General features: G+C 62.8%; 51 protein-coding genes and 4 pseudogenes (1 of these 55 only partly in view). 37 read left to right on the top strand and 18 right to left on the bottom strand.

Annotated elements, in window-relative coordinates; genetic code table 11:
* Nucleotides 1-96: 96 nt before the first annotated feature.
* Nucleotides 97-993, bottom strand: coding sequence for an MBL fold metallo-hydrolase (locus AC0L2K_RS29505; protein ID WP_287256839.1), 897 nt, complete (start codon nt 991-993; stop codon nt 97-99).
* Between the two features lie 154 nt (nt 994-1,147).
* Here AC0L2K_RS29505 and AC0L2K_RS29510 point away from each other — a divergent pair, with 154 nt between their 5' ends.
* The 9 genes and pseudogenes from AC0L2K_RS29510 to AC0L2K_RS29550 form a co-directional block, all read left to right on the top strand.
* On the top strand, nt 1,148-2,056 hold the full coding sequence (locus AC0L2K_RS29510; protein WP_473533059.1) for a LysR family transcriptional regulator: 909 nt from the start codon (nt 1,148-1,150) through the stop codon (nt 2,054-2,056).
* Nucleotides 2,057-2,489: 433 nt separating this feature from the next.
* Complete coding sequence (locus AC0L2K_RS29515; protein WP_473533060.1) at nt 2,490-3,848, top strand: phosphatase PAP2 family protein; 1,359 nt, start codon at nt 2,490-2,492, stop codon at nt 3,846-3,848.
* Nucleotides 3,849-3,927: 79 nt separating this feature from the next.
* Nucleotides 3,928-4,095: a hypothetical protein gene (locus tag AC0L2K_RS29520; RefSeq protein ID WP_473533087.1), complete on the top strand. Its 168-nt coding sequence runs from the start codon at nt 3,928-3,930 to the stop codon at nt 4,093-4,095.
* A 207-nt stretch (nt 4,096-4,302) separates the two neighbouring features.
* A complete protein-coding gene (locus AC0L2K_RS29525; protein ID WP_128188196.1) occupies nt 4,303-5,574 on the top strand; it encodes an amino acid ABC transporter substrate-binding protein in 1,272 nt (423 codons plus the stop codon).
* 181 nt (nt 5,575-5,755) lie between these two features.
* Nucleotides 5,756-6,628, top strand: coding sequence for a branched-chain amino acid ABC transporter permease (locus tag AC0L2K_RS29530; protein ID WP_473533061.1), 873 nt, complete (start codon nt 5,756-5,758; stop codon nt 6,626-6,628).
* A gap of 13 nt (nt 6,629-6,641) precedes the next feature.
* Nucleotides 6,642-7,628, top strand: a complete 987-nt coding sequence (locus AC0L2K_RS29535) for a branched-chain amino acid ABC transporter permease (RefSeq protein WP_473533062.1) — start codon at nt 6,642-6,644, stop codon at nt 7,626-7,628.
* A gap of 2 nt (nt 7,629-7,630) precedes the next feature.
* Nucleotides 7,631-8,371: an ABC transporter ATP-binding protein gene (locus tag AC0L2K_RS29540; protein ID WP_473533063.1), complete on the top strand. Its 741-nt coding sequence runs from the start codon at nt 7,631-7,633 to the stop codon at nt 8,369-8,371.
* Entirely contained in the window at nt 8,368-9,081 is a 714-nt protein-coding gene (locus tag AC0L2K_RS29545; protein ID WP_027156099.1) for an ABC transporter ATP-binding protein, read from the top strand. The genes AC0L2K_RS29540 and AC0L2K_RS29545 overlap by 4 nt, the downstream gene beginning before the upstream one ends.
* 1 nt (nt 9,082) lies before the next feature.
* Nucleotides 9,083-9,315, top strand: a pseudogene (locus AC0L2K_RS29550) (LysR substrate-binding domain-containing protein); the annotation flags it as partial.
* A gap of 202 nt (nt 9,316-9,517) precedes the next feature.
* On the opposite strand, the gene AC0L2K_RS29555 reads toward AC0L2K_RS29550, so the two are convergent.
* Nucleotides 9,518-10,060, bottom strand: a complete 543-nt coding sequence (locus tag AC0L2K_RS29555) for a dihydrofolate reductase family protein (protein WP_473533064.1) — start codon at nt 10,058-10,060, stop codon at nt 9,518-9,520.
* 212 nt (nt 10,061-10,272) lie between these two features.
* On the opposite strand from AC0L2K_RS29555, the gene AC0L2K_RS29560 reads away from it, so the two are divergent.
* The 5 genes and pseudogenes from AC0L2K_RS29560 to AC0L2K_RS29580 all read left to right on the top strand — a co-directional run bounded on the left by AC0L2K_RS29560 (nt 10,273) and on the right by AC0L2K_RS29580 (nt 13,790).
* Complete coding sequence (locus AC0L2K_RS29560) at nt 10,273-11,172, top strand: HNH endonuclease (RefSeq protein ID WP_473533065.1); 900 nt, start codon at nt 10,273-10,275, stop codon at nt 11,170-11,172.
* A gap of 14 nt (nt 11,173-11,186) precedes the next feature.
* A pseudogene (locus tag AC0L2K_RS29565) lies at nt 11,187-11,445 on the top strand (hypothetical protein); the annotation flags it as partial.
* Nucleotides 11,446-11,875: 430 nt separating this feature from the next.
* Entirely contained in the window at nt 11,876-12,118 is a 243-nt protein-coding gene (locus tag AC0L2K_RS29570; protein WP_473533066.1) for an NUDIX hydrolase, read from the top strand.
* A gap of 18 nt (nt 12,119-12,136) precedes the next feature.
* Nucleotides 12,137-12,781, top strand: coding sequence for a DUF47 domain-containing protein (locus AC0L2K_RS29575; protein ID WP_287326093.1), 645 nt, complete (start codon nt 12,137-12,139; stop codon nt 12,779-12,781).
* Between the two features lie 4 nt (nt 12,782-12,785).
* Nucleotides 12,786-13,790: an inorganic phosphate transporter gene (locus tag AC0L2K_RS29580; protein ID WP_287241873.1), complete on the top strand. Its 1,005-nt coding sequence runs from the start codon at nt 12,786-12,788 to the stop codon at nt 13,788-13,790.
* A 6-nt stretch (nt 13,791-13,796) separates the two neighbouring features.
* Here the strand turns inward: AC0L2K_RS29580 and AC0L2K_RS29585 are convergent.
* Nucleotides 13,797-14,126: pseudogene (locus AC0L2K_RS29585) on the bottom strand (redoxin domain-containing protein); the annotation flags it as partial.
* Between the two features lie 554 nt (nt 14,127-14,680).
* On the opposite strand from AC0L2K_RS29585, the gene AC0L2K_RS29590 reads away from it, so the two are divergent.
* From AC0L2K_RS29590 to AC0L2K_RS29620, 7 genes and pseudogenes are all read left to right on the top strand, one after another.
* The gene (locus AC0L2K_RS29590; protein WP_128169789.1) at nt 14,681-15,736 is read left to right on the top strand and encodes a LacI family DNA-binding transcriptional regulator; all 1,056 of its coding nucleotides are present in this window, start codon (nt 14,681-14,683) and stop codon (nt 15,734-15,736) included.
* A gap of 55 nt (nt 15,737-15,791) precedes the next feature.
* A pseudogene (locus AC0L2K_RS29595) lies at nt 15,792-17,030 on the top strand (ABC transporter substrate-binding protein); the annotation flags it as partial.
* A gap of 180 nt (nt 17,031-17,210) precedes the next feature.
* Nucleotides 17,211-18,137: a carbohydrate ABC transporter permease gene (locus tag AC0L2K_RS29600; protein ID WP_473533088.1), complete on the top strand. Its 927-nt coding sequence runs from the start codon at nt 17,211-17,213 to the stop codon at nt 18,135-18,137.
* Nucleotides 18,137-18,994: a carbohydrate ABC transporter permease gene (locus AC0L2K_RS29605; RefSeq protein WP_023802294.1), complete on the top strand. Its 858-nt coding sequence runs from the start codon at nt 18,137-18,139 to the stop codon at nt 18,992-18,994. The genes AC0L2K_RS29600 and AC0L2K_RS29605 overlap by 1 nt, the downstream gene beginning before the upstream one ends.
* Before the next feature lie 27 nt (nt 18,995-19,021).
* Complete coding sequence (locus AC0L2K_RS29610) at nt 19,022-21,031, top strand: glycoside hydrolase family 127 protein (protein WP_473533067.1); 2,010 nt, start codon at nt 19,022-19,024, stop codon at nt 21,029-21,031.
* A gap of 110 nt (nt 21,032-21,141) precedes the next feature.
* Nucleotides 21,142-22,305 carry a hypothetical protein gene (locus tag AC0L2K_RS29615; RefSeq protein WP_287347316.1) on the top strand — a complete coding sequence of 388 codons (1,164 nt, stop codon included), beginning with the start codon at nt 21,142-21,144 and terminating at the stop codon, nt 22,303-22,305.
* Nucleotides 22,292-22,915 (top strand): hypothetical protein, encoded by a 624-nt coding sequence (locus AC0L2K_RS29620; protein ID WP_128247858.1) that lies wholly within the window; start codon nt 22,292-22,294, stop codon nt 22,913-22,915. Before AC0L2K_RS29615 ends, AC0L2K_RS29620 begins: the two co-directional genes overlap by 14 nt.
* Before the next feature lie 148 nt (nt 22,916-23,063).
* Here the strand turns inward: AC0L2K_RS29620 and AC0L2K_RS29625 are convergent, their stop codons facing one another.
* The gene (locus AC0L2K_RS29625) at nt 23,064-24,161 is read right to left on the bottom strand and encodes a pyridoxal-phosphate dependent enzyme (protein ID WP_473533068.1); all 1,098 of its coding nucleotides are present in this window, start codon (nt 24,159-24,161) and stop codon (nt 23,064-23,066) included.
* 227 nt (nt 24,162-24,388) lie between these two features.
* On the opposite strand from AC0L2K_RS29625, the gene AC0L2K_RS29630 reads away from it, so the two are divergent.
* Nucleotides 24,389-25,366 carry an ornithine cyclodeaminase family protein gene (locus tag AC0L2K_RS29630; protein WP_473533069.1) on the top strand — a complete coding sequence of 326 codons (978 nt, stop codon included), beginning with the start codon at nt 24,389-24,391 and terminating at the stop codon, nt 25,364-25,366.
* Nucleotides 25,367-25,728: 362 nt separating this feature from the next.
* Here the strand turns inward: AC0L2K_RS29630 and AC0L2K_RS29635 are convergent, their stop codons facing one another.
* Entirely contained in the window at nt 25,729-27,054 is a 1,326-nt protein-coding gene (locus AC0L2K_RS29635) for an NAD(P)/FAD-dependent oxidoreductase (RefSeq protein ID WP_473533070.1), read from the bottom strand.
* A 176-nt stretch (nt 27,055-27,230) separates the two neighbouring features.
* On the opposite strand from AC0L2K_RS29635, the gene AC0L2K_RS29640 reads away from it, so the two are divergent.
* Nucleotides 27,231-28,067, top strand: a complete 837-nt coding sequence (locus AC0L2K_RS29640; RefSeq protein ID WP_473533071.1) for a GNAT family N-acetyltransferase — start codon at nt 27,231-27,233, stop codon at nt 28,065-28,067.
* A gap of 22 nt (nt 28,068-28,089) precedes the next feature.
* Here the strand turns inward: AC0L2K_RS29640 and AC0L2K_RS29645 are convergent, their stop codons facing one another.
* The 3 genes from AC0L2K_RS29645 to AC0L2K_RS29655 are packed head-to-tail and all read right to left on the bottom strand — an operon-like array spanning nt 28,090 to nt 30,209.
* Nucleotides 28,090-28,530, bottom strand: a complete 441-nt coding sequence (locus AC0L2K_RS29645; RefSeq protein WP_287229824.1) for a GtrA family protein — start codon at nt 28,528-28,530, stop codon at nt 28,090-28,092.
* Nucleotides 28,523-29,209, bottom strand: coding sequence for a class I SAM-dependent methyltransferase (locus tag AC0L2K_RS29650; RefSeq protein WP_473533072.1), 687 nt, complete (start codon nt 29,207-29,209; stop codon nt 28,523-28,525). The genes AC0L2K_RS29645 and AC0L2K_RS29650 overlap by 8 nt, the downstream gene beginning before the upstream one ends.
* Nucleotides 29,184-30,209, bottom strand: a complete 1,026-nt coding sequence (locus tag AC0L2K_RS29655; protein WP_051407932.1) for a glycosyltransferase family 2 protein — start codon at nt 30,207-30,209, stop codon at nt 29,184-29,186. The genes AC0L2K_RS29650 and AC0L2K_RS29655 overlap by 26 nt, the downstream gene beginning before the upstream one ends.
* Before the next feature lie 40 nt (nt 30,210-30,249).
* Between AC0L2K_RS29655 and AC0L2K_RS29660 the strand changes: the two genes are divergently transcribed.
* From AC0L2K_RS29660 to lpxK, 7 genes are all read left to right on the top strand, one after another.
* Entirely contained in the window at nt 30,250-30,543 is a 294-nt protein-coding gene (locus tag AC0L2K_RS29660) for a hypothetical protein (RefSeq protein WP_473533073.1), read from the top strand.
* A 51-nt stretch (nt 30,544-30,594) separates the two neighbouring features.
* Nucleotides 30,595-31,938 carry a TldD/PmbA family protein gene (locus AC0L2K_RS29665; RefSeq protein WP_027153862.1) on the top strand — a complete coding sequence of 448 codons (1,344 nt, stop codon included), beginning with the start codon at nt 30,595-30,597 and terminating at the stop codon, nt 31,936-31,938.
* Nucleotides 31,925-32,734: a 3'(2'),5'-bisphosphate nucleotidase CysQ gene (locus tag AC0L2K_RS29670; protein ID WP_473533074.1), complete on the top strand. Its 810-nt coding sequence runs from the start codon at nt 31,925-31,927 to the stop codon at nt 32,732-32,734. Before AC0L2K_RS29665 ends, AC0L2K_RS29670 begins: the two co-directional genes overlap by 14 nt.
* Before the next feature lie 76 nt (nt 32,735-32,810).
* Nucleotides 32,811-33,053 carry a DUF4170 domain-containing protein gene (locus tag AC0L2K_RS29675; protein WP_473533075.1) on the top strand — a complete coding sequence of 81 codons (243 nt, stop codon included), beginning with the start codon at nt 32,811-32,813 and terminating at the stop codon, nt 33,051-33,053.
* 5 nt (nt 33,054-33,058) lie between these two features.
* Complete coding sequence (locus tag AC0L2K_RS29680) at nt 33,059-33,847, top strand: lysophospholipid acyltransferase family protein (RefSeq protein ID WP_473533076.1); 789 nt, start codon at nt 33,059-33,061, stop codon at nt 33,845-33,847.
* Nucleotides 33,844-35,160 (top strand): lipid IV(A) 3-deoxy-D-manno-octulosonic acid transferase, encoded by a 1,317-nt coding sequence (gene waaA, locus AC0L2K_RS29685; RefSeq protein ID WP_023802309.1) that lies wholly within the window; start codon nt 33,844-33,846, stop codon nt 35,158-35,160. The genes AC0L2K_RS29680 and waaA overlap by 4 nt, the downstream gene beginning before the upstream one ends.
* 1 nt (nt 35,161) lies before the next feature.
* The gene (lpxK, locus tag AC0L2K_RS29690) at nt 35,162-36,190 is read left to right on the top strand and encodes a tetraacyldisaccharide 4'-kinase (RefSeq protein ID WP_473533077.1); all 1,029 of its coding nucleotides are present in this window, start codon (nt 35,162-35,164) and stop codon (nt 36,188-36,190) included.
* A gap of 108 nt (nt 36,191-36,298) precedes the next feature.
* Here lpxK and AC0L2K_RS29695 read toward each other — a convergent pair whose 3' ends face one another.
* Both AC0L2K_RS29695 and AC0L2K_RS29700 read right to left on the bottom strand, forming a co-directional pair.
* Entirely contained in the window at nt 36,299-36,532 is a 234-nt protein-coding gene (locus AC0L2K_RS29695; RefSeq protein ID WP_095496171.1) for a DUF2093 domain-containing protein, read from the bottom strand.
* Nucleotides 36,533-36,675: 143 nt separating this feature from the next.
* Nucleotides 36,676-37,602: a LysR substrate-binding domain-containing protein gene (locus AC0L2K_RS29700; protein WP_128170769.1), complete on the bottom strand. Its 927-nt coding sequence runs from the start codon at nt 37,600-37,602 to the stop codon at nt 36,676-36,678.
* Between the two features lie 89 nt (nt 37,603-37,691).
* Between AC0L2K_RS29700 and AC0L2K_RS29705 the strand changes: the two genes are divergently transcribed.
* Nucleotides 37,692-38,585: a DMT family transporter gene (locus AC0L2K_RS29705; RefSeq protein WP_473533078.1), complete on the top strand. Its 894-nt coding sequence runs from the start codon at nt 37,692-37,694 to the stop codon at nt 38,583-38,585.
* A gap of 110 nt (nt 38,586-38,695) precedes the next feature.
* On the opposite strand, the gene AC0L2K_RS29710 is transcribed toward AC0L2K_RS29705, so the two are convergent.
* The 3 genes from AC0L2K_RS29710 to AC0L2K_RS29720 all read right to left on the bottom strand — a co-directional run bounded on the left by AC0L2K_RS29710 (nt 38,696) and on the right by AC0L2K_RS29720 (nt 42,966).
* Entirely contained in the window at nt 38,696-39,955 is a 1,260-nt protein-coding gene (locus tag AC0L2K_RS29710; protein ID WP_473533079.1) for a transposase, read from the bottom strand.
* A gap of 169 nt (nt 39,956-40,124) precedes the next feature.
* Nucleotides 40,125-41,984 carry a DNA mismatch repair endonuclease MutL gene (gene mutL, locus AC0L2K_RS29715; protein ID WP_473533080.1) on the bottom strand — a complete coding sequence of 620 codons (1,860 nt, stop codon included), beginning with the start codon at nt 41,982-41,984 and terminating at the stop codon, nt 40,125-40,127.
* Nucleotides 41,985-42,063: 79 nt separating this feature from the next.
* Complete coding sequence (locus AC0L2K_RS29720; RefSeq protein ID WP_473533081.1) at nt 42,064-42,966, bottom strand: LysR family transcriptional regulator; 903 nt, start codon at nt 42,964-42,966, stop codon at nt 42,064-42,066.
* 104 nt (nt 42,967-43,070) lie between these two features.
* Here AC0L2K_RS29720 and AC0L2K_RS29725 point away from each other — a divergent pair, with 104 nt between their 5' ends.
* Entirely contained in the window at nt 43,071-44,063 is a 993-nt protein-coding gene (locus AC0L2K_RS29725; protein WP_473533082.1) for a zinc-dependent alcohol dehydrogenase family protein, read from the top strand.
* Nucleotides 44,064-44,078: 15 nt separating this feature from the next.
* Here the strand turns inward: AC0L2K_RS29725 and AC0L2K_RS29730 are convergent, their stop codons facing one another.
* The gene (locus tag AC0L2K_RS29730) at nt 44,079-44,981 is read right to left on the bottom strand and encodes a LysR substrate-binding domain-containing protein (RefSeq protein WP_128170765.1); all 903 of its coding nucleotides are present in this window, start codon (nt 44,979-44,981) and stop codon (nt 44,079-44,081) included.
* 92 nt (nt 44,982-45,073) lie between these two features.
* Here AC0L2K_RS29730 and AC0L2K_RS29735 point away from each other — a divergent pair, with 92 nt between their 5' ends.
* From AC0L2K_RS29735 to AC0L2K_RS29745, 3 genes are all read left to right on the top strand, one after another.
* Nucleotides 45,074-46,624 (top strand): trimethylamine methyltransferase family protein, encoded by a 1,551-nt coding sequence (locus AC0L2K_RS29735; protein ID WP_473533083.1) that lies wholly within the window; start codon nt 45,074-45,076, stop codon nt 46,622-46,624.
* A gap of 42 nt (nt 46,625-46,666) precedes the next feature.
* Complete coding sequence (locus tag AC0L2K_RS29740) at nt 46,667-48,316, top strand: ABC transporter substrate-binding protein (RefSeq protein WP_128176866.1); 1,650 nt, start codon at nt 46,667-46,669, stop codon at nt 48,314-48,316.
* Nucleotides 48,317-48,412: 96 nt separating this feature from the next.
* Nucleotides 48,413-49,108: a corrinoid protein gene (locus tag AC0L2K_RS29745; RefSeq protein WP_128170762.1), complete on the top strand. Its 696-nt coding sequence runs from the start codon at nt 48,413-48,415 to the stop codon at nt 49,106-49,108.
* On the opposite strand, the gene AC0L2K_RS29750 is transcribed toward AC0L2K_RS29745, so the two are convergent.
* Genes AC0L2K_RS29750 through AC0L2K_RS29760 form a run of 3 tightly spaced genes read right to left on the bottom strand, consistent with a single transcriptional unit; the run spans nt 49,103 to nt 52,568 of the window.
* Complete coding sequence (locus tag AC0L2K_RS29750; RefSeq protein WP_473533084.1) at nt 49,103-51,088, bottom strand: oxidoreductase; 1,986 nt, start codon at nt 51,086-51,088, stop codon at nt 49,103-49,105. The genes AC0L2K_RS29745 and AC0L2K_RS29750 overlap by 6 nt on opposite strands.
* 40 nt (nt 51,089-51,128) lie before the next feature.
* Complete coding sequence (locus AC0L2K_RS29755; RefSeq protein ID WP_128176870.1) at nt 51,129-51,923, bottom strand: pyrroline-5-carboxylate reductase family protein; 795 nt, start codon at nt 51,921-51,923, stop codon at nt 51,129-51,131.
* Between the two features lie 15 nt (nt 51,924-51,938).
* The gene (locus AC0L2K_RS29760; protein WP_128176872.1) at nt 51,939-52,568 is read right to left on the bottom strand and encodes a TetR/AcrR family transcriptional regulator; all 630 of its coding nucleotides are present in this window, start codon (nt 52,566-52,568) and stop codon (nt 51,939-51,941) included.
* A gap of 147 nt (nt 52,569-52,715) precedes the next feature.
* On the opposite strand from AC0L2K_RS29760, the gene AC0L2K_RS29765 reads away from it, so the two are divergent.
* The gene (locus tag AC0L2K_RS29765; protein ID WP_287257805.1) at nt 52,716-54,752 is read left to right on the top strand and encodes an NADH:flavin oxidoreductase; all 2,037 of its coding nucleotides are present in this window, start codon (nt 52,716-52,718) and stop codon (nt 54,750-54,752) included.
* Nucleotides 54,753-54,798: 46 nt separating this feature from the next.
* Nucleotides 54,799-55,401, top strand: coding sequence for a dimethylsulfoniopropionate lyase (locus AC0L2K_RS29770; RefSeq protein ID WP_473533085.1), 603 nt, complete (start codon nt 54,799-54,801; stop codon nt 55,399-55,401).
* A 164-nt stretch (nt 55,402-55,565) separates the two neighbouring features.
* Here the strand turns inward: AC0L2K_RS29770 and AC0L2K_RS29775 are convergent, their stop codons facing one another.
* Nucleotides 55,566-55,959 carry the final stretch of an FAD-binding oxidoreductase gene (locus AC0L2K_RS29775; RefSeq protein ID WP_287229797.1) on the bottom strand. 674 nt of this gene lie beyond the right edge of the window, so 394 of the gene's 1,068 nt are visible here — the last part of the coding sequence; its start codon lies beyond the right edge, outside the window; it ends in the stop codon at nt 55,566-55,568.

A 55,959-nucleotide genomic window follows, 5' to 3' on the forward strand; every position in this document is an offset into this window, starting at 1 on the left:
CGGCAGCGTTCCTCCTCCTTGTGGGGAGGGTTAGGGTGGGGGTCCAACTTCGCAAGAACCCCTATTGGAGCGCGGCTTCATTCCAGCTTGGCGCTCTCAGCCCCACTTCATCTCGCCGGTGGCGACCTTGGAGCCGATGTCGAGCGCAACGCCCATGCCGAGGCCGGGGAAGCGGGCTTCCATGGCGCCCTTGAGCGCGGCCGCGTCCTTGGCCTTGGCCAGTTCTTCCTCGAAGGCGATGAGATAGGTTTTGGTGTGCTCGACGCCCGAAAGATCGGTGGCGCCCTGCGGCGTCATGTGGCCGGGCACGACGATTTCAGGCTTGGCGGCAACAATCTTTTCGAGATTGGCGAGCCATGCGGCGCGCTCTTCCCTGGTCGGCGCGTCGGCGATCCAGACATGCACGCCCGAAAAAATCATCACCCCGCCGAACACCGCATTCAGCGACGGCACCGAGAGATAGCGCCGGTTGGCAAGGCCTTCGGCATCGACGATCTCGATGGTCTCGCCATCGACGGTGAGCGTCTTGCCGTCGAAGACTTCGGGGATGGCAACATCGGCGAGCGCCTGTGGGCCATTCTCCTTGAGCTGCGGCCCCCAGACGGCGATTTTCTTGTCGACGCTGCCATTGATGGCGGCCACCGTCTCGGCAGCGGCGATCACCCGTGCCTGCGAAAAAACCTGCTTGATCGGCTTGAGGCCGAAATAATAGTCCGGGTCGGACTGGCTGACATAGATGGTGGTGAGTGTCTTGCCGGTCGCCTTGATCGCCTCGGCCACGGCGCGGCCGTCGGAATAGGTGAAACCGCCGTCGATCAGCAGCGCCTCGGAGGCGCCGGTGATCAGCACCGGGGCGCGAAAGAAGCCGTTTTCGCCGGCCGGAAAATGTTTCCAGGACAGTCCTGCGGCCGCATGGCCAAGCCCGGCGGGAGCGAAGACGGCGGCGGCGCCGGCGGCGAGGGTGGTTTTCATGATGGCTCTCCGTGTGAACATGGATGTCTCCTGGGAGATGCGGAATTCGGGCGAGGCGGGCGTATCTCCCGGCGCAGCCTCGATGTCCGGAAGATGGCAAAAGCCGAATGCGTATTGAAGACCAACAAAATAGACGTAATGTATGCCATTGCCTGACATTAGGATCGCCCCTGCCATGAACCTGAACCGGCTGGCCTATTTCGCCGCGGTCGTCGATGCCGGCTCGTTCACGCGGGCCGCCGAGCGGCTGGGCATCACCAAGGCGGTCGTCAGCCAGCAGGTGGCGCGGCTGGAGCGCGATGTCGGAACGACGCTGTTGATCCGCACGACGCGGCGCGTCCATCCGACCGAGGCCGGCCGGACATTCCATGCCCGCTGCCTGCAAGTTCTGCAGCGGGCCGAGGATGCCTTCGACGAGCTCGCGCAGGCCGCTGCCGAACCGACCGGTACGCTGCGCATCGCCGCGCCCAACGACTACGGCACCTCGGCGGTGGTGCCGGTGGTCGCCGCCTTCAGCACGCGCTTTCCCGCCTGCCGGGTGGAGCTGACGCTGGGCGACGACACTATCGACCTGGCGTCCGGTGGAATGGACGTGGCGATCCGCGTCGGCTGGCTGGCCGATTCCAGCCTGCAGGCACGACGCATCGGCACATTTAGGCAATTCATGGTGTGCGGCGCCGGGTTCGCCGGGCGCTTCCAGGCCGGCGAACCGCAAGACCTAGCCGGGCTGCCCTTCGTCGCCAACCTGGCGCTGCGCGAGCCGCTGCTTTGGCAATTTTCGCGCGGCGACGCCGAGCAAACCGTGCGCATGCAGGCAACGATCGCCATCGACGCGACGCCGGCAGTGCTGGCCGCCGTCCGCGCCGGCGCCGGCCTGTCGGTGCTGCCGGACTTTTTGGTGCGGGATGAACTGGCCGCGGGGCGGCTCGTCCAGGTCCTGCCCGAATGGCGGCTGCCCTCCGGAGGCATCTACACGGTCTACCCCGCCGCACGTTTTCGGCCGCCCAAGGTGACGAGGTTTGTCGAGATGCTGGTTGCGGCTGAGCAGGAGATGGGGGCAAGCGGGGAGGGGCGGGCGCCGTAAGGTCGGAGCGAGGCGCTGATGACCGAAACGCTTGAAGCGCCGAGGCTGAAGCTTCCGATCTCCCCCCTTGAGGGGGAGATGGCCGGCAGGCCAGAGGGGGGCGCTGTCCCGCCAACCTATCAGCGAATTGCATAGCGCAACCGCGCAATTTCCCAGCCCATCACAGTTTGCCCTACTGCAGCTTGAACGCTGACTTCGCGAAGACGATCCCGGTGCTGACTTGCGCCTTGGTCAAAGTGCCAGTCAATGTGATCGGTAGGATAGGAAGTGGGTGCAAATCAGGAAGACAGTGTACTTCGGACGTGCTCTCTAACTTTTATCCTTTTACCCGGCAGCGCCTCGCGGTATAATTAGTTTTCGCTAAAATAAAGGAAGAGCCGTGAAAACGGAAAACCCTCCGCCTTTGGGCGGGGGCAACCTATGGGAGGCTCGCATGCTTAGCGGTTTTGGCAAGGCCTGCGCAGTAATCCTTTTTTCAGGGAACTGCGCTTTCGCCCAATCGGATTTAATAGAACCAGAGGCTGGAAAGTGGAAGACGTGGGTAATCACGTCTGGCGAGGACTTCCGAGTCCCGCCGCCGCCTGACGCCTCCGCCGCAGCAGCCGAATTGGCACAGATGCGGGAACTCTTGGCGCAAAAGGATCCGGCTGCCGCCGACAAAATCACCTTCTGGGACGCCGGCTCGCCTGGGTACCGATGGATCGATCTGGTCAACAATCGCCTTCTCGAAAACCAGCAGATTCCAAATGCGCACCGCGTCTACTCCTACTTGACGATGGCGATGTACGACGCCACCATTGCTGCCTGGGACGCGAAGTACTTCTACAATCGGCCGCGCCCGAGCGAGGCGGACGCGACACTGGCGACTGCGCTGCCGCCGCCGCGGAGTCCCTCCTATCCATCCGAGCATGCCGCAGCCGCCGGAGCTGCCTCGACCGTTCTTTCTTATTTCTTTCCCGAAGAGACATCGTCGTTCAAGGCAATGGCCGAAGAAGCGGCACAGTCGCGTGTCCTTGCCGGTGTCCAGTTCCCAAGCGATTCCTCCGCCGGCCTGGAGTTGGGGCGCAGGGTCGCAGAGCAGGTGATTGCGCGGGCAAAGGCCGATGGCTCCGATGCAGCGTGGAGCGGCACTGTTCCGACCGGGCCGTGCATGTGGGTCGGGAACAAACCCGCCAATGTAACCATGCCAAACTGGAAGCCGATCGTGCTGGCGGCACCCGATGAATTCAGGCCGCCGGCGCCGCCCGACTGCCAGTCCCCGGCCGTAAAGGCCGAGATGGATGCAATCCGACAGTTTGAACGAAAATTCCCTAACAGCTACAAAGCGTTCTACTGGCAAAGCCCATCCGGCCTGTTCACCGACTGGTATGACTATGCCAGCAAGTGGATGTTCGAGGACAAGACGGATACGAACCCGCCGCGTGCCGCGCGGGCTTACGCGATGCTCGCAACGGTCTATTACGACGCCTTTATTGCAAGCAACGACGGGAAGTACGCCTATTGGTATCTGCGGCCCAACATGCTTGACGCGAGCATCACTCCCCTGCTCGCGGTGCCAGCTCATCCCAGTTATCCGTCGAACCACTCCACGCTCTCGACTGCCCGATGCGAGGTCCTAGCGTACCTGTTTCCCGGCCATGCGGAGTTCATCCGCGCGGTTGGCAAAGAGGCGGGTGATTCCCGCGTCTGGGCAGGCATCCACTATGAAATGGACAACCGGGCCGGCGCCGCGCTCGGTAAAGCGGTCGCGGGGAAATTTATCGAGCGGGCAAAAACCGACGGGGCGGACTAGCGGAAGGAAGGAGGCCCTCTTTTGATGCCATGGGTGCTATCGCAAATGGTCGAGACGGCAGTTGGCCGAGACCCGCGAGTTGGTCGCCGGCTTCTGGCTCTGGGAATTTAAGGACCTGGACGAGGCGGTCGCGTGGGTGAAGCGCCGCCCCAGTCCCATGCCGGGACCGAGCAAGATCGAAATTCGGCCGCTGTACGGATGGCCGATTTGCAATCACTCTGACGCCGGAGGTCACGGAAATCCATAACCGGACGCGCGAAAAGCTCAGCCGCATTGGAAAGGGAGGACCGAACATGGCTTCTGTCGCGCGGGTCGCCACATAGACGACCAGCACGAAGTGCTGTGGTGCGCTGCAAGTATGGATTTTCAGAGAGCTGCAGCGAGCGTTTCCAGTAGATTTGTGCGGTGTGCGGACATATCCTGCAACTTTAGGAACGAATGCGGGAGGACCGTCATGCCAAAGAAGGACGTAAGCTTTTCTCGACGCACATTTCTCGGCGGCAGCGCCCTGGCGCTTGCCAGCGGCACGATTTCGATGCCGTTCGTGCGGACCGCGCGCGCCCAGGCGGCGACTTTCAAGGCCGGCGTCATCACGTCTCTGTCGGGCGAGAATATTTCGGGCGGCAATTTGACCAAGAACGGTTACGATCTCTGGGCCGAAGCGGCCAACGAGAAGGGCGGCGTCGAGGTCGGCGGCGAGCGTTTCATGGTCGAGATGTTCTATGGCGACGACCAGAGCAATCCGGCCACCGGCGCTGACGCCGCAGAACGGCTGATCGTGCAGAACGAGGTCGATTTCCTGCTCGGCCCCTACACCAGTGGCTCGACAATCGCCGTTCAGCCGATCTGCCAGAAATATCAGGTGCCGATGATTTCGGGCTCGGCCGAGTCACCCAATGTCTGGTTGGCCAAGCCCGAATTCAATTTCGGCATCATCCCTTCCGTCGACACGACATCCGGCCAGTCGCTGGGCGTGCTGGCGGCGCTGTCAAACCCGAAGGCGAAGACGATCGCGGTGATCGGCGTCAACGAACCCTTTTCGAAGGAGACCGGCGAAGGCTTCCAGCGCGGCGCCAAGGAAGCGGGGCTCGAAGTCGTCGCCTACGAGCTCGTTCCGGCTTCCGGCGATCTCACCCCCGTAATGTCTAAGATCGCCGCCCTCAACCCTGACATTGTCGCGGTGGGCGGGCATGAAGAGCCGCTGATAAATGTGATCAAGACGTCGAAATCGCTGAATTATCGGCCGAAGGCCTTGATCATGCATTACGGCGTGACCAATCCGGCCTTCGCCGAAGCGCTCGGCGCCGATGCGAACGGCACCTCAGGTGTCGCCGTATGGCTGCCTACGGTGCCCTACAAGGACGACCTGTTCGGCACCGCACAGGACTATGTCGCGCGGGCCCAGGCAAAGTTCGGCCATGAGCCCGACTACACGGAAGCCGCCTGCTCGGCCAGCGGCCTCGTCTTCGCCGACGCCGCCAAGCGACTGGGCAAGAAGCCTTCGCTCACCCCCGAGGACCGCGTCGCCCTCAAGGACGCCATCGCCGACACCGACATCACGACTTTCTACGGACCGATCAAGTTCGAGAAGGAAGGCGACCACTATCACGACAACATCCAGCCGGTGCCAGTCATGATCCAGATCCAGGATGGAAAGACCGTCGCTGTCGGCCCGAAGGAAGCGGCCGCGGCCGAGTTCATCTACCCGTTGCCGGCCTGGAAATAATCGCGATTTGAGGCCGGGCGGAGTCGCTATTCGCCGTCGCCTGCTACGCCAGCGGGCAGCATGATGACGGCCGGCTCTTCCAAAGGCCAGGATGTAGGTTGGGCTTTATACTGCGGGCGTCTATTCACACTCGCGCCAAAAGCATGTTGCGGACTTTTTGGACTGACGGACAGGTTTGCCATTGGATCTTTTTCTTCAAACCCTGCTCAACGGCCTGCTGATAGGCGGTGTCATCGCCACGTTTTCGATTGCCTTCCAACTGACCTTCGGAGTGCTCCATGTCATCGACTTTGCGGTCGGCGCGTGGGTCGTGCTCGGCGGCTACTTCGCCTACTACATGGCGGCCTTTCTCGGCATAGACGGGTTCCTCGCCATGCCGATGGCCTTCGTCCTGTTCGGCGCGATCGGCTATCTCATGGGGCCGATGATCTACAATGTTCGAAACAGCCGCACGGCGCGACCCGAACTGATGGCGCTTGCGCTGACCTTCGGCATCTTCACCTTGCTGCGCGGCGGAATGCTGACCGTCTGGGGTTTCAATACGCATAGCGTGCCGACGGCGCTTAGCGGTCACAGCATCATGATCGGCCCGGTCACGGTGCCCCTGATCCGGGTGGCGGCAGCGGCGTTCGCGGTACTCATCGCCGGCGGGCTGTTTTTCTTTCTCTTTCGCACGCGCTACGGGCTGGCGATCCGGGCGACGGCCGAAAATCGCCAGAACGCCGCCTTGATGGGGGTCAACATCCGGCGTCTCAGCGCCAATGTTTACGGGCTCTACGCGGGGATCACGGCGATGTCGGGCGTTCTGATGGGAGGCATCTATTCGGTCAATCCGGAGATCGGCCTGCGCTATACGCTGTTCGCCTTCTTCGTCGCCGTGCTGGCAGGGCTGGGCTCGCTGGGCGGCGCGCTTGTGGCGGCCCTGCTTCTGGGCGTCATCGAAGCCTTTGTCGCGACTTATGGCGGAGCCAGCTACTCGCATCTCGCGATCTTTGCAACGCTCTTCCTTGTACTGTTGGTTTCCCCGCGCGGCATCCTGCGGCGCGGACTGTGAGATGGCCCAGACCATGAAAAATCGTTGGGCCGGCCTGCTTCTCCTCGTCGTCATCCTCGTCGTGCTGGCGTTGCTGCCGGTGCTGGTCAACAATTACTGGCTGCGCATCGCCACCGGCGCGCTGATGTGGGCGGGGCTCGCCTGTTCCTGGAACATGCTAGGCGGCTATGCCGGCTACATCAATTTCGGCCATTCGGCCTTCTTCGGCATCGGCGCCTACGCCACCGCCATCCTGATGGGCGCGGATTTCGCTGTGCCGTTCCTCGCCACCATTCCCATCGGCATGATTGTCACAGCCCTGTTTGCGGTCGTCATCGGCGCGCCGACATTGCGGCTGCGCGGCGCTTATTTCGCCATCGCCACCTGGGCCTTCGCCGAAGTGCTCATGCAGTTCGCCACCGTCGTCGATTTCACCGGCGGAACCGGCGGTATCGGCCTGCCTCCCTTCCTCAACGAGCGCTTCTTCTACTTCGCCATGTTCGCGGCCGCCGTCCTGACCTATTTCCTCACTTGGTCGCTGTTCGAGCGCTCCCGCTTCGGCTTGAAGGTCAAGGCCTTACGGGATCACGAACCGGCGGCCGAAGCCATGGGCATCAACACCTCGCTGGTCAAGTTGCAGACCTTCATGCTCAGCGCCGTCGTCGCCTCCGTGTTCGGCAGTATTTTCGCCTACTGGGTGACCTTCATCAATCCAAAGAGCGTGTTCGGCGGCGACATCACCGACCAGATGGTCGTCATGGTCCTGCTCGGCGGGCTCGGCAGCCTGTGGGGGCCGGCCATCGGCGGCGTCGCGCTGTTCTTCGTCAACCGGCTTATCTGGATGTACTATGGCGATACCGCCTTCTATATCGCCATTCTCGGCGCCGCCATCATCCTGGTGGTGCTGTTCCTGCCCAACGGCATCGTCGGCCTGATTGCGCGGCGAAGCGGGAAATCAGGCAGCGTGCTCGACACGGTGCTCGGACGCCTGCTCGGCTCCCGCCAGAGAGGACGCTCGTGAGCATGACGGCGCAAGCGCCCGCGCCAGGCGACCAGCCCATCCTCTTCGTTCGCGACGTGCACAAGCATTTCGGCGGCATCCAGGCAGCCACCGGCGTCAACCTGGAGGTCGGACGCGGCGAGATCGCCGGCCTCATCGGCCCCAACGGCTCGGGCAAATCGACCCTGTTCAACCTCGTGGCCGGCATGGAGACGCCCGATCGCGGGCAGATCCTGTTCGACGGCCATGAGATCGGTGGCAAAAAGGCCTATACGATAGCCCGCCTCGGCCTCGCGCGCACCTTTCAGATCCCGGCGTTGTTCGAGAACATGACAGTCAGTGGGAACCTTCTGGCCGCGGCCGCTGAGGGTCATTGGCATGGCGCGCACCAGCGGGCGGACGAGACGCTGGCGCTGTTGCATCTCGAACCGGTCGCCAACAACCGCGCGTCCGACTTGTCCGGCGGCCAGCAGAAACTGCTCGAATTCGGCCGCGTGATCATGCGCCAGGCGTCCCTCATCCTGCTCGACGAGGTGACGGCCGGCGTCCACCCCAACATCCGCAAGATCATCCTGGAAGCGATCGCCAGGCTGCGCGAGCAGGGAACCAGCTTCTTCGTCATCGAGCATGACATGGAAATGGTGCGCAATGTCTGCGACCGCATCATCGTCATGGATTCAGGGCGGGTGGTGACCAGCGGCGCGTTCGAGGACATCGTGCAAAATTCCGAAGTCATGCAGACCTATCTAGGGCGTCCGCAATGAGCACGTTGGTCGCAGACAGCGTCGTTGCGGGCTACGGCAAGCAGGAGATCGTCCATGGCGTCTCCCTTGTCGCGGAAGCCGGCAAGATCACCTGCATCTTCGGCCCCAATGGCTGCGGCAAGTCGACCTTGCTGAAAGCGATCGCCGGCGCGCTGCCGGTATGGGGCGGCACAATCGGGCTTGGCGGCGAAACGATCGGCAATTTGCCGGTTCATGAAGTCGTGCGCCAGGGCCTGGTGCTGATGCCGCAGGGCGGCGGCGTGTTTCCACGGCTGACGGTGATGGAAAATCTGCGCATGGGCGGCTACGCCATTGCCGACCGGAAGCTGGTGGACAGGCGCATCGAGGCTCTGGTCGACCAATATCCATCGCTGGCGCGGCGGCGCAAGACCACGGCCGGAGCCCTTTCAGGCGGCGAACAGGCGATGCTGGCGCTGGCGCGCGCGCTGGTGTCGGAACCGCGTTTCATTCTGCTCGACGAACCGTCCGCCGGCCTTTCGCCGGCCATGGTGAGCGAGACGCTGGAGCGCATCAAGGTGCTGACCGCGCGTGGCATCGGCATTCTCATGGTCGAGCAGAATATTCGCGAGGCCATGCCGATCGCCGACCGGCTCTATATCCTGGCCGCCGGAGAAAAGCGCTTCGAAGGCACGCCCGGAGATGTCCGCAACGACCGACAGATCATGGACATCTATATGGGCGGCGCCTGATGCGACCGTCCGCGCCGGCGCCGGCCTGTCGGTGCTGCCGGATTTCCTGGTGAGGGACGAGCTGTCCGCCGGGCGGCTCGTCCAGATCCTGCCTGAGTGGCGGCTGCCCTCCGGAGATATCTATACGGTCTACCCCGCCGCGCGCTTCGGCCGCCCAAGGTGACGAGATTTGTCGAGATGCTTGTTGCGGCTGAGCAGAAGGTAGAGTCAGGCGGGCAGGGGCGCCGAGGCTGAAGCTGCCGATCTCCCCCCTTGTGGGGGAGATGGCCGGCAAGCCAGAGGGGGGCGCTGTCCCGCCAACCTAGATCGCAACTGCGCCGTTACGGCAGCTAAAACTCAAATGCTTGCGTTCTTTCGCGCCCCCTCTGCCCTGCCGGGCATCTCCCCCACGAATTCCCCACGAGTGGGGAGATTGGCCGACATCGGCGCTCGCTCATCACGACTTCGCAACCACAGCCGCATACTCGAGCGCCACCACGCCGTTGCTGAATTGCGTGGCCGAGATCAGCTCGAGCGGCACCTGCTCGCCGGACGGGAACAGCGGCTTGCCCTGGCCGACGGCGCCGGGGTAGCTGAGCAACCTGACGCGGTCGACCAGGTTATGGCGCAGCAATTCCTGCGCGACGCTGAGGCTGCCATGCACATAGATGTTGCGACCGCTGCCTTGCTTCAGTTGCCTGACCGCTTGCGGCAATGCGCCCTTCAGCAGCTCGGCCGGTTTCCAGTCGAGCGCCTTCAAGCTCGTCGACGCGACGTATTTCGGCAGCGCGTTGAACCGGTCGGCGAAATCTCCGGTTTCCTTGGGCCATGAGCCGGCAAAAATCTCATAGGTCGTGCGCCCCAAAAGCATGGCGCCGCTGTCGGCAAGCTCATCCTCCTTGAACCTTTGCATTTCATCGTTCCAGGTCACGCCAGGCAGCCTCTCGACCTCGGCGATGCCATCGACGCTGATGAATTCGGTGACTATGAGTTTTCGCATGGCGCTCTCCTTCTGTCGGAGGACGGACCGCACAGGCCTTTCGCGACACGTTCCGTGAAAATAGCGCGGTCGCTTGTTAGGGGCTTTCCCTATTCGCCTCCAAAGGACCGATACCATGGGGAAAAGCTTCTCCGACCTGGACTAAGTTCCCAAGATCGGATTGGTGTTACATCTGAGGCAGATATTCCCAAAGAACGCATTGCAGGAAGCTCATGGGATTCGGGGTCTTCATTCACCGCCCAGATTCGATCTACAACGACCGCCCCGCAGAGCAATACCAGTTTCCTCGCCCGTATCTACGTCGTGTCGAAGCATGCGTCGGTGACTGGATCATTTACTACGAGCCTAGCAAGGTAACCGATACCCGTGGCTATTACGCGGTAGCCAAAGTCCAACAGGTCATTCCCGATCCTGTGACGCCTGATATGTATCTCGCTCTGATTGAGCCCGGAACCTATCTCGATTTCGTCAATCCTGTCCCGTTCAACGGAACTGACGGTCTCGTTGAACGAGGCTTGCTCAACGACCAAGAGCGGATTTCCGGTCGCGCCCAATCGGCCGTCCGGCCGATCAGTCCAAGCGACTTCAACCGCATTATCGATTTGGGCCTGGAGACGAATGAGTTGTTGCTACCGCGCGTTGATGAGACCGGTACATCTGCTGGCTTTCAGGATGAGCAGGCGCCATTCGAATTCGAGCAGAGCCGTGATCGCGTAAGCTACATCGGATCGCGAATTGTGCGGGATCGCATTTTTCGTCGCATCGTCTTGCGAGCCTATGATGAGCGGTGCGCGATCACGGGACTGAAGTTGATCAATGGCGGCGGCCGGGCCGAAGTTTCCGCCGCCCATATTCGACCGGTCGAAGCGAAAGGCCCGGATGTCAACAACAATGGGATCGCACTGTCTGGTACAGCACACTGGATGTTCGATCGCGGATTGATCAGCCTATCCGATGACTTGGAAATTCTGATCTCGCGACAGGTCAACGACCTCGACAGCGTGCAGGCATTCATAAACAAGGCCCGTCGCGCGCTTCCGCCTCGCCGACAGTTTGAACGCCCGCATGCTCATTTCCTGCAATGGCACCGCGACCATTGCTTCAAGCAGTGAGGCGCGTCGCCGGACACCCGACCTCAGTCGACCCGATGTTCGGCGCCGCGCAACTGATGATGCGGTCGATCATTGCCAACAAGGTGAGGCAGTGTCAGCTCGATCATCTTGATCCGCCCGGCGGTGTCGAAATACCGCTTGCTCCATTTCATGAAGATCGATGCCTTGCTGGCCAAAACGGCTGACATTATGGACGAGCTAAAGCGGGAAGGTGGTCGGTGCAGGGGTGCGCCTCGCGAAGGGGAGAGTTGGAACTGTCGCTTTCGACCCTGAGCTGCCCTTCATGAGGATGTTTGCTGCCTGATAGCTGACATTCACGGCAAGCAGCACCATTCACCAACGAAGATCTTCCCGGCTTGATTGAAGACTGACAGTTACGTGCAAAGCCGACGTCGGACTCGCCCAAGAACCCAGCTAGGGCCATCACAAAAAATTAGCCAGCTACCGACAATACGGGCTAATATCTTGCGAAGTGGATGGTGGGGCCTTTGAAGAAAAAGAAACTGGGCAAGCGAGCGCGCCTTGGCAAGCCCATCGCACAGGTTGCCGCATTGCCTTATCGCCGCACTGCAGACGGAGACGCTGAAATCTTGCTGCTAACGTCTCGGCAAACGGGCCGCTTCATCTTGCCCAAGGGGTGGCCGATGAAGGGTCGAACAGACCCCGAGGCTGCAGCTCAAGAGGCGGGTGAGGAAGCCGAGTAGTGGGCACTTTGCATGAGCAATCTGTTGGCAGCTTCCATTATTGGAAGCGATTGAAGGACACGTTTGGCCCGGTAACCGTTGAAGTATACCCGCTTCACGTGCAGCAGGAGCTGGATGAATGGAAGGAGCAGAAGAATCGAAGACGGGCCTGGCTTAAGCCGGATCAAGCGGCACTCCTGGTCGATGAACCTAAGTTGGCTGCCCTACTGGAATCTATAGCACCTGAACTGGCTCGCTTCTGAAACGCTACAGGATAAAACATGCTCAATTGGTTTCGTGCGCTGTTGCCCCGCGAGGACAAGTTCTTCGACCTCTTCGAGCGCCATTCCCGCATCCTGGTCGCCGGCGCCGAGGCGCTACAGAAGCTGCTCGATGGCGGTGAGGGCTTCGAGCGCCATTGCCGTGAGATCGTCGAGCTCGAGGACCAGGCCGACGTGGTCACCCGCGAGGTGCTGCTCGCCGTGCGCAAGAGCTTCATCACCCCTTTTGACCGTGGCGACATCAAGGACCTGATCCAGTCGATGGATGACGCCATCGACATGATGCACAAGGTGGTCAAGATGGTGAGGCTGTTCGAGCAAACGAGCTTCGAGCCGCGTATGCGCGAGATGGGCGCCGTCATTGTCGAGGCCGCGCATCTGACCGCCGAGGCGATCCCGCTGCTGGAAAAAGTCGGCGCCAATGTCACACGGCTCGGCGCACTTGCCGAGGAGATCACCAAGGTCGAGGAGCGCGCCGACGGGCTACACGACGCAGGCCTTAAGGAACTGTTCCAGCGCCACGGCAGGACCGACGCCATGGCGTGGATCGTCGGCAGCGAGCTCTATGGGCAGCTGGAAAAGGTTGTCGACCGCTTCGAGGACGTCGCCAACGAGATCAGCGGCATCGTGATCGAGAACGTCTGAGCGGATGGACCCGACACTCGCCTTTCCGCTTCTGGTCGGCCTGATCGGGGTTGCGCTGTTTTTCGACTTCCTGAACGGCCTGCATGACGCGGCCAACTCCATCGCCACCATCGTCTCGACGCGTGTGCTGCGCCCGCAATATGCGGTCTTCTGGGCTGCCTTCTTCAATTTTATAGCCTTCATGTTCTTCGGTCTCCACGTCGCCGAGACCATCGGCAGGGGCATCGTCAGCGCCGACATCGTGACGCCGCAGGTCGTGTTCGCGGCGCTCGTCGGCGCAATCGCCTGGAACATCATCACCTGGCTCTACGGCATACCCTCGTCGAGCTCGCATGCGCTGATCGGCGGGCTGGTCGGCGGGGCTGTCGCCAAGGCGGGAAGCGTCGCCATCGTCTGGTCGGGGCTGCTGAAGACGGTCGCGGCCATCGTGCTGTCGCCGCTCACCGGCTTCGTGCTGGCTCTGGTGCTGATACTCACCGTCTCCTGGATTTTCGTGCGCCAGACGCCGTTCGCGGTCGACAATACATTCCGTACCCTGCAATTCGTGTCGGCGTCGCTCTATTCGCTCGGCCATGGCGGCAATGATGCGCAGAAAACGATGGGCATCATCGCGGTGCTGCTCTACTCGCAGGGCATGCTCGGGGGCGAGTTCTACGTGCCCTTCTGGGTGGTGATCACCTGCCAGGCAATGCTGGCGCTAGGCACGCTGTTTGGCGGCTGGCGCATCGTGCACACGATGGGCTCGAAGATCACGCGGCTCAATCCGATGCAGGGTTTCTGCGCAGAGACTGGCGGCGCGATCACGCTGTTCGGTGCGACCTGGCTCGGCATCCCGGTCTCCACCACGCACACCATCACCGGCGCGATCGTCGGCGTCGGCGCGGCACGGCGCATCTCTGCCGTCCGCTGGGGCATAGCCGGCTCGATCGTGATCGCCTGGGTCATCACGATGCCCTCTACGGCCCTGATTGCTGCTTGCTGTTATGGAATCGTGGCACTCTTCAGTTAATGCGGAGCCCAGAAGTTTGACTGACGATCGCGAAGGTCGACTGCTGCCGGGTGCCGGGTGATAACGGAAATAGAGCCGCGCCCGCTCGACCGGCGTATTGACCACAGCCAGGCATTCGACGCCTTTCTCACGCAGGGCCGGCTTGAGTTGCGCCATCGCCGCGACATGGCGCCGGCAGAACGGACAGTGCAGGCCTCGGAACAACCCGATCAACAACGGGCTACGGCCTCGAAAATCATCGAGCGCGATCTTGCCTTCGCGTGAGATCGCATTGAGCACAACATTCGGTGCCCGGTCGCCCGGCTGCAGCGGGCGGTCAACACTACTCGTGGACATGGACAATCTCCTCGCCCCGGGTCGGTCAGGGAAAGCGGCACACCCAGCGTTTCGGAGGCGATCAAGTGCTGGGGCGAAAGCTTCCTGTTCCAAGGCAATAGTTTTCGACCTCTGCCATATTGCCGAGGTCGAGATTACTCGCGTTGCAAGCCCATCATAACACGAAAAAGCATCTGCGGGTCGCCTCCAAATGTGGTGAATGACCTCATGCGAGCGCACTCCCGAATGCTCTTGCGCTGAAGGTCAGGTTCCCGACCTCGATTTGGAGGTTCAAGTCTGCAACGCCCAAGGTCGTCAACGGGTCGGTTTCGGACGAAAAGCGAAGGTCCGCTCCGAAAAGCATCGGGAATGTCTGGAAATGGCGCAAGGCGGTCATTGACGAACAACCGCGTCGCCTGCTTGTCATCCCCTCTTGCCATCCCCACCACCTTCCCCTAATCTCCCTCTGAGAAAACCTTTTCCCAAATCAGCTTGCATCTGCTGACCTCACCAGTCGGCGTCTCGCAGGGTGATTAGAGAAAACCTTTTCCCAACCAAGGAACTCGCCGCGCACCATGGTTTCCGACGCCTCGCCAGCGCCTGCCAAAAACCCGGTCACCCTCCGTGAGGTGGCCGCCACCGCCGGCGTCAGCGTGGCCACCGCGTCGAAGGCTCTCAACGGGCAGGGGCGGATGACGGCCGAGACGCGCGAGCGCATTCGCGAGACTGCGCAGCGGCTCGGCTTTCGCCCGAACAGCCTGGCGCAGAGCCTGTTGCGCCGGCGCTCCTTTACCGTCGGCCTGTTGACCAACGATACCTATGGCCGGTTTTCGCTGCCGGTCATGTCGGGCATTTCGGATGCGCTGGTCGACAAGGGCGTCTCGGTGTTTTTGTGCAATGTCGAGGACGACCAGCGCCTCGGCCAGCTGCATGTCGATGCCATGCTCGACAAGCGTGTCGACGGCATCATCGCAACCGGCAAGCGCATCGATCGCCACCTGCCGGTCGACTTGTCCAACCTCGGCGTTCCCGTGATTTACGCCTTCACCCAGCCCGATCCCGGTGCCATCGCCTTTGTCTCTGATGATGCCGGCGGTGCGCGCCTGGCGGTCGAGCATTTTTGGCGGCTTGGCCGGCGGCGCATCGCCCATGTCAGCGGGCCGGCGAGTTTTGCGGTGGTGCACGCGCGGGCACAGGCCTATCGTGACGTGCTGACCGAGAAAGGCTTGCCGGTCATGGAACCATTGCTCGGATCGTGGTCGGAAGCGTGGGGTCACGAGGCGGTGAAGACGCTTTTCGACGGTAAGCTGTCGAAGCGCGGGGGCGAAAAGCCCGATGCCGTGTTTTGCGGCAACGACCAGATCGCGCGCGGCGTCATCGACGCGCTGCGCGAGCGCGGGCTTGGCGTGCCGGGCGATGTCGGCGTCATCGGTTTCGACAACTGGCAGATCGTCGCCGAGGCAACCCGCCCGCCGCTGACCTCCGTCGACATGAACCTGGCGGCACTCGGGCGCGAGGCCGGCCTCACCTTGCTTTCGCTCGTCGGCGGCGAACCCGCCGAGCCGGGCATCCGAAAACTGCCGTGCCGGCTGGTGGTGCGTCAGTCATGCGGCCGTCCACCGGACGGCTGAGATTAAGACGCCGTGCGGGGAGCGCGGCCTAAGCAGAACCATCAGGAGGAGAACCATGAGAACTATGATTGCCGGGCTCGCTATTGCCGCGAGCATCCTGAGCTTTCCGGCCGCCGCCGCCGAGACCGCCAACATCTGGGTTCGCGCCGACGGCTCGAACTTCATGCCGCGCATCGTCGATGCCTTCAACAAGGGACATGAGAACCAGATCAAGCTGGACATCATCCCCAATGCCGAGATCATCCCGAAATATGGCGCTGCCGCCGCCGGCGGCACAGCACCCGATGCGCTGTCGCTCGATCTGATCTACACGCCGTCCTTCGCCGCCGCCGGCCAGCTGGAAGACATCACCGACTGGGCGAAATCGCTGCCCTATTTCAACAGCCTGTCGCCGGCGCACGTCAAAACCGGCACCTACAAGGACCGCATCTACGGGCTGCCGTTCTCCGCCGATAGCTCGGTGCTGATCTGGAACAAGAAACTGTTCAAGCAGGCCGGCCTCGACCCTGAAAAGGGCCCGACCAACTGGGCCGAGATCGAAGCCTATGCCGAAAAGGTCAACGCGCTCGGCGGCGATATCAAAGGCTTCTATTTCTCCGGCAATTGCGGCGGCTGCAACATCTTCACCTTCACGCCGCTGATCTGGGCGTCGGGCGGCGACATCCTCACCGAGGACGGCTCGAAGGCGACGCTCGACAGCCCGCAGTTGCGCGGCGCCATCGATCTTTACCGCTCGATGGTCAAGAAGGACCTGGTGCCGGCCGGCGCGCAGACCGATACCGGCTCCAACTTCTTTGCGGCGTTTGCCGCCGGCAATATCGGCATCTCGCCGTCCGGCGCCTTCGCCATCGGCGCGCTGAACACGCAATACCCAGACATCGACTACGGCGTCACCTTCCTGCCGGGCAAGGATGGTGGCTGGTCGTCCTTTGCCGGCGGCGACAATTTCGTCGTCACCAAGGGCACGACCAAGGTTGCGGTGGTGAAGGAATTCCTCGATTTCGCCTATTCGCTCGAGGGCCAGACCATCCTGGCGAAATATGGCAGCCTGCCGGTGCGCGGCGACATCGCCAACGAGGCGCTGAAAGATCTGGACCCGCGCTACAAGATCGCCGCCGAGGCGATGGCCAAGGGTCGCACGCCCTATTCGGTGGTGTTCAACGACCTGATCAACTCCGCCAACGGTCCGTGGAACCAGATGGTCAACGAGGTCTTCTTCGGCGAGGACGTCAATGGCGCCATCGCCAATGCGCCGCAACCCTTCCCGGCGACCCCCGATGCGGCGCCGCAGCAGAACGCGCGGGCTACCCCCCCCTTTGCGGGGTGGGGGCCCCGCCGGGCGGGGGGGGGGCGTCGCGGCAGTGCTCGACGTTCTCTTTGCGTCGGCGCGCTGCACAGGCGACCCCACCCCCGACCTTCGGCCGGACCCTCCCCTCAAGGGGGAGGGGGACGTAGCGCTAACGAGAGAGCAGGCATGACATCCATCGCAGCCATCTCCACCCCAACCTCCCGCCGCAAACTGGTCGGCGCCGGCCGCCGGCAGTGGGTCGGCCTGCTCTATGTCGCGCCGGCCGTCGCGCTGGTCGTCGTCTTCTTCATCATTCCGCTTGGCATGACGGCGTGGATGTCGCTGCACAACTGGCCGCTGATGGGCGCGCACTCGTTCATTGGCCTCGACAATTACTGGGCGATCCTGCGCGACACCAGGTTCTGGAACGCGCTCAAATTCACCGGCTACTATACGGTGATCGTCACCATCGCGATCTTCGTCGTCGCCTTTCCGCTGGCACTGTTCATCGAAAGGCCACGGCCGCTGACCGGCTTGTACCGGACGTCTTTCTTCATGCCGGCCGTCATCGGCTTCGCCTCGGCCAGCCTGCTGTGGTCGTGGCTGCTCAATGTCGATTCCGGCCTTTTCAGCCCGGCCGCCTTCGAGCTCGGCCTGACCGAGAAGAAGGTCAACCTGCTGGCGACGTTCCAGCCGGCGTTCTGGTCGATCATCGCCATGGTCGTCTGGAAGGTGGCGGGTTTTACCATGATCATCCTGATGACCGGCCTGCAATCGATCCCGCCGGATCTGCAGGAGGCGGCGATGATCGACGGGGCAGGGCCGCTGGCGCGGTTTCGCGCCATCACCCTGCCGCTGATGCGCCGCACGCTGGCGCTGGCGCTGATCCTGTCGGTTGCCGGCTCGGTGCTCGCCTTCGACCAGTTCTACATCATCCTGCGCGGCGGACCGCGCAACCAGACGCTGACCGCCGTCTACTGGATTTTCAACCAGTCGTTCGTGTCGTTCAAGCTCGGCTACGGCGCCGCCCTGTCGATGGTCCTGCTGGTCATCTTGGTCGCGCTCAGCCTGATCCAGCTGCGGTTGCTGCGCCAACCGGAGGGCGTTGACTGATGGCGCAGGCACGAAGCCGCAAACGCCGCATCGGCATGCAGATCGCCGAGCACGCGACGGGCATCATCGCCTCATTGCTGTTTCTGGCGCCGATCGTCTGGACCGTGCTTTCGGCCTTCAAGCCGGCACAGGAATCGCGCCAGCCGCCGCTGCCGCCCTGGCCGACGACGGGTTTTTCGGTCGAGAACTACGCCACGCTCAACACCTTCGGCGACGGCCTCTGGCTGCCGGCGCAAAACAGCATCTATGTCTCGGTCATGACCGTGGTTTTGTCGGTGATCGTCAGCGTGCTGGCCGGCTACGGTTTTTCGCGCTTCCGCTTTCCGCTGAAGAACCTGCTCTTCGTCCTCATCCTGTCGACGATCATGATCCCGTTCCAGTCGATCCTGACGCCGATCTTCCTGGTGCTGACCAAGATCGGCCTGCACAACACGCTGACCGGGCTGGTCTGCGTCTATGTCACGCTGCAGCTGCCGTTCTCGATCTTCATGATGCGCAACGCTTTCGACGCGGTGCCGCGCGAGATCGAGGAGGCGGCGCGCATGGACGGCGCCAACAATGTCACCATGCTGCTGCGGGTGATGCTGCCGCTGGTCTGGCCGGGCATCGTCACCATCGCGCTGTTCGCGTTCCTCGGCGCCTGGAACGAGTTTCTGGCGGCGCTGGTGCTGATGACCGACCAGTCCAAATTCACGCTGCCGATCATGATGACGGCGCTGCAGTCGGGCCGCTTCGGCGCCATCGACTGGGGCGCGGTGCAGGCCGGGGTCACCGTGATGATGGTGCCATGCCTGGTGCTGTTCCTGCTGCTGCAGCGCTTCTACATCCGCGGCCTCATGGCAGGGGCCGTGAAGTGACCAATCGAACCGAATCGGAGTAAATTGATGACCGCATCGCAATCCGCCAAGCCGGCTGCCGATCTGGACCAAACCGGCAAGTCGGGCAGGCCAAAACGCGCCTTCCGCCCGCTGCCGGTGCCGCAGGTCGATGTGCGCGGCTTCTGGGGTGACCGTGCCGATGCCGTCGCCACCACGACCGCCGGCATCCTCTATGACCGCTGCGTCGAGGCGCGCATGCTCGAGCAGATCGATCCGGATCGGCCATCGCCGGGCGTCGTCATTCCGTTCCACTCACCTTCGCCGGACGAAGCAGCCACCGCCGGCAACGAATTCACAGGATCGACGGTGACGACCCAGATGTTCTGGGACTCTGACTGGGGCAAGACAATCGAGACCGCCGCCTATTCGCTGTACCGCCGCCGCAACGACGCGCTGGAGAAGAAGATCGACGCCGTCATCGACATGTACGGCAGACTGCAGCAGCCGGACGGTTATCTGTCGAGCTGGTACCAGCGCATCCAGCCCGGCCTGCGCTGGACCAATCTGCGCGACTGCCACGAGCTCTACTGCGCCGGCCATCTGATCGAAGGCGCGGTCGCCTACTTCCAGGCGACGGGAAAACGCAAACTGCTCGACATCATGTGCCGCTATGCCGACCATATCGCCGAGACCTTCGGCGCCGAGCCCGGCAAGAGGAAAGGCTATTGCGGCCATGAGGAGATCGAACTGGCGCTGGTCAAGCTCGCGCGGGTCACCGGCGAGCAGAAGTACATGGACCTGGCAAAATACTTCATCGACCAGCGCGGCCTTGAGCCGCATTATTTCGACGAGGAGGCGCGTGCCCGCGGCGCCGACCCAAAAGCCTATCATTTCAAGACCTACGAATACAGCCAGTCGCACAAGCCGGTGCGCGAGCAGGACAAGGTCGTCGGCCATGCGGTGAGGGCGATGTATCTCTATTCCGGGATGGCCGATATCGCCACCGAATATGGCGACGACACGCTGCGCGCGGCGCTCGACCGGCTGTGGGACGACCTCACCACCAAGAACCTCTACATCACCGGCGGCCTCGGGCCGTCGTCGCACAATGAGGGCTTTACATCAGACTACGACCTGCCCAACGAAACCGCCTATGCCGAGACCTGCGCTTCGGTCGGACTGGTGTTCTGGGCGAGCCGCATGCTCGGCATGGGCCCCAATGCGCGTTACGCCGACATGATGGAGCGGGCTCTCTACAACGGCTCGATTTCGGGCCTGTCGCTCGACGGCTCGCTGTTCTTCTATGAAAATCCGCTGGAAAGCCGGGGCAAGCACAACCGCTGGAAATGGCATCGCTGCCCGTGCTGCCCACCCAATCTCGGCCGCATGGTCGCCTCGATCGGCAGTTATTTCTACGGCCTGTCCGACGATGCCTTCGCCGTCCATCTCTATGGAAACAGCACGGCTCGTTTCGATATCGCAGGAACGCAAATGGAGCTGCGCCAGACCAGCAACTATCCATGGGACGGCGCGGTCTCGATCACGATCGAGCCCGAGGCGCCGACGACATTTACCTTGCACCTGCGCCTGCCGGCCTGGTGCCGCAAGGCGGCGCTCAAGGTGAACGGGGAGGCGGTCGATCTGCAGGCGGTCACCAGCGACGGCTATGCCGCGATCCGGCGCGAATGGCGCAAGGGCGACCAGGTCGAGCTCGACCTCGAAATGGCCATCGACCGGCTCTATGCCAACCCGCAGGTGCGGCAGGATATCGGCCGCGTCGCGCTTGCCCGCGGCCCGCTGATCTATTGCGTCGAGGAGACCGACAATGCCGGCCAGTTGCACCGCATCGCCTTGCCGCCGACAGCCGAGATCGAAGCGCATCAGCAGCCGAACCTTTTGGGCGGCGTCGTGACGCTTTCGGCTGTTGCCAGGAAAGAGGCGTTTGAAGACTGGGACAACGGCCTCTATCGCACCGAACCGCCGGCGGTTGACGAAGCAAAAATCACCGCCGTGCCGTATTTTGCCTGGGACAACCGCGAACCAGGCGAGATGCTGGTCTGGCTGAGAGACTCGTGATCCGTGGACGAAGATGATGCCGCCGACGACAGGGATATCTTGAATTTGCCCCGGCGGCGCTAATTTAGAGGGGAGAGTGGCGCTAGCCACTCGAATGGGTGGAGGCAGAGTTGGCGCTCGAAGACGTCGCGCGTCCGAGCGCTGGTGCTCGCGCCATGGGCATGACCGTCGCGGCGGTGCCGTTGCTGTTCGTGATCGGTGGACTGGCCATCCGCTATGCGGCTTTTGCTTCGGTGTCGGAGGAAACAGGTTTTGCGGCTTATGCCCGTGCGCTGTGCCGGTGGGATTGCGCCTGGTACGTTGGCATCAGCGAACAGGGCTATGAGCGTTTTCCCATTCCAAACCACAGCAATGTCGGTCGCTGGGGCTTCTTCCCGCTCTATCCGATGCTGGTGGCTGCGATCCGGTTTGTTTTCCCATACCCTACGATACTGATCGCGACGATCACCTCGATTGCGTGCAGCTACGCCGCCTGTCTGGTGGCGTGGCCGCTGCTCGAGAAGAACATGCGGGCCTATGTGCTGTATTGCGCGTTTCTGCTCAGCGGCCCGTTCTCGTTCCACTTCACGACCTTCCTGAGCGAACCGCTTTTCGTGCTGCTGACCTCGTGCGTTTTTCTGGCGCTCAAGCGCTCCAGCTATCTCGCCGCGGGCGTTTCATCCGCGCTGCTGTCGGCGACCAGGCTGGTCGGAGTCTTCGTCGTCTTTGCAACCGTCATTCAAATGTTCAGCGAGCACCGCGAGCAGGGCGGATCGGCGCTGTCTTTCCCGCGTTGGCTGCTTGGCCGACCGGACCTGCTGGTCGCTGTCCTCATCTCGCCGGCCGGTTTGTTCGCTTACATCCTGTTCCTGTACCTCACCGTCGGAGACGGCTTTGCATTCCTGCACATCCAGCGCGCGTTCGGACGGGTGGCCGGTAATCCGCTGGTCTTCCTGTGGGACGGGCTCTCAGCTGTTCCGACAACCGGATGGCTGCCCACGGCGCCGCAATGGAGCGCGCTCGCCGCGATCACCGGGCTGGCGCTGTCGGCCGTCCTGGCGGTACGCAGGCAATATGGCGCGGCACTGTTCTGCGCGCTCTGCATCATCCTGCCGCTGATCACCAATCTGGCCTCGATGGTCAGATATGTCATTGGGCTTGCGCCCCTGACAATGTTGCTCGCCATCCTGTTGTCGGCGTCGAAGCTGATTTGGCTCGCGGCTTTGGTTCTCCTCCTTGGCGCCTGTTATTTGATGACTGTGGCGTGGATCGGAGGTCATCTTGCCCTGGTCTGACATTCCGGCCCCGTATCGGCGCGTTGCCTGGCTCGGTGGCTACGCGCTCGCGGCGGTTCTGGCCGGGTCCGAGATCGTCATCCTTGCGCTTGCTCTCAATCCGGACGTCAACGCCGATTACCGCGCCTTTTACATCGATCAGACGACGACCTGCCTCAATCGCGATGCGACCGGCAGCTACACACTTGGCCAGACGGTGTCGTTCCGGAGCGACGGCGCCAAACGGGCAGCCAGCATGAAGGTCTGCGGCTGGTCGGGGTCGGCAGGCGACGGCACCCATTCGCTAGGCGAGACCTCGCGGCTTCGCGTGAAGATACCGCCGCTCCGCGACAGCCTGATGGCCACGCTGCAAATGGCCGCCGTCATTCGTCCACCGCAGATCACGCAAAGGGTGGTGATCTCGGTGAACGGTGTTCGGGTGCATGCGGAGACGCTGTCTGGCAAAGAACCACGAACGGTCTCGTTCGTCGTTCCACCGGCGGCTCTCGGCAAGGCCGATACACTCGAAATCGCCTTCGACTATCTCGACGGCATTCCGCCGACTCCGGCCGCCAGCGACATCTACAAGCGCTCCATCAAGCTGGTGTCGTTGCGGCTGGATGCGATTTGAGATCACGCTCAAAATCTGCAGTCCATGCGTATCATGAACGCGCGCAACAGGCGTGTTCACAGAACGCTGCATTACAGCCAATGAAGAGCATTGCCGTGCGCTGGCGACCAGCACGGGGTCGCAGCGTACCAGCAGTGCCGAGCGTGTCTTAGCGAAAGGTCTCCGGCCCGGGGCGCGCCATGGCCTGCTCTCGAGGTGTTTTGTGTGCGGCCGCCATGATCAAGCTGGCGAAGCGCGTGAGATCCACATTGCCGCCGCTGACGATGACACCGATGCGCTGGCCACGCAGGCTTTGCGATTCACTGCGAACCGCCGCCGCTGCAAGGCAACCGGTGGGTTCGACCACGATTTTCATGCGCTCGGCGAAAAAATGCATCATTTCGATGAGCGCGTCGTCGCTGACCGTGGTGATAGCGGCAACCTTGTCGCGGATGACAGGAAAATTATGCGCGCCCAGATGGGTGACGACCGCGCCATCGGCGATGGACTTCGGCACTTCGATGGTGACGACCTCACCCCGCACGAGGGATTGCTGACCATCATTGCCGGCCTCCGGTTCAACCCCGACGACCCTGCAGGCGGGCGCGCATTCCGCTGCCGCCAGTGCGGCGCCGGCGAGCAGGCCGCCACCGCCAAGGCAGACATAAAGGGCATCGAGAGAACCGGCCTCCTGGATAAGTTCAAGTGTCGCCGTGCCTTGCCCGGCAATCACATCGGGGTGGTCATAGGGTGGAATGAGGGCGGCTCCTCGCTCGGCGGCGATCCTGCTGCGCCCGGCAATCACATCGGGGTGGTCATAGGGTGGAATGAGGGCGGCTCCTCGCTCGGCGGCGATCCTGCTGCCAATCTCTTCGCGGTTCTCGCTGTAGCGGTCGTAGAATATCACTTCTGCGCCATAGCCGCGGGTGGCACGCACCTTCAGCTCGGGCGCATCCCTGGGCATGATGATCGCTGCCTTCACGCCCTTGATCGCGGCCGCATAGGCCAGCGCCTGCGCATGATTGTCCGAAGAATAGGCCACCACTCCGCGCGCCCGCGCCGAAATATCCAAGGCCAGAAGCGCATTCATGGCGCCGCGGAACTTGAACGCGCCGCCACGCTGGAAGTTCTCGCACTTGAAGAACACCTCGGCGCCTGTCAGGTCGTTGAAGGTGCGCGAGGTCAGCACCGGCGTCCGGTGAGCCAATCCGGCGAGGCGCGCCGCGGCGGTCAGGACATCGTCGAATGTCGGGATATTGAGGGACATTGCGGGTCGCCTTCTACACTTGCCGGTGGTGGGCAGGCCGATGGTGGGCTGGCTTGTCTGCGAGGATATGTGTTTGCGCGAACCGGCGATCGCATTCGATGGGAAAGTCGGCGCAACATTCGCCCGAATGACGCGCGACAAACCGTAGGAAATGCCGCTCGTTAGCCAACACCGCTGTCTTCCCCTGAGAACCGCTGGCTAGAATCAGGGAAAGCCGGGGAGATGTCATGTCCGTCACCGCAGACGAGTCGCAGCTGGTGCTGCTTGCGGGCGATCAGGTCGCGCCGCTGTTGGAGCCGGATGCCGTCCTCGATGCCGTGCGGCGGTCCTTCGAGCTTCACAGTGCGCGCGAAGGCAGGGTCTTTCCGCTTGTGCGCGAGAAGCTGCATACCGGCGGCATTTTCGGTATCAAGTCGGGCGACGTGCCGAAAGCCGATCTTCTGGGCTTCAAGGCAGCGGGCTTCTGGCCAGCCAACCGCGAACTCGGCAAGGAGCCGCATCAGGCGACCATCGTGCTTTTCGACCCGCACACCGGGCGTCCCTTGTGCATCATCGACGGGAACGCCATCACCACCTTGCGCACAGGGGCGGCTGGCGCCATTGGCCTGACCCAGCTGGCCCGCCCCGAAAGCCGGTCGATCTGCATTTTCGGCACCGGCACCCAGGGCCGGATCCAGCTGCGCCTGGCACTGCGTGAGATGCCCGGTCTGGACACCATCCATTACCTGACGGCGGACGGCCGGGCCGACGCGGCGTTCGAGGCGGCATTCGAGGATTTCGCGCCGGCCCATTCGAACCAAGCCGCCAAAGCTGTCGGCTCGAGCGATATCATTATCACCGCGACCCCTGGCAGCGGGCCGCTGTTTCCGCCAGAAGCGGTGCGGCCCGGCACGCACATCAACGCCGTGGGTGCCGATACGCAAGGCAAGCGGGAACTGCCCGACGGCCTGCTGCGCCGGGTACGGCTCTTTGCCGACGACTGCGAGCAATCGGCCGCTATCGGCGAAGGCCAGTGGGACACCGGCTGCCGGGCAATTGAAATCGGCGATCTTCTGACCGGAAAAATTCCGTTCACGCGCGATGCCGCCGACATCACGGTCTTCGATATGACCGGGCTCGCGCTGCAGGATCTGACGGTCGCGGATATGCTCTGGCGACAGGCCAGGAGCCGGGGCACGGGAACGCGCGTGCCATGGCGCTGGTAGGCCGGGCCGAAGTGACCGACGGCGACGGAACAAAGCTCGAGACGCGATCTTCGTTGCGCACGGAACAGTCAATCAGCTCGCCCCGAAGGGTCCACTCAAGAAGATCTTCGTCATCGCTGAGAACTGACCACAGCTTCCTCTGTCCGAAAGGAACGAACTGCCACGCCGGACTATGGCGGACATGCGCCGTGGACGCGGTGAAGCTGTGTGCCTGAAGCGCGCCTGTATGTATTGGATGCCGGAAGAGGGTGCGGCGGCGGCGACCGCATCGGCGAGAGCGGTCATCAAACGGTCCAGATCGCGCCTGAGCCCGTAGGTAACGATCGCTCAGCGCCATTTGCTGTCGCCAGCGGTCAATTGCATCAGAAGGCGCCGACTTCAATTTTGGATCTGTCCGCGAAGCGTGACACGCGGAATGGCGTCGGATCGACGCTTGCCGCGTCACCGGCGACCAGATCCGCCGCCAGATGGCCAATGCCAGGGCCGGCGCCGAAGCCGTGTCCGGAACAGCCTGCGGCGACGAACGCTCCGCCGATGCTGTCCACCGCCGAAATCACCGGTACGGCGTCCGGTGTGAAGTCGATATACCCGCCCCAGGAAGACACGATGCCGGCATCGGCAACGGCGGGGAACAGGGCCCTTATCTGCGTCATGATGCTTGCCACCATCCGCTTGTCCGGAGCGGGATCGAGGACGCGGATGCGCTCAAACGGGGTCGGCCTGTCGAGATGCCAGCGACCGAGTGTTTCCGGGCCTGCGAAGAACGAGCGACTTACGCCGATCTCGACGGCCTTCAGCCGTTTGATGAACATCGGCAGAAACGGGCGGGCATAGCGGATCCCCTGCGGCGTGATCTCGAGCGTCGCCCTGCCGCTGGCGGCTATCGTGTAGCTGCCGTCGATCCGGCGCGTCAGGGCACCGTCAGAGGTAAAGATTGCCCCGCCAAGATCCGGTGCCGGACCGGTCCGCAAGGTGGTCTGACGGACGCTGGCCTGCGGCAGCGAAACCGCATGCATGCGCAGGAAAGCAGAAGCCCAGACGCCGGCGGCGCACAGCACCGCGCTGGTGCGGATCAGGCCTTTCTCGGTGACGACGCCGCTCACTTGCCCATTGGTGATATCCAGGCCGCGTGCCGCGCAGTTCTGATGAATGGTCGCGCCACGCTTGCGGGCGCCCTCGGCGATCCGCGGGGCGGCGAGCCAGGGCTCGGCCTTGCCATCGTCTGCCGCGTGGACGCCGCCCAGCCATTTGCGGCCGCCAGCCGCGGGAACGGCGGCAGTGGCCTCCTCGGCCGTAAGCATCCGCGTCTTGACGTCGAACCGCCGCGCAACCGCGCGCCACTTGTCCCATTCGGCGAGCTGCTTTGGATCGTCCGTCGCATAGATGAGCCCGCAACGGCGAAAGCCAAGGTCGTGCCCGATCTCTTCGGTCAGCTCTTGCCACAGCCGCAGCGCCAGATTGGCAAGCGGCAATTCACGTGCATCGCGGTTCTGCCGGCGGCACCAGCCCCAGTTCCGGCTCGACTGTTCGCAGCCGACATAGCCCTTTTCGATCAGCGCCACCGACAGGCCGCGCCGCGCCAGGGAATAGGCCGCGCTGGCGCCGACAATCCCGCCGCCGATCACCACGACGTCCGCTGACTTGGGCAGCGTTTCATCGCTGCTGATGTGGTGGATGAAAGGGGACATGGCGGCCTCGGCGATCAATGATAGCTCGCAGTATCGGCGACCGGTGCCGCAGAATGCACTGACTGCAGCGGCATTTTGGTATTTTTGCACCGAATATCGCCGGCATTCGGCGAGTGGCGCGAAAGAGGCGGTTCTATCGTTCTGTCAGTCTTCCCACTCCAACAGTCCTGGTGCTTATGAACATCCAGTCCATCACATTCGAACCTTTTGAAGCGCACCATCTTGGGGAAGCGACGGCCCTGTCGCGAGCGGCCGGCTGGCCGCACCGGAGGGAAGACTGGGCCATGATCTGGTCCCTGAGCGAAGGTCAGGTCGCGTTGGAAGGCGGCAGGGTGGTGGGAACCGCCTTCATGACCCCTTTCGGAAATACCTGCGCAACTCTCAACACCATCATCGTCGATGAGGCAATGCGTGGTCGCGGGCTGGGACGGCGGCTGACCACCACCGCGCTCGAGCAGGCCGGCGACCGCGAGTGCCGCCTTACCGCCACGGCCGACGGACTGCCTCTTTATGAAAAGCTTGGCTTTGTCGCGACGCACGATGTTCGGCAGCACCAGGGCATCGTCGGGCAGGTCAGTGCGCCCCCGGCCGTGGAGTGGATCGGTTCCGAGCACCTTCAGACACTCACCGCGCTCGATCGCGCCACCTTCGGTGCGGATCGCGCCGCGCTCATGAACGCGTTGGCGGGCGAGGGGCGGTTTGCGGCCATCACCAACGAGGACGGCATCGCGGCCTTCGCGGCCGTGAGGGCATTTGGCAGGGGCGAGGTCGTCGGACCGGTCGTGGCGCAGGATCGCGATCAGGCGAGAGCCCTGATCGCCTTCATCCTCTCGGGAATGCAGGGCTGCTTCGTGCGCATCGACATCCCTGAAGACGCCGGCCTTTCACCCTGGCTCGAAGGACTGGGGCTCGCCCATGTGGGCGGGCCGGTTGCCATGCTCCGGGGCGCAAGCAATATCCCGGGTTCCACGAACCCACGCATCTTTGCCCTGGCCAGCCAGGCCCTCGGCTGAGGCCAACTCAGAAGGCCATGGATCAGGTGGAGCGGTCGCTGTGCTCGCCGGGTCCTCGCTGCGCAAAAACCCATCGGTCGAGCATGAGAAGATTGACCGCCGGAACAAGCAGGCATGTAACCACAATGGCAATGATCGGCGGCAGGCCGAGTTTCGCCGTCAAAAGCGCCGGCGCCGCGTAAGCCACGGCAAAGCCTGTCGCCGTCAGCAGGAGAAAACGCGCAGCTTCCGATCGATGCGATCCATTCGACATGAAGGTTACCGATTTATGGGCGAAATATGAAAACACGGCAGCCGCCGCGTAAGCCGCGAGCGACGCCGGGACCGGCGAAAAGCCGATCCATTTCGATTCGACCAAACCGATAGCCAGGGCAGCATACAGGATTGTCGCGGCGATGCCGACCAACCCGAAGCGCGCCAGCAGCTTCAGCCCGGCGCCGGCGGTCGAACGGTCCTCAGACATGCGCGCTACACGCATACTGGGCCCCGAGCGGTAGAGGCGCGAGCAGGCGCTCGAGTCGTCTGGCGAAGGACCTGGCCGACGGCAGCAGCAGGAAGTGCTCGGATCGGATATCCTGAAAACCCGTCTCCTGAAAAAGCAACCTTGCTTTGGCGGCGTTGAGCAGGACCGCTTCCTGGTCGAACGGACACCGCAACACCGCAAGACGCGTCAGTGGATTAAAGGGGTTGTGCTCGATGATGCAGGCGACGCCGCCCGGCCGCACGACGCGCCGCATTTCCTGGAAGAAGTCGAGCCAGGAGGCGGGCGGAACGTGATGGACGACGCAACTGGCGAAAGCCAGATCGAACGCGCCGTCGCCATAAGGCAGGCGCGGCGTCGTGCAGGCCCTGTAGGTCACACACGGATTGTCCTGGCCGGCTCGCAGAATCGATTCTTCCGAGACGTCGCAGCCATCCAGGCTCTCGAACGCGCCTTCGAGATAAGGGTGGAGCGACCCGACGCCGCAGCCGATATCCAGCGCCCGCACCCCGCTTTGTCGAAGCCCACGCTCGACAACGAGACGCCGCAGCAGGTCGGCCTTGGCGATCAGAAAAAAGTCGTGCCCGAGTCCGGAAAACCGGATGGATCCTGCGACCGCCTCGCCATAGTTCGATTTATAGCTGTCGAAGAGTTCGGCCATCAGCCGAGGCTCCGTTCCTGGGTTTTCGAAACGGTCGACGGCTCTCACTGGCGGCACGCATCGCCTTGTCGAAGCCGGCGACCCGATCGATCACGTAAAGCGGACGGCGTTTCACCTCGGCGTGGATGCCGCCGACATAGAGCCCGACCACGCCGGTCATGAAAAGATTGATGCCGCAAAGCAGCGACACGATCACCACGGTGGATGTCCAGCCGGCAATGATGCCGGTTTCAAAAATCCAGGCGAAGATGGCGTAAATGCCGAACAACACCGCAAGCGCGGAGATCGCCAATCCGCCCCACAGCGCCATGCGCAGCGGCTTCTCGGAGAAGCTTACGATGCCGTGAACGGCAAGGTGCATCATCTTCCAGAATGGGTATTTGGTCTGGCCAAGGGTCCGCGCCGGGCGTTCGAAAGGCACCGCTGTCTGCTTGAATCCCATCCAGGCGAACATGCCCCTGACGAAACGGTCGTGTTCGGGCATTTGCTTGAAGGTTTCCAGAGCCTTGCGCCCGACCAGGCGAAAATCGCCGACGTCGCGGGGGATGTCGACCGACGTCATCTTCTCCAGCAGGCGGTAGAAGAGACTCGCCGTCAGGCGCTTGAACCAGGATTCGCCCTCACGCTTGACACGGCGGGCATAGACGATCTCGAAGCCTTCCTTCCACTTCGCCACCAGATCGAGGACCACCTCCGGCGGGTCTTGCAGGTCGGCATCCATGACGATGACGGCATCACCCGCAGCCGCATCCATGCCGGCCGTGATCGCGACCTGATGGCCGAAATTGCGGGAAAGCTCGATCAGCCGGAAACGCGGCTCGACGGCGACGACGTTGCGAAGGTATTCGACGCTCCCATCGAGGCTTCCGTCATCGACGAAGATCGCCTCAGTCTCGCCGTCCAGCCGGCCGATCAGCGAACTGATCCGCTCGATCAGTCGCGGCAGCACCTGTTCTTCATTGTATATGGGAAGGACCAGCGAGTACCGCGGCGGCGACACGTTCACCGCAGTCCTGATGCTTTGGATCACAGGGTCTCGCATGCCGTTGAAAATGGAACGCAAGCTACAAAGTTCCAAGGACATACAAGAAATCGCTAAATTTAGCGGTTTCGGCCAGGTGCTGATCATGCGTGGAAAGGAACACAGGCGTTACCGCAATCGAGCGTCCATTTGTGGTCGGAGCACGGCGCCAATGGGCTATCGGCCAGTCCGAAACCGCCGCGAAGCAACCTTTGAGGCCCGCTTCGATCATGCCGCCCAAAACCGGGTGTCTGCTGGCCGATCTGCCCGGCTTGCCACTTCTGCCATTGCACAAGCCACATCAGAACAATAGATGGTGCGGAGCGGCCGCCCCTTATGTCAGGCGGAAAACAGGACTATGCGCATGACCGATACGCTGGACTCAGCGAAATTGACCGACCGGGTCGCGGCCCTGGTCGAGGCTGCCAAACGGGCCGGCGCCGACGCCGCCGACGCGGTTGCGGTGCGCGGCCGTTCGACCGGCGTGTCGGTGCGGCTTGGCAAGGTCGAGGGCACCGAGGCGTCCGAGAGCGAGGATGTCTCGCTGCGCGTCTTCGTCGGCAAGCGGGTGGCGAGCGTCTCGGCAACCGCTGCCTCCGACCCGAAAGCGCTGGCCGAGCGCGCCGTGGCGATGGCGAAAGTCTCGCCGGAGGATCCCTACCAGGGCCTCGCCGATCCGGCCTTGCTGGTCAAGAAGCCGCGCGACCTCGATCTGTTCGATCCGACGGAAGTCTCGGCCGACCAATTGAAGGAAGCGGCGCTGGCCGCGGAAGCGGCGGCCCTTGCCGTCAAGGGCGTTACCAATTCGGCCGGCAGCGGCGCCAGCGCCGGGCTTGGCGGGCTGGTGCTCGCCACCTCGCATGGCTTCGTCGGCCACTATGTCGCCTCGCGCTTTTCGCGCTCGACCAGCGTCATCGCCGGCGAGGGCACCGGCATGGAGCGCGACTATGAATACTCCTCGCGCCAGCATTTCTCCGATCTCGACGCGCCCGAGGACATCGGCCGCAAGGCCGGCGAACGCGCGGCGCGGCGCATCGGCGCGCGCAAGGCGGCGACCGGGCCGGTCGATGTGGTGTTCGACCCGCGCGTCGCCCGCGGCATTGCCGGCCATCTCGCCGGCGCCATCAATGGCGCCTCCGTCGCGCGCAAGACCAGCTTTCTGCGCGACATGATGGGCAAGCAGGTGGCGGCGGCCGCGATCACCGTCACCGACGAGCCGCTCCGGCTCCGTGGCCAGGCGTCGCGTCCGTTCGACGGCGAAGGCATCGAGGGTGAAAAGCTGCTTATGGTCGAGAAGGGCGTTTTGAACCACTGGTTCCTGTCGACCTCAGTCGCGCGGGAATTGGGGCTGACCACCAACGGGCGCGGCTCGCGCAACGGCTCCTCGGTCTCGCCGTCATCGACCAATCTTGCCATCGAGCCGGGCGAGCGGACGCCCGAGGACCTCATCAAGTCGCTCAAATCAGGCTTTTACGTCACCGAAGTGTTCGGCCAGGGCGTCGACATGGTGACTGGCGAGTACAGCCGCGGCGCTTCCGGCTTCTGGATCGAGAATGGCGAGCTCGCCTATCCGGTTGCGGAAGTGACCATCGCCTCGAACCTGAAGACGATGTTCCTCAACATGGTTCCGGCGAGCGATCTCGATCGCAATTTCGGCACCGCCGCACCAACGCTGCTGATCGAAGGCATGACCCTTGCCGGAGCTTGACCAGGTCGCCTCCGCCGCCGGGGCTCGTGAGGATCTGCCGCTGCTGCGCGACGCTGCCCGCGAGGCGGGCGCCATCGCCATGCGCTATTTCGGCAACAATCCGCAAGTGTGGATGAAGGGCGGCACCTCACCGGTGAGCGAGGCCGATCACGCCGCCGACGCCTATCTGCGCCAAACCTTGCTTGCAGCGCGGCCGGACTATGGCTGGCTGTCGGAGGAGACGGCCGACGATCCGGCAAGGCTTGCCGCCCGCCGCACCTTCGTCGTCGATCCGATCGACGGCACGCGCGGCTTCCTCGAAGGCCTGCGCTCCTGGTGCGTCAGCGTCGCGGTGGTCGAGGACGGCCGCACGCTTGCCGGCGTGCTCGAATGTCCCGCCACGGAGGAGACCTATTGGGCGCTGCCAGGTGAGGGGGCGTTCCTGAATGGCCATCGCATTGCCGTGCGCGGCCCGGCAGCGATGGTCGAAATTGGCGGGCCAAAGCCATTGATCGCCCTGATACCGGCGCAATGGCAGGGCCGGCTGAGCCGCGTGCCCTATATTCCCTCGCTCGCCTACCGGCTGGCAATGATCGCCAATGGCCGGCTCGACGCGACCTTCGTCAAACCCAACGCACATGACTGGGACATCGCCGCGGCGGATCTCATCCTGCGCGAGGCCGGCGGCGCATTGCTCGACCAGAAGGGCCGCGCACCGCGCTATGCCGGCGAAGTGATCCACCACGGCGCGCTGGTTGCCGGCAGCGGCGAACTGCTCGCCGTCCTCTCCGCCGTCGTCGCAGGGCTGGACGTTTGAACATATCATCAATGGTTCCAAAGTCGGCGGCTTTGGTCTAGACCTGTCACAAACTCACGATATGTGAAGGACCGACATGACCGCGGAAGACGGCAAGAAGCAGCTTTTGCACCTGGTGTTCGGCGGCGAACTGAAGACGCTTGGCGGGACAGAATTCCGTGATCTCGACGCGCTCGACATCGTCGGCATCTATCCGGATTACCAATCTGCGCAGACGGCGTGGAAAGCCAAGGCCCAAGCCAGCGTGGACAATGCCCACATGCGTTATTTCGTCGTTCACCTGCACCGGTTGCTCGACCCCGAAAACAAGCCGGGTTGACATGGATGGATCATGAAGGCGTGAAAGGGCCGGCCACGAGGTCCGCGGCAAGGCGGCGTCGCGGTGGTACCCCGAAGACATTCTGGCGCAAGATACGCGAACCGCTGGCGCAATCGCGATTCGTCAAGAACGCCATCGCCAGCCTGTTTGCGCAGTTCGTTCGGCTTGTCCGCCTGACCAACCGTGTCGTCGAACGATCGGCGCAGATGTCGGGCGGCGACTACTCGCAGTTCGAACCGATCATCATCGCGCTGTGGCACGGCCAGCATCTTCTGACACCGGCCTACTATCCCGGCGGGCGGCCGGTGGTCGCCATGGTGTCGCGCAGCGCCGATGCCGAGCTCAACGCACTGGTGATCGAGAAATTCGGGATCGAGGCGGTGCGCGGCTCGGGCGGACGCGAAAGCTCGAAGCGTCGCGACAAGGGCGGCGCCAAAGCGTTGATTGCCCTGAAAAAGTCACTCGCCAGCGGCAAGAACGTTGCCATGATCGCTGACATTCCGCATGGCACGCCGCGCGACGCTGGGCTTGGCATCGTTCTCCTGGCGCGGCTTTCGGGCCGCGCTATACTGCCCGTCGCCATCGCTACCAGCCGCCGCAAGGTGCTGGAGCGCAGCTGGGACAAGACCACGATCAATCTGCCGTTCGGCCGCTCCTCGATCGTGCTTGGGGCGCCGGTGTTCGTTCCGGCCAATGCGGATGAGGCCGAAATGGAATGCAAACGCCAGGAGGTCACGGCCGCGCTCAACGCCGCGACCGCCGAGGCCTACCGCCTCGTGGATGGGCCAAAATGAGCGAGCGCTGGGCGCGCACTTTCCTGACCGCGTATCGTTTCGCAGGCGCAGCCGCCTATCCCCTGGTCGGGCCCTATGTCGCCTGGCGCACCTCCAGAGGCAAGGAGGATCGAATTCGCCGGCGCGAGCGCTATGGCATCGCCGGGCGCGAGCGCCCCGAAGGGCCGCTGATCTGGATCCATGCGGCGAGCGTCGGCGAGACGATCGCCGTCGTGCCGCTGGTCGAGAGCATCCTCGATTACGGTGTCAACATCGTGCTGACGACGGGGACCGTCACCTCCGCTCAGGTTGCCGAGGAACGGCTCGGCGACCGCATCATCCACCAATACGTGCCGCTCGACCTCAAGCCGGCGGTCAGCCGCTTCCTCGACCATTGGCGGCCGGATCTGGCGATCATCGCCGAATCGGAGATCTGGCCGATGACCATCCTCGAGCTCGGCGCACGGCGTGTGCCGCAGGTGCTGGTCAATGGCAGGCTGTCGGACCGTTCGTACAAATCCTGGAAGAAGCGCGCCAACATCGCCGAGGCGCTGTTCGAGAATCTCGCCCATGTTGTCGCCCAGTCGGATGTCGACGGCGAGCGCTTCCTCTCGCTCGGCGCCCGGCCGGTCACCGTATCCGGCAATCTCAAGGTCGACACCACGCCGCCGCCGGCCGATGAAAGGGCGCTGTACACGCTGAAGCGCCAGATCGGCGCCCGTCCGACCTGGGCGGCGATCTCGACCCATGACGGCGAGGAGGCGGTCGCCGCCGAGGTTCACGCGATGCTGCACAAGCGGCACCACGGTCTTTTGACCATCGTCGTGCCGCGCCATCCCGATCGCGCCGAAGCGCTTGCCGCGCAGATTTCCGGCATGGGCCTGAAACTCGCTCGGCGCAGCAAGGGCGACCGGATCATCGCCGATACGGACATTCTGCTCGGCGACACGATGGGCGAGATGGGGCTTTATCTCCGGCTGACAGAGATCGCCTTCGTTGGCCGTTCGCTCACCTCGGAGGGTGGCCAGAACCCGCTGGAGCCGGCCATGCTCGACACCGCGGTGCTGGCCGGCCGCAATGTCCAGAATTTTCGCGAGACCTATCAGCGCCTGCTCGACAGCGGCGGCGCCAAGCTGGTGCGCGACCGCGACATGCTGGCCGGCGCCGTCAATTTCCTTTTGACCAACGAGGTGGCTCGCCACGAGATGATGGCCGCGGGTGCGGCGACTGTCGAAGAGATGCGCGGCGCGCTGGCGCTCACCTTGAAGTCGCTCGAACCCTACATTCAGCCTTTGGTCGTCAAATCGCGCCTCAAGGGCGCCAACGGCCGTTAAGATGGCCAGCGAAGCGCCCCCCTTCTGGTGGGAAGAACCGGACTGGCGAGCGCTGGCGCTGACGCCGCTGTCGGCTGTCTATGCGCTGGTTGCCGGCCGCCGCATGCGCTCAGCGGCGCGTGAGAAGATCGAGGCGCCGGTGCTTTGCGTCGGCAACTTCACCGTCGGCGGCACCGGCAAGACGCCGGTGGCGATCGCACTGGCACGGCGGGCCAGGCGCATGCAGCTCAATCCAGGTTTCCTGTCGCGCGGCCATGGCGGCTCCTTCGCGCGGCCGCATGTCGTCGATCCGCACCATGACGCCGCCAAGCATGTCGGCGATGAGCCGCTGCTTTTGGCTGCGCATGCGCCGGTCGCAGTGACGCCGAACCGTGCCGCCGGCGCACGCATCCTGCTGGAAAAGCATGGCTGTGATTTCCTGATCATGGATGACGGTTTCCAGAGCGCGCGCATCCACATCGACTATGCGCTGGTCGTCGTCGACGCACGCTACGGCGTCGGCAACGGCCGCGTCATTCCCGGCGGTCCGCTCAGGGCTGGTATCGTCGACCAACTGGTTTTCACCAGCGCGCTGCTGAAGATGGGCGAGGGCCTTGCTGCCGATGCCGTCGTTCGCCAGGCGGCGCGCGCCGGTCGGCCGATCTTCGAGGCGCATACGCGGCCAACCAGCAAGGCGGGGCTGGCCGGCAAACGATATCTGGCCTTTGCCGGCATCGGCCATCCCGACAAATTCTTCGACACGGTCCGTCAGGCCGGCGGCGAGGTTGCGCTGGCCCGGTCGTTTCCTGACCATCATTTCTATGGCAAGGACGAACTGGCCGAACTGGCAACGACAGCGCGAGGTGCCGGACTTGGCCTCATCACCACCACCAAGGACGCCGCCCGGCTGCGCCACGATGCCGCGTCGGCCGATTTCCTCGGACAGCTCGATGTGCTGGAGATCGACACCGTGTTCGATCCCGACCACGTGCCCGAACGCATCATCGTCGAGACGCTGGATGCCTGGCGGCAGCGCAAGCTGCAGGGCTGAATCAGAGAACCTTCGAGCGCCGCGGCGGTCGAACTTTGCGGAGATGTCGGCAGGGCGGAGGGGGCGCGAAGGACCGCTACAGATCGGGTCTCATTCTGCGTAACCGGTTTAGCGCCGGCTGCGCATTTCGGGATGTGCCTCGATCTCGCGGCGCAGCGAGGCCGCGGCACTCACATAGGGCTCCTGCCTGGCGACGCTCCAGTATTTGAGCTCATCGAGCGGGATGCTTTCACCGGTGACCGCACAGCGCACGAAGGCGCCGGGGCTGGTCACCTGGAAGTCGCCGTCCAGGTAGCGGATACGGGCTTCCTTGCCGCCGGGGCCTTCAAAGCGATTCATCATGACATGGAGCCAAGGTTCATGACGATGTCATCGCCACAAAATGCCGGCAAGGTCAAGCTCCGAGCGAGGCAAGATTGGCTTCAGTCGGCTTCGTTTCGGACGGCAACCAGCCGGGCAGGCCGGCAAAGTGGATGCCCCGCATCCTACTGCTCGGCTGCGATGAAATCCTCGATCTTTTCCGCCGCCAGTCCGGCTTGGGCGGCGATGCGCCGGGCAAGCTCGGCTGCGGCGGCGCGCGGGCGCCCGATAGGCCGGTCGAGCCAGTAGGATATCGGGCTGAGGACGACGCGCTCGTCGGCCGCGGTGATACGGCCAGACTTCAGTTGATCCTCGGTCATCGGCGGCCGCGCCAGCGCGATGCCGAGACCATGGGCGGCGGCGCCGAGCACCAGATTGTAGTCCTCGAAACGGCGGTCCTGCGGACGCGGGCGGTAATCGATGTCCTGTGCGGCAAACCAGGCACGCCAGGCCGAGGCGTCGGAATCGTTGATCAGCGGGAATTTGAGCAGCCGGGCAGGGTCGCCTCGGCCGATCTCGCGGGCGAGGTCCGGCGAGGCGACCGGAAACACATGTTCCTCGAACAGCTGCACCGAGACGCGGCCGGGGATGCGGCCGCGTCCGCAGCGGATCGACAGATCGATGCCCTCGTCGGCAAGGTCCGCCTGGCGGATATCGACGTCGAGCACGATGCGCAGCCTGGACGGATTGTTTTCCAGCGCCGCCATGCGCGGCATCAGCCACAGCCCGCTGACCGAGGGAATCGAGGTCAGCCGCACCACGGCGGTGCCGCGCGGCTCGATCCAGCGGTCCGAATTGCTCGATATCAGCGCGAAGGCCTCAGTGGTGCGCAGATGCAGGCGGTTGCCTTCGATCGTCAGCGAGACTCCTCGCGCGCCGCGATCGAACACTTTCAGCCCGAGCCAGTCCTCCAGCTTGGCGATCTGCCGGCTGACGGCGCCATGGGTGAGGTTGAGCTTTTCGGCAGCGGCCGAAAAGCTGCCCGTCCGTGCCGCGGCGTCGAAGGCGCGCAGGGTTTCGAGCGGCAGCATCGCGTCTGAGCTGTGATCCATAGTCACAGCTGACCCTCGATTTGGTCGTTTGTCAACCGATCGGGAAAGGCGCTTTGTATGTTGAGAGCATGAAACGCGGGAATAATGAAATGAACGCTTGTACCGGCACGTTGAATACGACACAGCGGATCGACACCACGGCGGCCATTGCGGTGGCGTTGACAGTGGTCGGCTGGGCCTCCGCCTTTCCGGCGATCCGTGCCGGCCTCGTCGCTTTCGGGCCGCTGGAACTTGGCGCGCTGCGCTTCGCCATCGCGGCGGTGCCGGCGGCGATCTTCCTCGCCGTCAAGCGGCCGGCGCTGCCCCGGCTCGATGAATTATGGCGCTTTGCCTTCGGCGGCGCCGTCTTCGTTGCGCTGTACACGGTAATGCTCAATTTCGGCGAGCTGACCGTCTCGGCGGGTGCCGCCGGCTTCATCATCAATGTCAGCCCGATCTTCACCGCGATCATGGCGATGGCGCTGCTTGGCGAACGCTTCTCGGGCCTGGCCTGGGCCGGCACATTCCTGTCCTTCGCCGGCATCGGCATCATCGCCATGGGCGAGGGGCAAGGGTTGCATTTCAACAATGGCGCGCTGCTGGTCCTCGGCTCGGCGCTGTGCTCGGCGGTCAACACCATCGTGCAAAAGCCGCTGTTTGCCCGCCATCATCCACTGACCATTTCGGCCTCGAACATGCTGCTCGGCGCGCTCTGTCTGCTGCCCTTCCTGCCGAACGGCCTGGCGCAGGCGGCAGTTGCCGATACCGCCGGTCTCGGCGCCGTCGTCTTTCTCGGCATCGTGCCAAGCCTCATCGCCTACGCCGCCTGGGCGACAGCACTTTCCCGGCTGCCGGCGGCGCGCGCCTCGAATTTCCTTTACCTGGTTTCGCCGATGGCGACGCTGATCGGCTTCTTCTGGCTGGGCGAGGTGCCGACGCTGCTCGGCATCATCGGTGGCGCGCTGGCGCTCGGCGGCGTCATCGTGGTGAATTTGAAGCGGTGAATCAGAGGGTTGGGGCTGTCTGTTGACACGAAAAGAGCCGCTATACAGCAGCTCTTTTCGGACCCCCACCCCGCTGCTTTGCAGCGACCCTCCCCACAAGGGCATATGCGCTAAGATAGCTTCGGCATGGACTGAAATTTGCGCTTTCGTGGTGGTTCACGCCATCGATGTCGCAAGGCATGGAGATTTTGGCGCAGGGTTGCCAAGGGAGGTTGAGCAAAGATCGCTGCGATCAGAGAGGCGACGATCTGGCGGGTAGCGCGCCACAGCAGCGGGCGTCCGTCGCTCAAGGGGGAGAGACACCCAACTCCTGCGAGAGGGGTTCGGTCACAAGCGCGATGAGGAAGTGGGCAAGAATCCAAGGCTTTGCGATCCTTGGGTCTTTGAGGCGCGCGCAGTCCGATCAGGCTCTTCAGACGCTTGAAGGCGAGCTCGATGCGCCAGCGCATGCGATAGAGCTTGAGAACTGTGCCGGAGGGAAACTCCTCCTGGTCAAGCGAGGTCACAAGGATAACAAAGCCGGCAGCAATCAGCGTCTCCGGTTGAACCTGCTTGCCCTTGGCCTTGGCTTCCTTGTTGATTTTGCGCCGCGCTTCTTGTGTCGCGGCCTCGGATTTGCGCAAGGCGATCAGGCGCATCTTCAGGGGCTCGCCCTTCTTCTTGAGGCCCAGCCAGACAGGCGTTTCGATGACCTCCTCGCGGCAGCTCTTCAGGTGGCCGATGAGATCCAATGGCTTACCGCTGGCATCGAGCCATCGCACATTCTTCCACGCCGCGCGCACGACAACGTCGCCGCCTTGCGCCATGACCTTTGCGATCCGCTCGGCCTGCAGATAGGCGCGGTCGCCGATGCGAATCTCGTCCGCCACCACCGGCACGCGGTCGATCAGCTCGGCCTCGCTCTGGTCGGTGATCTCGAGGAAATCGAACTGCTCGCGCTCAAGATCGAAGGCGCAGTGCATACGCCAAAGGCCATTGTTCTTCTTCTCATGCACACCGGCCTTGGCAACCGATGTCGCATCGAGGATGCGGATCAGCCGGCCCTTGGCCAAGCCTACCTCCTCGCGCTTCAAAAGATACCCAATCAACTGCTGCAGCCACGGCCCTGCGTTGCGCAGCCGGCCGAGCAACGCCACGTCCGAGATGTCGGCGATCATCCCGCTCGCCGCCGCCCAGGCCACGACGCCCCGCATGCCCACCTTGCCAAGGCAGTAAGCCAGAGTCAGGCGCAACAGATCAGTAGCCGATCTGACGCCCCGCGGCCGCAGGAACGCCTTCGTCTCGCGAGCACTCCCCGCGATCAACTCTTCACCACCGAGAAGCTCAATTGTCTCGGCCCAGCCGTCATCTACAAGCGATTCGTGAGTCATCGCAGCGTAGAATCACAACCGATTCCCCGCTGCAACTCCTATCTTAGCGCATATGCCCACAAGGGGGAGGGTAAGTTCCTTGCGAGGCGTCCACGGCTGGGCTCCCTACCTCCCCCTTGTGGGGAGGTCGGACCAAAGGTCCGGGTGGGGGCTGCGCCCTGCGAGCCCTTCATCGCCGCCCAAACAACCTCTCAATGTCGGCGAGCCTGAGCTCGATATAGGTCGGGCGGCCGTGGTTGCAGGTGCCGGACCCGGGCGTCGCCTCCATCTGGCGCAGCAGTGCGTTCATCTCTTCCGGCTTGAGCAGGCGGCCGGAACGCACCGAGCCGTGGCAGGCCATGGTCGCGGCTATCCTGTCCAGCCGCTCTTTCAGCGTGTCGACGGTGTCGTTGTCGGCGATCTCGTCGGCAAGGTCGCGCATCAGCTGCTGGACATTGGTTTCGCCGAGCATCGACGGCGTCTCGCGCACCGCGACCGCACCCGGGCCGAAGCGCTCGACGGCGAGGCCGAAGCGGGCCAGTGTTTCGGAATGCAACGCGAGCCGTTCTGCATCCTCTTCCGGCAGATCGACGATCTCGGGCAAAAGCAGCATCTGCGACGGCACGGCGCGCGAATGCAATGCGTTCTTCAGTGCCTCGTATACCAGCCGCTCATGCGCCGCATGCTGGTCGACGATAACGAGCGAATCCCTGGTCTGCGCGACGATGTAGTTCTCGTGCACCTGCGCGCGTGCGGCACCCAGCGCCATGCCGAGCAGCGTCTCCGCCGCTTCGTCTTGTCCGGCGCGCGCGTCGGCGCTGTGAAGCGAACCGGCAGCGAACGCCGCCTGATCGTTTTCGCTGAAGCCGCCATTTGCAAATCCTGCATCCAGCGGCCGTTGCGACGAGCGGGAAGGATCGAAACCGGCGAAGCCGGAGGCCCGGTAGGCCGCTTCGTAGCTGCGATGGCCGTTGGCCGGTCCTGGATGCGCATAGGATGCTGCGCCTGGCCGGAATGCCGCCATCATGCCGGCCGCCCCTGATGTGGCGGCACGGATGCCGGCATTGGCCAGCGCCTCGCGAATGGCGCCGACGATCAGCCCGCGCACCAGCCCCGGATCGCGAAAGCGGACGTCGGCCTTGGCCGGGTGGACATTGACGTCGACGATGGCCGGATCGAGCGTCAGGAACAGCACCGTCACCGCATGGCGGTCGCGCGGCAGCACGTCGGCGAAGGCGCCACGGATAGCGCCGGTAATCAGCTTGTCGCGCACCGGCCGGCCGTTGACATAGGCGTATTGCTGCAGCGCGTTGGCGCGGCTGAACGACGGGATCGAAACGTGGCCGGCAAGATGCACACCGTCGCGCATGGCGTCGATGGCGATCGCGTTGGGCGGAAAGTCGGCGCCCATCACCTGCGCGACGCGGCGCAGCCGGCCTTCCGGGCTGTCGTCGGTCGCCGGCAGTTCCAGCGTCGAGCGGTCGGAGCCGGCCAGCGTGAAGCGCACGGCCGGGAAAGCGATCGCGATACGCTTGATCACGTCGCTGGTCGCCGAGCTTTCGGCGCGCTCGCCCTTCATGAATTTGAGCCGCGCCGGCGTGGCGAAAAACAGGTCGCGCACCTCGACCGTGGTGCCGCGATTGGCGGCCGCAGGCTTGACGGCAGATACGCGGCCGCCTTCGATGCCGATCTCGGCGGCGCTGTCGCCGTTGGCGGTGCGCGAGCGGATCGACAGCCGCGCCACCGAGCCGATCGACGGCAGCGCTTCGCCGCGAAAGCCGAGCGAGTGGATGTCGTGAATGTCATCGGCGAGCTTCGAGGTGCAATGGCGTGCGATCGCCAGCGGCAGTTCCTTTTCCGGGATGCCTGAGCCATCGTCGGTGACGCGGATCAGGTTCAGCCCACCGCCGGCGGTGACGATCTCTATTCTCGCAGCGCCGGCATCGAGTGCGTTCTCGACCAGTTCCTTGACCACGCTTGCCGGACGCTCGATGACTTCGCCGGCGGCGATCTGGTTGATCAACGTTTCGGAAAGCTGGCGAATGGGCATGGGGTACTATACGCGGATTCGTCGCCCAAGCGGGAGGGGCGAATTCAGGAATCCGCGCCGCTCACCGTGCTCCTGCATTTTACGTCATCAGCCTGGGCAGTGCCGCTGCCAGCGCGTCGACGGCAAGGCGGACCTTCAGCGGCAAGTGAGGCGTCTGCAGCCAGAGCGCATAGGCGTCGTAAAGAAATCCCGGCTGTTCCGGCAACAGCACGACAAGTGCGCCGGCCTGAATGCGCTCACGGACCAGCCAGTGTGGCAGCCAGGCGAGCCCCATGCCGGCTGCCGCAGCATCGGCGATCGCAGCGAGGTCGTCGAGCCGCAGCCGGCTGACCGGCATGACCTCCAGCGCACGCTGGCCATCACGCGGAAACAGCCACGGTTGAACGACACGGCTCGAACGGCGGTAGATGATGGTCTGGTGGCTGCCGAGATCCTCTACCCGCCGTGGCTGCCCGTGCATCTCGAGATAGGATGGCGACGCGCAGACGACCATGCGCTGGCGCGCGACGCGACGCGCCATCACGCCGGCCTGATCCTCCAGATTGCCGGTCCGGATGGCAAGATCGCAGCCATCCTCTGCAAGATCGGCGATGGGATCGCTGAAAGTCAGGTCGAGTTCCAGAGCGGGATATCGCTGCGCGAGTTCCAGCAGGATCGGGGCAACGCAGCGCCGGCCGAAGTGTACGGGCATGATGACGCGCAGCTTTCCGCGTGGTTCGGAAAGTTGATCGGCCGCCAGTGCATCCGCAGCTTCGGCTTCAGCGAGTACCATCCGGCAGCGCTCATAGTAAGCGCGCCCGAAGTCGGTCAGGCTCTGGCGGCGTGTGGTCCGGTTGATGAGGCGCACACCCAGACGCTCCTCGAGAAACCGGACATGCTTGCCGACCATCGGTCCGGACAGATCGAGAGCGGCAGCAGTCGCCGCGAACGAGCCAAGATCGACGGTTTTGACGAACACGGCCATGCTCGTAAGGCGATCCATATTCAAAAGTCCCAGTTTCTACTGTCTTGCCAAAGCAAGCATTTATCTGCCGGAATGCCGATGGCATAGCGTATTCGGTTCAAATATTTTGGAGTTATGGCCGCATGGCACGTGTTGTTCGCTTTCATGAGCATGGTGGTCCCGAGGTTCTGCGCATCGAGAATCTCGATATTCCCGCGCTCGGTCGCGGCGAGATTCAGATCCGGGTCAAGGCATTGGGTCTCAACCGGGCCGAGGCGCTGCTGCGTTCGGGCACTTATATCCAGACGCCGCCGTTGCCTTCCGGTCTTGGCCTTGAGGCAGCGGGTGTCGTCGAAGCGGTCGGCAAAGCCGTGCACGGTTTTGCGCCAGGTGACGCCGTCAGCGTCGTGCCGCCATTATCGATGGCCCGCTGGCCCGCCTATGGTGAGATCGCCACATATCCCGCCCATCTCGTGGCCAAGCACCCGCCATCGCTTACCTGGGAAGAGGCGGCAGCCGTCTGGATGCAATATCTCACCGCCTATGGCGCACTGATCGACATTGCCAAGCTCAGCAGAGACGACTTCGTCGTCATTACCGCGGCATCGAGCAGTGTCGGACTTGCCGCGATCCAGATTGCCAACATCGTTGGTGCGACCGCGATCGCGGTGACGCGGACATCTGTCAAGAGAGAGGCCCTGCTCAAGTTCGGGGCGGCCCATGTCGTCGCTTCAGCGGACGAAGATCTGGAAGCCCGGCTGAAGGAAATCGCCAGTCCGGACAACATCCGAGTGGTTTTCGACGCAGTCGGCGGCCCGATTTTCGAACCTCTGACGGCGGCGATGGCACGGGGTGGCATTCTCATCGAATATGGCGGCTTGAGCCCCGAGCCGACGCCGTTCCCGCTGTTCGATGTGCTGGCCAAGACGCTGACGCTGCGCGGCTATCTCGTCCACGAGATCACTGGCGATCCGGTGAAGTTGGAAGCTGCCAAGGCGTTCATCCTCGTCGGATTGATGTCGGGTTCGCTAAAGCCGGTAATCGCCAAAACCTTTTCATTCGAGCAGATCGTCGAAGCGCATCGCTTTCTCGAGTCGAACGAGCAATTCGGCAAGATCGTCGTGACGGTTGATTGAGCATTAATGGGAGCCTCACGCCTGCGCGGCCAGCCAGTCCCGCACCTTGCGAGCATTGTCGCTGAGGTCGCGGGTTCTCGACCAGATGACATGAAAGCCCTTGCCGGTCGTCATCGTGTGGCCGGTCGCACGCACGAGCAGTCCTGACGCCAGCAGGCGCTCGGCGAGGTGGCCCCAGCCGAGCGCAATGCCTTGCCCTTCCATGACCGCCTGGATCACCAGCGCATAATCGTTGATGCGCAAGCCGCGCCCGGCATCGGTGATGGTGACCCCGGCCGATTGGAACCACTCGTCCCAGCTCGCGGCTTCGCGAAACGGCTCTTCGAGATGGATGAGCCGGTGCGATGGCAGATCCTCGACGCTCTCCGGCAGCCCGAACCGTGCCACATAGCTCGCGCCGGCAACCGGGAATATTTCCTCATCGGCGAGCGGCAGCGAATGATAGTCCGGCCATCCCTGGGGTTCGCCGCCACGAACGCCGAGCGGGATGTCTTCGGCGATGATGTCGAGATCGCGGTCGGCGGTCTGGATGCGCAGGTCGATGCCCGGCAGTTCGTCGCGAAACTGCTGCAGGCGCGGCATCATCCAGAACGAGGCGAAGGCGGTCGAGGCAGCGAGCGTCACATGGCCGCCGGTCGCCTGTAGGCGCAGATCCTCCGCCGACTTGCGGATGTGCGACAGGCCGAGCGAGACGTCGGCGTGGAAACGCTCGCCGGCTTCGGTAAGGCTGACCTGACGATGGCGGCGCTGGAAGAGTTTCGCGCCGAGCTGCTCTTCAAGCCCGCGGATCGCATAAGACACGGCAGCCTGCGTCATGCCGAGCTCCCGCCCGGCGGCGGTAAAGCTCGACAGCCGGCCGGCGGCCTCGAAAACGATCAGGCTGCCGGCCGAGGGCAGCAGATGGCGCAAGCTTCGCATAAGCTGAGCTTATACAAGTGATCAGGATTTTCCAGCGTCACAGCCGTATTTCCTCTCGCTAGGCTGGTCGTCATTGGGAGGATAGAGTTGCCATGAATGCACCGGCCGCCGAAGTCACCGAACACGCCGGCCGCCGAGGTGGCGGCCGCCTGGGCCGCAAGGCGCTGCGAGGAACTCCGATGGCGTCGTTTCCGACGCTGGTTCGCAACATACCCACATACCAAATGGTCCCGGACGAGGCTGTCGAACTGATCCACCAGGAGTCGCTGTCGATCCTCGAAGAGGTTGGTTGCGAGTTCCGCGACGACGAGGCCATAGCCCTGTGGCAGGCCGCCGGAGCCGATGTCTCTGAGACGCGCGTCCGCATTGACCGCGCGCTCTTGATGGAGCTGGTCTCGAAAGTCCCGCCGGAGTTCACGCTCAATGCGCGCAACCCTGAGCGCTCGGTCCGCGTCGGCGGCAAGAATTCCATCTTCGTGCCGATGTATGGCGCGCCTTACGTGCGCGACCTCGACAATGTCAGGCGCTATGGCACGCTCGCCGACCTCAACAATTTCCACAAGCTCGCCTATATGGCGCCGGCGCTGCATTCGTCGAGCTCGATCATCTGCGAGCCGATGGAAATTGCGGTGCCGAAGCGGCACCTCCACATCATTCATTCGGCGCTGAAGCATTCGGACAAGCCGTTCATGGGCATCGTGACATCAAAAGATCGCGCCGAAGACACGATGGCGATGGCGGGCATCGTGTTCGGCGAGGATTTTGTCCGCGACAACCCGGTGTTGGTCGCGATCACCAATTGCAACTCGCCACTGGTATGGGACGCCACCATGCTGGACGCGATGAAGGTCTATGCGCGTCACAACCAGCCGTTGATCCTGGCGCCGTTCGCGCTGTGCGGCGCCTCGACTTCGGCCTCGGCGGTGGGAGCGGTGGCGCAGGTCAATGCCGAAGCGCTGGCGGGCGTCGCGTTCACGCAGCTGCTGCGTCCGGGTTCACCGCAGATCTACGGACAATTCATGGTCACGGTCGACATGAAGACCGGCGCGCCGATGGGTGGCACGCCCGAGGCCGCCCAGATGATGTATTTGATGGGAGCACTGGCGCGGAAATACCGGCTGCCATGGCGCACGTCGGGCTTCCATGTCGGGTCGAAACTCAACGACGCCCAGGCGGGCTACGAGGCGAACATGCTGATGCATGCCGCCATCCTTGCCGGCGCCAACTACATCTGGCACTCCGCCGGATGGCTCGAGGCCGGCCTGACCTGCGGCTATTCAAAATTCGCGACGGACTGCGAACAGCTTGTCGGCTGGTACAAATATGCCGGCGGCCTGCCGTTCGACGATTTCAAGGAAGCGATGGCGGCGATCCGCGAGGTCGGGCCGCAGGGCCATTTCCTCGGCACCCAGCACACGCTCGAGCATTTCCAGTCCGCCTTCTTCATGCCCAGCATCATGGACTTCAATTCCTACGGACAGTGGAAGGCTGAAGGGGCAAAGGACCACGACACGCGCGGCCGCGAGAAAGCGCGCAATATGCTCGCCGATTATGAGGAGCCGAAGCTCGATGACGGCATCGCCGATGGTCTCAAAGATTTGATCGCGCTGCGCGAGGAGAAGCTGCCGGACAGCGTTAGTTAATCCACGGGCGAAGACCCAAAGGCAACCATAAGGGAGGAAATAATGGCACTCTTCAGAAACAACGGTGATCGTGTCCCCAGCGTTATCGAAGCGATGGCTGAAGAAGCCCGCTCGGGCCGGATGGACCGGCGCGAGTTTCTGGCGCTGGCAAGCGCGTTCGGGGCATCGACTGCCCTTGCCTACGCTATGATCGGTCTTGCGGTGCCGGGACGGGCTTTGGCCGAAGAGCCCAAGAAAGGCGGAACGCTGCGCGTATCGATGTCGGTAAAGGCGCAGAAGGATCCGCGTACTTACGACTGGGTCGAACTTGCAAACATTTCGCGCTGCTGGCTCGAGCCGCTTGTCCGCTACACCCGCGAATTCACTTTCGAGCCGGTCCTGCTCGAGAGCTGGGACGTCAACGACGACGCCACCGAATACGTGCTGCATCTGCGCAAGGGCATCACCTGGAACAATGGCGACGCCTTCAACGCCGACGACGTGGTCTACAATCTGACGCGCTGGTGCGAGAAGGATGCCGCCGGCAATTCGATGGCCGCGCGCGTCGGTGCGCTGATCGACGTCAAAACCGGCAAGGCCAGGGACGGGGCGATCACCAAGGTCGACGACAACACGGTCAAGCTGACGCTGAACGAACCTGATATCTCGCTGATCCCGAACTTCACCGACTATCCAGCGCTCGTCGTCCACCGCAAATTCGATACCGATGGTGCCGATCCGCTCGCCAAGCCGATCGGCACCGGGCCTTTCGAGCTTGTGTCTTATTCGGTCGGCCAGAACGCCGTCGTCAAGCGTCGCGAGAATGGCAAATGGTGGGGCGGTGAAGCGCCGCTCGACAGCGTCGAATTCATCGACTACGGCACCGACTTCAACGCGTCGGTGAATGCATTCGAATCCGAGGAAATCGACGTCAATTTCGAGACGCCCGCCGACTTCATCGACATCCTCGACCAGATGGATCTGGTGAAATCGGAGGTCGCGACAGCAACCACGCTCGTCGCCCGCACCAACATCACGCACAAGCCTTATGATGACCAGCGGGTACGCAACGCCCTGCAAATGGCCGTCGACAACAATGCGGTGCTCGAACTTGGCTACGCCGGGCGCGGCACCCCAGGTGAAAACCACCACGTCAGCCCGATCCATCCGGAATATTTTGCGCTGCCCAAGAAGACACGCGATGCGGCCGGCGCCAAGAAGCTGATGGCCGAGGCCGGACAGGCCGATTTCGAGCATGAACTGATCACCGTCGAGGACGATTGGCAAAAGAACACCGGCGACGCGATTGCCGGCCAGCTGCGCGATGCCGGCATCAAGGTGAAGCGCACGGTGCTGCCGGGGTCGACCTTCTGGAACGACTGGACGAAATACCCCTATTCCATGACCATCTGGTATATGCGCCCACTCGGCGTTCAGGTGTTGGCGCTCGGCTATCGCACCGGCGAGGCCTGGAATGAAACGGCGTATTCGAATCCTGATTTCGACGCCAAGCTCAAGCAGGCCCTCTCACTCATCGACGTGGAGAAGCGCCGCGAGGTCATGAAGGACGTCGAGCAGATCCTGCAGGATTCGGGCGTCATCATTCAGCCGTTCTGGCAGAAGCTGTACAGCCACATGAACAAGAAGGTGAAGAACTACGCGGTCCACCAGACTTTCGAGATGGATCTTCAGAACGTCTGGCTGGACGCCTGAGTTAGCTCCCAAGGCTGGCAATGACCCGCCGGCACCCGTTGCAGAAAACAGGTGCCGGCGGACCGCAAACCATTGAAATCAGTGAGTGCGTCAAACATGTCCGACGACGAGATCGTCCTTTCCGAGCTTTCCGACGACGAACTCGTGCAGCAGATGCACGATGACCTTTATGACGGGCTGAAGGAAGAGATCGAGGAAGGCACCAACATCCTGCTCGAGCGCGGCTGGGCGCCTTACAAGGTGCTGACCGAGGCGCTGGTCGAAGGCATGCGCATCGTCGGCGAGGATTTTCGCGACGGCATCCTGTTCGTGCCGGAAGTGCTGTTGTCGGCCAACGCGATGAAGGCGGGCATGTTCATCCTGCGTCCGCTGCTTGTCGCCACCGGCGCGCCGAAGCAGGGCAAGATGGTGATCGGCACGGTCAAGGGCGACATCCACGACATCGGCAAGAACCTTGTCGGCATGATGATGGAGGGCGCCGGCTTCGACGTCATCGACCTCGGCATCAACAATGCGGTGGAAAAGTATCTCGACGCCATCGAACAGCACCAGCCTGACATCATCGGCATGTCGGCGCTGCTGACGACGACCATGCCCTACATGAAGGTCGTCATCGACACGATGAAGGAAAAGGGCATCCGCGACGACTACGTCGTGCTGGTCGGCGGTGCCCCGCTCAACGAGGAATTCGGCAAGGCCGTCGGCGCCGACGCCTATTGCCGCGACGCAGCCGTGGCAGTCGAGACCGCCAAGGATTTTATGAAGCGCAAGCACAACGTCCGCGTATCATAGCCGCAAGGCAAGTTCCCGTCCTTCGTGGAAGGCGTAGGGCGCCTGGCGCGGAGCGACGGCGTCGCCGACCTCCATGAAAGGCTGGGACGTGCTTTCCAACTCTTTCGCCAGCCAATTCGCTGCTACATTGGTGGTTGCGAGAACAAGGCAATCGCCCGGCACAAAGCTCTCTTCACGGGTGTTGTGGTCAACGATGGTCACGCCGTCCCCGTGCCATTCCAGCACGCTGACATCCAACACCCATGTGACGCCAAGCTGGCGCAATGTCCGTCGAAGCGGGAAATCGGCAGCTGTCCGCTGCAGCTCCTTGCCGACCAACGGATCGGGCGTGAGAATGGTCACTTGATGGCCATCCTCGGCAAGTTTCCAGGCCGTGCCACAACCGCGCCAGCCTCCGCCCTCGTCGAGCAAAAGCACGTGCTTACCCGGCCGCACAACGCGGGCCATGACGGATTCGATCGAGAAGACATTGCCCCTTTCGATGCCGGGCAGGCTCGGCACTGCCGGCAAAGCCTTCTGAAAGCCGGTTTCGGGAGACACCGACCCCGTGGCCAGGATAACGGTGTCAGCTTGGAAAGAGGGGATTTCCGAGGCCTCGACGTAGGTGTTCAGTCGTACGTCGACATTCAGTTTGCTGAGCTGGCGTTCATACCACCCGAGAAGGTCGAGGATTTGCCCGCGGCGCGGCTGCAGTCCTGCGAGCAGAAAGTTCCCGCCCAGCCTACTGGAGGCTTCGGCCAGCACCACGTCGTGCCCTCGCTCGGCGGCAACCCGAGCCGTCTCGAGCCCGGCGGGACCGCCGCCGACGACAAGCACCCGTTTCTTGATGGCAGCGGACGTGAACCGGTCACCACCCCATTCAAACTCGCGCCCTGCAGAGGGATTGATAAGGCAGCTGATCCAGTAGTCGCGCGAACGACGGCCCCAGCACATCTGGTTGCAGGATATGCATCCGCGCACATCCTCGGGCCGGTCCGCCGCGGCTTTGCGTGCCAGATGCGGGTCGGCGATCTGGCCGCGGACGATCGAGACCAGGTCTGCAGCTTTCTCGCCGAGCACGGTTTCGGCGTTTTCAGGCGTCCTGATATGGCTTTCGGCGACCACGAGGGCCGTCTTGACCACGGCCTTGAGGGTCGTCGCAAGATCGGCGCCAAGCTTCTCCGGATAGAGAAACGTCGGCATTATCTTGTAGAAGTCGAGGTAGCTACCGGTGCCGCAGGTCACGTAATCGATCAGCCCCTGCTCATCGTGCAGCCGAATGATCTCCGCCAGTTCCTGGCGACTGAGCGCGACTGTGTAATCAGGTTCGTCGCTGACCGAGAGTCCAATGATGAAATCGAGGCCGCATGTTTCGCGGATGCGGGTTAGGATTTCGCGCGAGATCCGCGTGCGGTTGTCGAGCGACCCGCCCCATTGGTCCTCGCGTCGGTTTGTCCAGGGCGTCCAGAACTGATCGACCAGTCCGAGATAGGCAGCCCAGACTTCGACGCCGTCGAAACCGGCTTCCTGGCAGCGGCGCGCCGCCTGAACGAAGCTGTCGATGGTTTCCCAAATCTCACGCTCGGACATCGCGTGGGAACCGTCGCTGTCATGATAGCTTGGCAGGCCCGAGGGCGACCAATGCGCGTGAAATGAGTTGTCCGAATCGCCGTGCGCTCCGACGTGATAGAGCTGCTGGATGGCGATCGCCCCGTGGTCCTTGATCGCGCGCGTGACGTGCTGGAAATGAGGAATGACGCTATCGTCGTCAGGTCGAAAATTGCCGCGTGTCAGGACGGCGGCCTGATGGACGGGCATGGGTTCGACAACAATCATGCCGGCCCCACCGAGCGCTCGCTCGGCATAGTAGGCAACGTGTCGTTCGGTCGGCACGCCATTTTCGGCCATGTTGGCGGTATGAGCCCCGAACACGATCCGGTTTCGGAGCGTGCGACTGCCTAGCTTTGCAGGTGAAAACAGATGCGGAAAGAGTTTTGACATAATATCACACCAGCGGTCGGAGGAAGGCCTCGGGCGGCAGTCAGGTGGCTTGTCCCATAGTCACGGATTTCTGGAGCGCCGCGGCAAGGCCGTCTGCCACGGCAGATTCAAACCCGGCTGCGCGCATGGCCTCGATCGCTGCCGCGGTGGTGCCGCGGTAGTCGAGGAAGGTCTGGACGATATCTTGGGGATTGTCTGGACGAGCCTCGAGGAGTTTTCCGGTTCCAACAAGCACCGCGCTGACGCTCCGCCGGGCAATATCTGGATCCATTCCTCGGCTGACGGCATCGTCCATCATCGCTGCCGCCAAGAGCGCCGGAAACGCCGGGCCGGATCCAGTCAGGCCCGTCAGATAATCGATATCTGCTTCGCTTTTGACTTCATCGGCCGCGCCACAGGCCTCCAGAATCCGGCGAACGACATTGCGGTCATCCGCAGTGACGCTCTGAGAGCTTATCCAGGGAGTATAGGAATTCCGCACCTCTGCCGCTGCATTCGGAAGCGTGCGGATGACGCGGTCGGTTTTAAGACGTCCCGCCAGTTGGTCGAGAGTGATCCCGGCCATAACCGACATGGCGAGCTTGCCGGACGCAGTAATGTCGATGGCAGGCCAATCCTGGGGCCGGACCGAGACGATGATGACATCGGATCGATCCACCAGTTCCTGGTTGTCCCTGGTCCATGTAGCGTTTGGCAGAAAGTCGGGTTGCCCAGTTCTATGAGAGAGCGTGAGGTGCTCTGCGGCGACTATTTGCGCATCAATAATGGCCTCGGCGATAGCGCGTCCAAGCCAGCCACCTCCGCCGATTATTCCGATGCTCAGGGGTTCACCCATTGTCGAAACGCTTCCTCAGCCCGCCGAATGGCCGTGTCTGGCGAAGAACCGGTCGAGTTCGCGCTTCCGCGGGGCCTTACCTGTAAAAATCTCCACGTACCCGGGAATGCGCTTCATGCGGTCCGCGAGATCTTCGCTGGTCTGCATTGAGATGTAGCCGATCTGCACGAGGTAGATGGTGCGCGCTCGAACATCGGCTGAGCCTTCGCCGTAACCAAAGCGGACAAACATCTGGCTCAATGCATCGAGACGCGTCTGGTCGGCTTTCTGCACCTCCGCCAGAATCTCAGGGGATTGAAGCGCCCAGCTTCTGACTGCGAACTCGAACTGGGAATCGAACAAGGATTTGTCGAGCCAGCAGTCGAAAACGTTCAGCATCGCTTCGGCGACCGTCTCGGCGTATGCCTCAGCCTGCTTGACGAGGTTGCCGGTGTTCTTGTCCCGCCAACGGGTCACGAGGGCAGCCATCAGTTCTTCTCTATCCTTGAAGAACCAATAGAAGCTGGTGCGCGACAGGCCCAATTTCTTGGCCAGTGGCGATATTCTCACCGTGTCGACGCCGGATTCAAGAAGCAGGTCGTAGGCGGCTTCAAGCCACCCCTCCGGCGATCCGCGCCATCCGCTATCGTTCGAAATTTGCTCCATGAGTGATCAGCCTAACAAAATATCAAAGTGAAAACCAGCAAAATGTACACCTATGTCGACTATATCGACTCCTCCGAAGTGAAACTTGACATGCATGTACATTTTCGATAGCGTTCGCACTTGCCATCTCAGCCCGGAGTCCGTCTGATGTCGAGCGATCCCCTTCTGCAGCCGTACAAACTCAAGCATTTGACCCTGCGCAATCGCATCATCGTGACCTCCCACGAGCCGGCTTATCCGGAGGACGGGATGCCGAAGGAGCGTTATCTCGCCTATACGGTTGAAAGGGCGAAGGGCGGTGTGGCGATGACGATGACAGCCGGGTCCGCTGCGGTCTCGAAGGACAGCCCCCCGGTTTTCAACAACCTGCTCGCCTACAAGGATGAGATCGTGCCGTGGATCAGGCAGATGACAGATGCGGTGCACGAAGAGGGCGCCGCCATCATGATCCAGCTAACCCATCTTGGACGGCGTACACGCTGGGACAAAGGTGACTGGCTTCCCGTCCTGGCGCCGTCCCATCATCGTGAAGCCTCCCACCGCGCGTTTCCCAAGAAAATTGAAGACTGGGATATCGAGCGCATCATCAAGGACTTTGCGGACGCCGCTGAGCGGATGAAGGCGGGCGGGATGGATGGCGTCGAGCTGGAGGCCTATGGCCACTTGATCGACCAGTTCGTGTCTCCTCTCACGAACGAACTTGACGGCCCTTATGGTGGTTCGCTCGATAACCGCATGCGCTTTTGCATGGACGTCTTCAAGGCGATCCGGTCACGGGTGGGCGACGACTTTATCCTGGGCGTACGATATACTGCGGATGAGCGTCTCCCCGGTGGCACTGGCATGTCGGAGGGCATTGAGATCTCCAAACGCCTCAAGCAAAGCGGACTCATCGACTACCTCAACGTGATCCGCGGGCACATCGATACCGATGCGGGCCTGACGGACGTCATTCCAATTCAGGGAATGGCGAATGCGCCGCATCTTGATTTTGCCGGCGAGATTCGTGCGGCAACCAACTTCCCAACTTTCCACGCAGCGAAAATACCGGATGTGGCGACTGCCCGCCACGCGATTGCGTCGGGTAAGGTGGATATGATCGGCATGACGCGCGCGCACATGACCGACCCTCACATCGTGCGCAAGATCATAGAAAAGCGCGAAGACGAAATCAGGCCGTGCGTGGGCGCGAACTATTGCCTTGACCGTATCTATCAGGGCGGGGCGGCATACTGCATTCATAACGCCGCGACCGGCCGCGAACTGACCATGCCGCACATTGTCGCCAAGGCCGACAGCCGCAAGAAAGTTGTTATCGTCGGTGCAGGTCCGGCTGGCCTCGAGGCCGCCCGCGTGGCGGGTGAGCGGGGACACGAGGTCGTGGTCTTCGAGGCCGCCAGCGACCCTGGCGGGCAGATCCGGCTGACAGCGCTGAGCCCGCGCCGCAAGGAGATGATGAGCATCATCGATTGGCGCATGGCCCAGTGCGAAAAACATGGAGTGACCATCAGGTTCAATGCCTGGGCGGAAGCCGAAACCATCGAGGCGGAAAATCCGGACGTTGTCATCGTCGCAACGGGCGGGGTGGCGCACACCGACGTCCTTTCCAAGGGCAACGAGTTCGTGGTGTCGTCTTGGGACATCATCTCCGGAGACGCAAAGCCGGGAACCAATGTCCTCATCTTCGACGACGCGGGTGACCACGCGGCACTCCAGGCCGCGGAATTCCTCGCCGGCGCCGGAGCGAAGGTTGAAATCATGACACCGGACCGGTCATTCTCACCCGAGGTCATGGCTATGAACCTCGTGCCCTACATGAGGTCTCTTCAAAAACTCGATGTGACCTTCACCGTTACCTATCGGCTCGAGTCAGTTGAAAAGAATGGCAATCAGCTCATTGCAAATGTCGGCAGTGACTACGGCGGCATATCCAAACAGCGCGTCGTGGATCAGGTTGTCATTAACCACGGCACCATTCCGCTGGACGACATCTATTTCGAACTGAAACCGAAATCGACCAATCACGGAGAGATTTCGCAAGATGAGCTCATCGCCGGGCAGCCGCAGTCGGTGGTGCGGAATGCGCAGGGCCAATTCCAACTCTTTCGTATCGGCGACGCCGTTTCAGCTCGCAACACCCACGCCGCGATCTACGATGCACTGCGACTGGCGAAAGATATCTAACATCCGGCAACGGACCATAGCGTCCGCTCACAACAAGGGCTGAAAGATGAACAGAAGTGAGGCCCTGCAATATTTTGTAGACACAGCGTTCGTGGCCTTTGACCAGTTCTCACACGACCTGCGATCGCGCAGATCGATCATCCAGCTCTTCGCCCAATCGGAGGTTCCCGGGCCTGAAAAGACCAGGGCCGGGAGCCGTTTGCCGGTCTGTTCCTATCTCGGCCCGGCGTTGGCGGAAGAGGCGATCCCGCCTACGCTCCGCGACTTGATTGAGCGCTTCAAGGCGATCGAGCCGCTGCTCGAATGGCGGCTGAAATCAAATCCCGCCCCGCCTGCCAGCAGCAATTTCCGCGACGGTCACACCAACGCGATGATCCTTGGCCCGGGCGGCCTCGAGGACAGAAACGATCTGTGGCTCGGCGTCACCTTGATGGCTCCTCACGTCCGGTATCCCGACCACGATCATCCGCCGGAAGAAACCTACCTCGTGCTTTCGCATGGCGAATTCAAGCATGGTGACAAGGATTGGTTTTCGCCCGGCATCGGTGGATCATTCTACAATCCGCCAGGCATCAAACACGCAATGAGATCGCTGGATCGGCCGCTGTTCGCTTTCTGGGCGCTGTTGGTGGATCAGACGCATCACTGAACTTGCCCGAAACCCGGCTACCGGTCGAGGGAAGAGCCAAGACCGCCTTGCGGGTGAAGCGCGTTACTCATCAATAGCTTCATCATCGACGTCGGTTGGCCGCGGACCGTCAAGGCGCTGCCGATTTCGAAGAAGCGCCTTGATCAAAGATCGCGAAATGGTTGCTATATCTCGACTTTCACACGGCCAACCGGATTAGAACAGCAAGCAAGGAAATAGCCGTCGGCAATCTCTTCGTCGGTGATGCCGCCATTGTGGACCATATGAACATCGCCTTCGGTTTTGCGAACCTTGCAGGTCCCGCATATCCCCATACTGCAACCCGATCGGATCACCAGACCCGCAGCCCGTGCCGCAGTCAGGACCGTATCGGTCTCGACGCATTTCGCGGAGACGCCGGATAGGACAAATTCGATCTCGGCCTCGTTGTTCTCGGCGGGAACGAAGTCATCCGGGACCTTCTCGGCCTCAGGAAGCGGCGCGCGGAAGCTTTCCTGATGGTAATGCGCCATGTCGAAACCGAGACCGGCCAGCGCCTCGCGCACGGCTTGCATGAAG

It is taken from the genome of Mesorhizobium sp. WSM4817, from assembly GCF_055811135.1.

Excerpts from the sequence above, each read along its gene's own strand:
- AC0L2K_RS29575 (WP_287326093.1), top strand. The coding sequence starts at position 12,137 with ATGCTCAATTGGTTTCGTGCGCTGTTGCCCCGCGAGGACAAGTTCTTC.
- AC0L2K_RS29555 (WP_473533064.1), bottom strand. The coding sequence starts at position 10,060 with ATGCGAAAACTCATAGTCACCGAATTCATCAGCGTCGATGGCATCGCC.
- AC0L2K_RS29735 (WP_473533083.1), top strand. The coding sequence starts at position 45,074 with ATGAATGCACCGGCCGCCGAAGTCACCGAACACGCCGGCCGCCGAGGT.
- AC0L2K_RS29610 (WP_473533067.1), top strand. The coding sequence starts at position 19,022 with ATGACCGCATCGCAATCCGCCAAGCCGGCTGCCGATCTGGACCAAACC.
- AC0L2K_RS29750 (WP_473533084.1), bottom strand. The coding sequence starts at position 51,088 with ATGTCAAAACTCTTTCCGCATCTGTTTTCACCTGCAAAGCTAGGCAGT.
- AC0L2K_RS29545 (WP_027156099.1), top strand. The coding sequence starts at position 8,368 with ATGAGCACGTTGGTCGCAGACAGCGTCGTTGCGGGCTACGGCAAGCAG.
- AC0L2K_RS29745 (WP_128170762.1), top strand. The coding sequence starts at position 48,413 with ATGTCCGACGACGAGATCGTCCTTTCCGAGCTTTCCGACGACGAACTC.
- AC0L2K_RS29535 (WP_473533062.1), top strand. The coding sequence starts at position 6,642 with ATGAAAAATCGTTGGGCCGGCCTGCTTCTCCTCGTCGTCATCCTCGTC.
- AC0L2K_RS29725 (WP_473533082.1), top strand. The coding sequence starts at position 43,071 with ATGGCACGTGTTGTTCGCTTTCATGAGCATGGTGGTCCCGAGGTTCTG.
- AC0L2K_RS29770 (WP_473533085.1), top strand. The coding sequence starts at position 54,799 with ATGAACAGAAGTGAGGCCCTGCAATATTTTGTAGACACAGCGTTCGTG.
- AC0L2K_RS29605 (WP_023802294.1), top strand. The coding sequence starts at position 18,137 with ATGGCGCAGGCACGAAGCCGCAAACGCCGCATCGGCATGCAGATCGCC.
- AC0L2K_RS29720 (WP_473533081.1), bottom strand. The coding sequence starts at position 42,966 with ATGGATCGCCTTACGAGCATGGCCGTGTTCGTCAAAACCGTCGATCTT.
- AC0L2K_RS29700 (WP_128170769.1), bottom strand. The coding sequence starts at position 37,602 with ATGGATCACAGCTCAGACGCGATGCTGCCGCTCGAAACCCTGCGCGCC.
- AC0L2K_RS29740 (WP_128176866.1), top strand. The coding sequence starts at position 46,667 with ATGGCACTCTTCAGAAACAACGGTGATCGTGTCCCCAGCGTTATCGAA.
- AC0L2K_RS29695 (WP_095496171.1), bottom strand. The coding sequence starts at position 36,532 with ATGATGAATCGCTTTGAAGGCCCCGGCGGCAAGGAAGCCCGTATCCGC.
- AC0L2K_RS29540 (WP_473533063.1), top strand. The coding sequence starts at position 7,631 with ATGACGGCGCAAGCGCCCGCGCCAGGCGACCAGCCCATCCTCTTCGTT.
- AC0L2K_RS29590 (WP_128169789.1), top strand. The coding sequence starts at position 14,681 with ATGGTTTCCGACGCCTCGCCAGCGCCTGCCAAAAACCCGGTCACCCTC.
- AC0L2K_RS29645 (WP_287229824.1), bottom strand. The coding sequence starts at position 28,530 with ATGTCTGAGGACCGTTCGACCGCCGGCGCCGGGCTGAAGCTGCTGGCG.
- AC0L2K_RS29650 (WP_473533072.1), bottom strand. The coding sequence starts at position 29,209 with ATGGCCGAACTCTTCGACAGCTATAAATCGAACTATGGCGAGGCGGTC.
- AC0L2K_RS29525 (WP_128188196.1), top strand. The coding sequence starts at position 4,303 with ATGCCAAAGAAGGACGTAAGCTTTTCTCGACGCACATTTCTCGGCGGC.
- AC0L2K_RS29755 (WP_128176870.1), bottom strand. The coding sequence starts at position 51,923 with ATGGGTGAACCCCTGAGCATCGGAATAATCGGCGGAGGTGGCTGGCTT.
- AC0L2K_RS29635 (WP_473533070.1), bottom strand. The coding sequence starts at position 27,054 with ATGTCCCCTTTCATCCACCACATCAGCAGCGATGAAACGCTGCCCAAG.
- AC0L2K_RS29705 (WP_473533078.1), top strand. The coding sequence starts at position 37,692 with ATGAACGCTTGTACCGGCACGTTGAATACGACACAGCGGATCGACACC.
- AC0L2K_RS29580 (WP_287241873.1), top strand. The coding sequence starts at position 12,786 with ATGGACCCGACACTCGCCTTTCCGCTTCTGGTCGGCCTGATCGGGGTT.
- AC0L2K_RS29665 (WP_027153862.1), top strand. The coding sequence starts at position 30,595 with ATGACCGATACGCTGGACTCAGCGAAATTGACCGACCGGGTCGCGGCC.
- AC0L2K_RS29625 (WP_473533068.1), bottom strand. The coding sequence starts at position 24,161 with ATGTCCCTCAATATCCCGACATTCGACGATGTCCTGACCGCCGCGGCG.
- AC0L2K_RS29515 (WP_473533060.1), top strand. The coding sequence starts at position 2,490 with ATGCTTAGCGGTTTTGGCAAGGCCTGCGCAGTAATCCTTTTTTCAGGG.
- AC0L2K_RS29560 (WP_473533065.1), top strand. The coding sequence starts at position 10,273 with ATGGGATTCGGGGTCTTCATTCACCGCCCAGATTCGATCTACAACGAC.
- AC0L2K_RS29730 (WP_128170765.1), bottom strand. The coding sequence starts at position 44,981 with ATGCGAAGCTTGCGCCATCTGCTGCCCTCGGCCGGCAGCCTGATCGTT.
- lpxK (WP_473533077.1), top strand. The coding sequence starts at position 35,162 with ATGGCCAGCGAAGCGCCCCCCTTCTGGTGGGAAGAACCGGACTGGCGA.
- AC0L2K_RS29675 (WP_473533075.1), top strand. The coding sequence starts at position 32,811 with ATGACCGCGGAAGACGGCAAGAAGCAGCTTTTGCACCTGGTGTTCGGC.
- AC0L2K_RS29510 (WP_473533059.1), top strand. The coding sequence starts at position 1,148 with ATGAACCTGAACCGGCTGGCCTATTTCGCCGCGGTCGTCGATGCCGGC.
- AC0L2K_RS29660 (WP_473533073.1), top strand. The coding sequence starts at position 30,250 with ATGCCGTTGAAAATGGAACGCAAGCTACAAAGTTCCAAGGACATACAA.
- waaA (WP_023802309.1), top strand. The coding sequence starts at position 33,844 with ATGAGCGAGCGCTGGGCGCGCACTTTCCTGACCGCGTATCGTTTCGCA.
- AC0L2K_RS29630 (WP_473533069.1), top strand. The coding sequence starts at position 24,389 with ATGTCCGTCACCGCAGACGAGTCGCAGCTGGTGCTGCTTGCGGGCGAT.
- mutL (WP_473533080.1), bottom strand. The coding sequence starts at position 41,984 with ATGCCCATTCGCCAGCTTTCCGAAACGTTGATCAACCAGATCGCCGCC.
- AC0L2K_RS29760 (WP_128176872.1), bottom strand. The coding sequence starts at position 52,568 with ATGGAGCAAATTTCGAACGATAGCGGATGGCGCGGATCGCCGGAGGGG.
- AC0L2K_RS29765 (WP_287257805.1), top strand. The coding sequence starts at position 52,716 with ATGTCGAGCGATCCCCTTCTGCAGCCGTACAAACTCAAGCATTTGACC.
- AC0L2K_RS29600 (WP_473533088.1), top strand. The coding sequence starts at position 17,211 with ATGACATCCATCGCAGCCATCTCCACCCCAACCTCCCGCCGCAAACTG.
- AC0L2K_RS29505 (WP_287256839.1), bottom strand. The coding sequence starts at position 993 with ATGTTCACACGGAGAGCCATCATGAAAACCACCCTCGCCGCCGGCGCC.
- AC0L2K_RS29710 (WP_473533079.1), bottom strand. The coding sequence starts at position 39,955 with ATGACTCACGAATCGCTTGTAGATGACGGCTGGGCCGAGACAATTGAG.
- AC0L2K_RS29680 (WP_473533076.1), top strand. The coding sequence starts at position 33,059 with ATGGATCATGAAGGCGTGAAAGGGCCGGCCACGAGGTCCGCGGCAAGG.
- AC0L2K_RS29640 (WP_473533071.1), top strand. The coding sequence starts at position 27,231 with ATGAACATCCAGTCCATCACATTCGAACCTTTTGAAGCGCACCATCTT.